This window comes from uncultured Tessaracoccus sp. (genome assembly GCF_947255005.1).
GTDB lineage: Bacteria > Actinomycetota > Actinomycetes > Propionibacteriales > Propionibacteriaceae > Arachnia.
Window position 1 is genome coordinate 114,538 of the sequence record NZ_CAMYFI010000001.1, and the last position, 57,671, is coordinate 172,208.

The following is a 57,671-nucleotide window of genomic DNA, read 5'->3' on the forward strand; positions in this document are numbered from 1 at the left end:
GTGGTAGCCGACTCGCGGCGCTGCCCGGCACACCCGTGACGGTGACCGCCGTCACGATCAACGAGGGAGCAATGGCATGAATCCCGTCTTCTTCCACGACCCATTCTGGTTGACCGTGGTCAAGATCCTGCTGCTGTTCGTAGTGCTGCTGGTCTGGACCATTTTCAACGTGTGGTACGAGCGGCGCCTGCTGGGCAAGATGCAGAACCGCATCGGCCCAGTGATGAACGGCCCGTTCGGTTTGGGGCAGGCGCTCGGCGATGGCGCCAAGCTGATTTTCAAGGAAGACTACCGTCCGGCAAACACCGACGCGTTCATCTTCAACCTCGCACCGATCCTCGCAGGCTTTGCCTGTTTCACCGGCTGGGCCGTGATTCCCTTCGCCGGTGAGGTCACGATGTTCGGCGTCGAGACGAGGCTCCAGCTCACCGACCTTCCGGTGGCGGCGCTGTTCGTCATGGCGATCGCATCCATCGGTATCTACGGCGTCGTGCTCGCGGGTTGGGCGTCGTCGAACTCCTACTCGTTCCTCGGTTCGATCCGCTCGGCAGCGCAGATGATCTCCTATGAACTCGCGATGGGTCTGGCGATCGTCGGTGTGCTGATGCGCTCCGGTTCGATGTCCACGTGGGAGATCGTCGAGGCGCAGAACCAGCCGATTCCCTTCGCGATTCCGTTCACGAACCAGCTGTTCATGGACGGCAACCACCACATCACCGGCTGGTACTTCTTCCTGCTGTTCCCATGCTTCGTGGTGTACGTGATCTCGATGGTGGGCGAAACCAACCGCGCACCGTTCGACCTGCCCGAGTGTGAGTCGGAGCTGGTGTCGGGCTTCATGACCGACTACTCCGGCTTCCGCTACGCGATGTTCTTCCTCGCGGAGTACATCAACATGCTGACGGTGTCGGCGATGTGCGTCACGCTCTTCCTGGGCGGTTACCTCATGCCGTGGCCGCTGAACCTGATCCCGGGCCTCGCTGATCCGGGCTGGTGGGGCGTGCTCTCGTTCGTCATCAAGGTACAGCTCGTGTTCAGCTTCTTCATGTGGCTCCGCGGCGCAACCTGGCGTTTCCGCTACGACCAGTTCATGAACCTCGGCTGGAAGTACCTCATCGAGATTGTGCTGGTCTACCTCGTGCTCGTGATGCTGTTCCCGCAGGCCTCCGCGCTCACCGGCGTGCTGGTCGCCATCGGCGGGTTCTGGCTCCTCGCTTCGAAGCGTCGCGATGATCTCGAGCCCACGCCCGAACCCGAACCGGAGCACCCCGAGGTATTCGATCCGTTCGCGGGCGGCTATCCGGTGCCGCCGCGCAAGGGCCAGGTGCTGCCTGAGCTGGCGGGTGTCGTCGCCGGGGCCACCGACGACGAGGACGACGCAGACACCGAGACGACTGGGAAGGACGCCTGATGGGATTCACCGATGAGTGGGCCGGATTTGGCATCACGTTCAAGACGATCTTCCGCAAAACCTTCACCCAGGACTACCCGCACAAGGATCCTGAGAAGGTGCTGCAGCCGCGCTTCCACGGCCGCCACCAGCTGAACCGCTGGCCCGACGGGCTCGAGAAATGCGTCGGTTGTGAACTCTGCGCCTGGGCGTGCCCGGCAGACGCCATCTACGTCGAGGGCGCAGATAACACCGAGGACGAGCGGTTCTCGCCCGGCGAGCGCTACGGGCACGTCTACCAGATCAACTACCTGCGCTGCATCTTCTGCGGCCTGTGCATCGAGGCGTGTCCCACCCGGGCGCTCACCATGACGAACACCTGGAAGCTCGCCGACAATACTCGAGAGAGCCTCATCTACGAGAAGCACCAGCTGCTCGCACCGCTGCTGCCCGGTATGGAAGAGCCGCCGCACCCGCGTCGGCTCGGCGACGATGAGGACGACTACTACGCCGGACTCCCCGCCACCGGAGAGCTGGATACCCGCAGCGCCACCACCCAAGGAGCGGTTGAATGACGACCTTCATTCCCTTGGCCACGGCATCGGATGTGGCCTTCTGGATCGCAGCGCCGATCATGGTGGCCTGCGCACTGGGATTCATTGTCTCCCGCAAGCCGGTGCACTCTGCAGTGTGCATGGCCGGCGTCATGATCGGCCTGGCAGTGCTCTACGGCGCGCTGGACGCTCCCTTCCTGTTCGTCGCGCAGATCATCGTCTACACCGGCGCCATTTTGATGCTGTTCGTGTTCGTCGTGATGATCATCGGCGTGCACAGCACTGATTCGCTGGTGGAAACCATCAAGGGCCACCGCGCCGCATCGATCGTTGCCTCCCTCGGCTTCGGCATCCTTATCATCGCGGTGGTTGGGCAGCTGGCAACCTTCGGGGAACCCGCAGGGTTGGCAGCCGCGAACGGGGCCGGCAACGTTGAGGGCCTCGCTAAGCTCGTCTTCCACGACTACGTGATCGTGTTCGAGCTCGCCGCCGCGCTGCTCATCATCGCACCGATGGGTGCACTCGTCTTGACCCACGGCGACGAACTCAAGAAGAAGGTCAGCCAGTGGGGCTCCGCCAAGGAGCGCACCAAGGCCTACGCCGAAGAAGGCGCCCACCCCGGCCCGCGGCCCAGCTCCGGTGTGTACGCGCGCCACAACTCGATTGCCTCCCCGGCGCTGCTGCCTGACGGCTCCGTTGCTGAGACATCGCTGTCGCAGACGCTGCTCGACCGCGGCATCGCCGTCGATGTTGACCAGCTGCGTGCGCCCACCGACGAGGTCCGCAAAGCCATCGAATCCGCTCGAGCCGACATCGAAGGAGGCCAGGCATGACCACCGCATCACTGCTCGTGCTTTCCGCGATCTTGTTCACGGTCGGGGTGGCAGGGTTCCTGCTGCGCCGCAACGCGATCATCGCGTTCATGTCGATCGAGCTCATGCTGAACGCAGCGAACCTCGCGTTCGTCGCGTTTGCCCGCCAGCACGGCGGCCTCGAAGGGCAGATGGCGGCCTTCTTCGTGATGGTCGTCGCCGCTGCTGAGGTTGTCGTTGGCCTCGCCATCATCGTTGCCGTCTATAGGACGCGTCGCTCGGCATCCGTCGATGACGCGAACCTCATGAAGTTCTGAGAGGCGTAACCGTGATTCTTCTCGAAACCCTGGAAGCGAACGTGGCCGTTGGCCTCTTTGCGCTCGCTCCGTTGATGATCGCGATTCCGCTTGCGACGTCGTTCCTGCTCCTGCTGCTCGGCAAGGTGTCGGACAGCTGGGGGCACTGGTTGGCGACGTTGGCGCCCATCGCCTCCTTCGTGATCGGCCTGCTGCTGTTCCTGCAGATGCTGGAGCAGCCCGAAGCCGTGAGCATTCAGGTCTACGAGTGGCTTGCCACCGGCTCGTGGAGCGTGAACATTGCACTGCTGGTTGACCAGCTGTCCATCCTGTTCGTGCTGCTGATTACTGGCGTGGGTTCGCTCATCCACATCTACTCGATCGGCTATATGGCGGAGGATCCCCGTCGTCGACGGTTCTTCGCGTACCTGAACCTCTTCATCGCCGCGATGCTGACGCTGGTGCTGGCCAACAACTACCTCATGCTGTTCATCGGCTGGGAAGGCGTGGGCCTCGCCTCGTACCTGCTCATCTCGTTCTGGGCTCACCGCGAGTCCGCGGCAGCGGCTGGTAACAAGGCGTTCATCGTCAACCGCGTGGGTGACCTCGGCATGGCCACCGCGATCTTCACCATGTTCGCGCTCATCGGCTCCGTCGATTTCCAGGCGGTCAACGAGGCGGCACCGAATATGGGTGGCTGGGCTACCCTGCTCGGGTTCCTGCTCCTGCTCGCCGCGTGTGGTAAGTCGGCGCAGGTTCCGCTGCAGTCTTGGCTGCTGGACGCCATGGAAGGCCCGACGCCAGTCTCCGCGCTCATTCACGCGGCGACGATGGTCACCGCCGGCGTGTACCTCGTGATCCGCTCGCACGCGATCTACGCGGTAAGCCCAGAGGCGACGCTGGCCGTCGCAATCGTCGGTACCGTCACGCTGCTTGCCGGTGCCTGGATCGGCTCCAGCAAGGACGACATTAAGAAGGTGCTCGCTGGCTCGACCATGTCGCAGATTGGCTACATGATGCTCGCGGCCGGCCTCGGCCCGATCGGTGCCGCGTTCGCGATCTTCCACCTCATCACCCACGGCTTCTTCAAGGCCAATATGTTCCTAGGCGCCGGCTCCGTCATGCACGGCATGAATGACGACGTGAACATGCGCAACTTCGGTGGGTTGTCGAAGGCGATGCGGATCACCTTCCTCACGTTTGCGATGGGCTACCTCGCCATCATCGGATTCCCCTTCACGGCGGGTTTCTACTCGAAGGATCACATCATCGAAGCCGCCTTCAGCACCAACATGGTGCTGGGCATCCTCGCTCTGGTGGGTGCGGGCATCACTGCGTTCTACATGACGCGTTTGATGATGATGACGTTCTTCGGCCAGGCACGCTGGGAGAAGGACGTGCATCCGCACGAGTCGCCGCTCATCATGACGATCCCGCTGATCATCCTCGCGGTGCTGTCGCTCGTGGCTGGCCTGTTCATGAACGGCTGGATTCAGGAATGGCTCGCCGTTCCCACCGGCCACGAGGTGCACGAGACCGGGCTGCTGCACATCACGTCGATTGGTTGGCTCACCATGGCGACGGTCGCCGTCGGTGTGTTCGTCGGCTGGTTCATGTTCAAGGACAACATTCCTAAGAAGGCCCCCGTTACGAAGAACCCGGTGCTGCTTGCTGGCCGCGCGGATCTCTACGGTGACCAATTCAACAAGTACGCCGTCATTCAGCCGGTCAAGGGCATCGCGTCGGGCCTCGCCTGGTTCGACCGCACAACTCTCGACGGGATCCCTGAGGGCGGTGCGTCGGTGGCGGCGGGCCTCGGCGGTGCGTTGCGGAAGACCCAGAACGGGTACTCCCGCAGTTACGGACTCACGCTCGTCGGCGGTGTCGTCGTGTTGCTGCTCGTCGTCGTACTGGGACAGCTGGGCTAAGGAGATTTGAAACTATGTTGTTGACCATCCTCGCCCTGCTACCGATCGTCGGCTCGGTCGTTGTCGCCCTGCTCAAGGGGCCGACTGCCAAGCTGATCGGCATGGGCTTTGCGCTGACTACGCTCGTGCTCGGCTGCGTGACTGCCGCGATGAGCATTACAGGCACCACATCGCTCGCCATCTCGGTGCCGTGGATTCGCCCGATTGGTGCGTTCTACGCCCTCGATATGACCCGCATGGACGCGGTGCTCGTGTTGCTGACCGTCATTCTCGTGCCGGTCGTGCTGCTCGCCGAGTGGCACATCGACGAGCGCAGCGACGTGCGCGGGACGGCGTCGGGCTTCTTTTCGCTCGCGCTGCTCATGCAGGGCCTTGCGCTGTTCGTGTTCCTCGCCGGCGACCTGCTGCTGTTCTACCTCGCCTTCGAAGCCACGCTCATTCCCATCTACTTCATGATTGGACGTTTCGGTGGTGAGGGAAGGCAGCGCGCCGCGGTGAAGTTCCTGCTGTTCTCGCTGGCCGGCGGGCTCGTGCTGCTGGTGGGCATCGTCGGGCTCTACGCGGTGTCCGTTTCGCAGGGTCAGCCGAGCCTGCTGATTCAGGACCTTGGTTCGCTGGAGATGGCGACCTCGACCGCGCACTGGTTGTTCATCGCGGTGTTCTTCGCGTTCGCCGTGAAGGCGCCGCTGGTGGGCGTGCACTCCTGGCTGCCCGACGCCGCCGCGGCCGGGTCTCCGGGCACCTCGACGTTGCTCGTCGGTGTGCTGGACAAGATCGGCACCTTCGGCATCATCAAAATCTGCTTGGTGATCTTCCCCGAATCGGTGCAGTGGGCTGCGCCGGTGGTGATCACCTGGGCCGTCGTGTCGATGTTCTTCGGCGCGTTGATGGCGCTGAACGCCACTGACATGCTGCGCCTGGTGAGCTACACCTCCATCAGCCACTTCGGCTTCATGGTGGTGGGCATCTTTGCGCTCACGACGCAGTCGATGACAGGCTCGATCTTCTACATGCTGAACCACGGCTTCTCGACAGCTGCGCTGTTCCTCGTCGTTGGATTCCTCGTCGTCCGCCGCGGCAGCCAGGACATCAACGACTTCGGCGGCGTGCAAAAGGTGGCTCCCGTACTGGCTGGGTTCTTCCTGCTGTCTGGCCTGTCGGCGCTGGCGCTACCTGGCATGTCGAGCTTCGTTTCGGAGTTCCTGGTGATGGCCGGCACGTGGCAGCGTTATCCCGTGCACGTCGCCTTCCTGGTGGTGGGCATGGTGCTGGCTGCCAGCTACGTGCTGCGCCTGTACAAGACCACCATGACCGGCCCCGTCACCAAGCAAGTTGAGGAGAAGGTGAGCAAGGACCTGAGCCTTCGCGAGAAGGCGGCGGTCTTCCCGCTCATCGTGCTGCTCCTTGTCCTGGGCTTCCTGCCCAAGCCGGCACTGCAAATCATCGATGAGGCCTCGACGGGCTTCCTCACTGTTGCAGGTGTCTCGGATCCCGCCCCACAGATGAAGGAAGGCGGACGCTGATGAACGTCCTGGAGATTACGGCACCCACCATCGAGTGGGCGTTGCTCGCACCGCTGCTCGTGGTGTTCGGCGGCGCCGTGCTCGCCGTCGTGGTCGAGGCCTTCGCACCGCGCAGTTCGCGCTACGTCGTGCAGACCAGCCTCGCGTCGCTCACCATCCTGGGCGCTGGTGCGGCCCTCGCGCTGCAGCTTGGCGACTTCCAGCCACAGAAGCTTGCGATGGACACGATCTCGTACGACGGTCCGACGCTGGTGTTCTGGATACTCCTGCTCGTGTTCGGGCTGGGCGGCGTCGCGTTGTTCGCTGAGCGGGGCGTCTCCGACGGCCAGTCGGCGTTTGCGCCGTCGGCTGCGGCCGCCCCCGGTTCCCCCCTCGAGCGCGAGGCGGTGCGCCTTCGTCGCGAGCACACTGAGGTCTTCCCGCTGCTGCTGTTCGCGCTGCTAGGCATGATGCTCTTCGCCTCCGCCAACGACTTCATCTTGATGTTTGTGGCGCTCGAAGTGTTCTCGCTGCCGCTGTACCTGCTGTCGTCGATGGCGCGTCGTCGACGCCTGCTGTCGCAGGAGTCCGGTCTGAAGTACTTCCTGCTCGGATCGCTCGCCTCGGGCATCTTCCTCTACGGCGTGGCCATGCTGTACGGATTCTCTGGTTCGCTGAAGCTCACCGGCCTCGCCGAGGCCGTGCGCTCACAGACCGCCAACTACTGGCTGTTGCTGCTCGGCCTCATGCTGGTCTCCGTCGGATTGCTGTTCAAGGTTGGCGCGGTACCGTTCCATTCGTGGACCCCCGACGTGTACATGGGCGCACCCACCCCGGTGACCGGTTTCATGGCGATTGCGACGAAGTCTGCCGCCGTCGCTGCGCTGGTGCGCGTGCTGTACGTCGGCTTGGGTGGCGCCCGATGGGATTGGCAGCCGTTCATCGCCGTTGTCGCGGTGCTGTCGATGGTCGTCGGCGCGGTGATCGCGCTGTGGCAGTCCGACATGAAGCGCCTGCTCGCGTACTCGGCTATCACGCACGCCGGTTTCATCCTCGTGGGTGTCGTCGGCGCAGTCGTGCTCGACAAGGACGTCTTCGTCACCTCCCTGGGTGCGGTGGCTTTCTACCTGCTCACCTATGGCGTTGCGACGCTGGGCGCGTTTGGCCTCGTGATGTGCGTGCGTCGGGCGGGCGGTGAGGCCACCTCCCTGGATGATTGGAAGGGCATCGGCAAGAGCAACCCGCTGCTGGCCGGCGTGATGACGCTGTTCTTCTTGAGCTTCGCAGGCATCCCGCTCACCGCGGGCTTCGTCGGCAAGCTCGCCGTGTTCGCGGCAGCCTTCCAAGGCGGCTACGCGTGGCTGGTGGTCGTCGCGATCATCATGAGCGTGGTGGCGGCGTACTTCTACCTCAAGGTGACCGTCGCCATGTGGTTCGAGACCGCAGACGAGGACTCCGAGGTGGTCGTGGCCACTCCGTCGCTGTGGGTGTGGAGCCTTGTGGTGATCTCCGCGCTCGCGACGGTGATCCTCGGCCTGGTTCCCGGTGGAATCCTTGATCTGTTCGGGCAGTTCTCGGAGTTCATCCGCTGATGACCGCATCGTTTGACGCAAGGATTCAGAAGCGGCTCGACGAGTTCGAGCCGCTTCTGGCCGATGCGGCCGTGGCAAACACCCCGTACGTCACGCAAGCAGCGCGCCATGTGATCGAGGCCGGCGGAAAGCGTTTCCGCCCCATGCTGGTGTTCGTGGCGAGTGAGTTCGGCGAGGTGAGCGACGAGCAGCGTCTTCAGAGCGCCGCGATGGTGATGGAGCTCACGCACGTCGCCAGCCTGTACCACGACGACGTCATGGACGAGGCCGACGTGCGGCGAGGGGCGCCGTCGGCCAACCGATTCTATGGCAACTCGGTGGCGATCCTCGTCGGCGATTTCTTGTTCTCGCAAGCCTCCGACATGGTGGCTGACCTTGGCACGGAGTTCGTGCAGTTGCAGTCCAGGACGTTCTCTAGGCTCGTGCAGGGGCAAATTGCGGAGACGATTGGCCCGTCGGAGGACGACGATCCTCTCGAGCATTATCTGCAGGTGATTGCTGACAAGACGGGCTCGCTCATCGCGGCATCGGTCTGCTTCGGTGCGATGGCGGCGAACGCGAGCACCGAGCACATCGAGGCGCTGCGCAATTTCGGCGAGGAGATTGGAACGGTGTTCCAGCTCTCCGACGACCTCATCGACATCAGCTCCGATCAGACGGGCAAGACGCCCGGCACCGATCTGCGGGAGGGTGTGCCGACCCTGCCGGTGCTCATGCTGCGCAAGAACAACGACCCGGCTGACGCCGAGCTGCTGGCTCTCATCGACGGTGATCTCACGGACGACGGCACGCTGGCGGAAGTGCTGAAACAGCTTCGCGCCCACCCGATCATGGACGAGGCGAAGGCCGAGGTGGAACGCCACGCTGCACTCGCCCGTGAGACGCTCGCCCCACTGCCTGACTGCGACGCCAAGGCTGCTCTTTTCGAAGTCTGCGACGAACTCATCAACCGCGAACACTGAGCCACAGATCTTCGGTGGTTGAGTAGCCTGCGGAGCGGGCGTATCGAAACCACATCCGGGATGATTTCGATACGCGCCTGCGGCGCTACTCAATCATCGAGATGAGCGAGCCCAGGTGGTCGAGTAGCCCGCGGAGCGGGCGTATCGAAACCACGTCGCATCCGTCAGCTAACCCGATATCCACTTTCGTTTCCGAGAATTGGCCAGAAACGCCTTCCTCGGCAAACGCGTGTGAGTATTGGGTTACCTTCACCGGGGCATCTCGATACGGCGACTGCGTCGCCCACTCGATGGTCGGCTGGGGCGAGGCGCGCCTTCGGCCGGTGGTTGAGTAGCCCGCAGCCTCAATCACCAGATGCTGACGCGCTCCCCCGGATCGAGCCAGAGGCCGTCGCCGGGGGCGGTGCCAAAGGCGTCGTGGAAAGCGTCGACATTCTTCACGATCTGGTTCACGCGGAACTCGGCGGGGGAGTGCGGGTCGACGCTGAGCAGCATCTTCGCCATCTCCGGGCGGCGCTTCGACTGCCACACCTGCGCGTACGACAGGAAGAACCGCTGCGCGGGAGTGAACCCGTCGATTGGTTCCCCATCGGGGCGCCCGCCGGCGATCAGCCAAGCCTTGTACGCGATACCGACGCCGCCGAGGTCGCCGATGTTTTCACCCAGCGTGAGCTTGCCGTTGACGTGCCCGTCGATGCCCTCCGGGGAGAGCGCGTCGTACTGGCTCACGAGCCGCGACGTGGCCTGGTCGAACGCGGCCTTGTCGTCGGCGGTCCACCAATCACGAATCTTGCCCTCAGCATCGGTGGTGGAGCCCTTGTCGTCGAAACCGTGTCCAATTTCGTGCCCGATGATGGCCCCGATGGCGCCGTAGTTAACCGCATCGTCGGCATCAATATTGAAGAATGGGGGCTGCAGAATCGCCGCGGAAAACACAATCTCGTTGCGCAACGGATGGTAGTACGCGTTCACCGTCTGGGGCAGCATCTCCCAGTCAGATTCCTGCACCGGCCCGAGCACCCGCGACAGCGAGTATTCGAACTCAAACTCGTTGCTGGCAAGCAGGTTAGCGAGCAGGTCGTCTCCCACCTTCAACGCGGAGTAATCGCGCCAGCGCGACGGATACCCAATCTTTGGCGTGAATCCACGGAGCTTTGCGAGCGCCTGCTCCTTCGTCGTTTCCGACATCCAGGCGAGCTCACGGATGGACTGGCCGTAGGCCTTGATGAGATTGCCGACGAGCGCATCCATGGCCGCCTTGGCCTCAGGCTTGAAGTGCTTCGCCACATACAGCTTGCCGACGGCCTCCCCAATCACACCCTCGACGAACGCGATGCCGCGTTTCCACCGGGGGCGCAACTGCTGTGTGCCGGAGAGAGTGCGTCCGTAGAAGTCGAAGTTAGCCTCAACGAACTGCGACGACAAGTATGGAGCGACGCTCGAGATTACGTGCCAGCGGGCCCACGCGCGCCACGCATCGACGGGCTCCTCGTCGACGAGCCGGGCGATCGCTTCCACGAACGACGGCTGCTCGACGACGACGTATTCCAGCTTCTCGACGGGAATCCCGGCCGCTTCCCGGAACCGCTCCCAGGCGAATCCAGGGGCGAGATCTTGCAGCTCCTCCCACGACTTCGGATTGAACATTGCGACGATGTCCCTGCAGCGCACCTTGTCCCAATGTTGCGCGGCAATCTTCGTCTCGAGGGCCAGCACGGCCTCCGCCTGGTCAGCGGCATCGGAAACACCGCCAAGCGCGAGCACGCGCTCGACGTGAGCGCGGTACGCGTCGCGGATGTCGGCGTGTTCGTCGAGGCGGTAATACTCCTCATCGGGCAGGCCCAGGCCGCTTTGCGCCACAAAAAAGACGTAGCGAGAAGGGTCTCCTGGGTCAGTCTCTTCGCCGAAGTGAATGAGACTCAGCAACCCCCGACGTGCCGCGTCACCCAAGTAGCCAGCCAGCGAGGCGCCGTCGGTGATGCCGTCGACGGCCTCCAGGAATGGACGCAGCGGCTGAGCGCCCAACTCCTCCACCTTCTGCTCATCCATGAACGATGCGTAGAGCTGCGCGATTTTCGCTTCCTCACAGCCCGGTTCAGCGTTGCGGATGCCTTCGACGATCGCTCGAACATTTGCCTCCGCTTCGTCGTGGAGGTCGACAAACGAGCCGGCGGACGATTTATCGGGATCGATTTGTGCAGTGGCAAGCCAGCGCCCGTGGAAGTGTCGGAATAGGTCGTCAACGAGGCGCACATCGTCGTCGCGGTGTGAGAAGTCGAGTCCAGTCATGCCGTCCAGCCTAGTAGGCCTCGGAGGGCGCGCTCACTTACTTGTTCCAGGTGACCACGACATCCTCGGGGCTCTTGCCGAGCATGTTCGCGGAGGCGCGGGCCGTAACCTTGAGTTCCTGCGTACCGGGGTTGGAGCCGTCGGCATATTCGAAGGTCAAATTGAAGGTCATGTTCAGCGTGACCACCCCGATGGAGAGATCGTCAGTGCTGAGACTGGGCTGTGTGCCGGCGAGAGGGTTGCCGACGAGGGTCCACTTCAGCGTGCCCGGCTTGATGGGTTTCGCAGGGCGAACCCCTTGCGGGCAGCCGTCGGGGTTAGGGGCCTGCACCTCAGTACACCGTTCGAGAGCGCGCTGTATGGCTGAACGGAACGCGTCGCTGCCTTGGCTGGTGAGGGTAGGAGTAGCAGGCAGCGAAGTTTGGTCGGCGAACTGCAGGGAGCCAATCGTGAAGCTGTTGTCCGACGGGTACTGGATGAAGGGCAATCCCGTTGATAAGTCGTATACGCCGGGCACCACCTCGATGGGTTGCACTTTGGGCACCTCGACGCCGTTGACCAGCAGCGGCAACGACTCGGCCTGCACCAGCTCGATCACGACGGTGACGGTGGTGTGCTCCAATTCGTAACTCCCGCGGTCGTCGAGCACCACGGGGATAGTTGTTTGTACGGGCTCTCCGGCGAGTGTGTAGCTCACCTCCACCTCTGAAGCCCTCCGGTCGGTGGTCAGAATCTTGATGTCCTCAATGGGCGCCTTCTGGCGCATCGCCTGGTGAGCTTTGGGGGAGAGCAGCGCCATTGTGCTGGCTTCGTCGCCTCCGCGTTTCCCGAGTTTCAAGGCTTTGTCGATGTCGCCGTCGGCGAGTGCGTGGAGGTATTGGGAGACGGCGTCTTGCGGCGTGAGGATGGTCTCCGTGGAGGCGCTGCCGGAGGGTTTCACGATGGTGCGTTCGTCGATCTTGGGCTTGCGCAGCACGAGCGCGTAGAGCGTGCCCGCGGCGACGGCGAGCACCACCACGACCGTGAACACCCCGACGACCATCTTCCAGGGGAAGGGGCTGCGTGGGCGCTCTTCCTCGATGACGGGTGCCTCGTAGCGCGACTGATCGCGAGCGCGCATCAAGATGGACTGAATGGCCTCCGGGTCTTGGCCTTGCGGCGCGTCAGGCGGCGTAGCGGCCCGGCGGGGTCGTGGCGGGCTTGGACGCCCGGCATCCGGCGGCTGCCAGCCACCCGGCGGCGGTGGCGCAGATGGCCGCCAATGATTCATTCTGTCCGTGCCTCCCACGTGTCTGGTCCTGCGATCACTGAGGCTAGCGCAGCAGCCGGGTCAGTTGACTCGACAGCGGTGATCTGATCGCGCGCGAGATCGTCGTAAGCAGGGCGGTCCACGCAGCGCAACACCCCGGTGGGGGCCTGGTTGAGCGCGCCCGGCTCGGTAAGCCTAGACAGCGCGAAGGCGTACGAGGGGTCGTCGCGCGTTTCGTCGTGCACCACGATGGCCGACGGGTCCACGTCGGCGGTCTCCACCACGCTGAGCGCGCCGTACTCGTCGCGGACCACGGCTTTGTCTCTGTCCTTGCCAAACGTGATGGGCTGGCCGTGACGCAGCGGGATGAGGGTCTCGACGGCGTCAGGGCCCTTGATGGCATCGAACGCACCGTCGTTGAAGATCGGACAGTTCTGGAAGATTTCAATGAACGACGCCCCGCGGTGCTGGGCTGCGCGCTCCATCACCTCAGTGAGCCCGGTGCGATCAGAGTCGACCGCACGAGCGACGAATGTCGCCTCCGCGCCCAGTGCCACCGACAGCGGGTTGAACGGCTCGTCGAGCGAACCATACGGGGTTGACTTCGTCACCTTGCCGAGCTCGGAGGTGGGGGAGTACTGCCCCTTCGTGAGCCCGTAGATGCGGTTGTTGAACAACAAGATGTTGATGTTCACGTTGCGACGCAGCGCGTGAATGAGGTGGTTGCCTCCGATGGACAGCGCGTCGCCGTCACCAGTGACCACCCAGATGCTGAGATCTTCGCGCGTAGCGGCGAGCCCCGTCGCGATGGCAGGTGCGCGCCCGTGGATGGAGTGCATGCCGTACGAGTCGACGTAGTACGGCAGGCGTGACGAACAGCCGATGCCCGAGACCACGACGATGTTCTCGCGCCGGATGCCGAGGTTGGCCGCCATCTGCTGGAAGGTGGACAGGATTGCGTAGTCGCCGCAGCCCGGGCACCAGCGCACCTCTTGATCGCTCACCATCTCCTTGCGCTGCAAGGGCTCGATGGCTAGTGGAACGCCTGCAAGACCGCTCATCGCTGCTCCTCCAATGCCTGCACTGCATGTACGAAATCTTCCTCCAGCTCCGCGATGGACAACGGCAGCCCGCGCACCCGCGAGTAGCTCTCCACATCGACGAGGTACCTCGCCCGAAGCACGTGCGCGAGCTGGCCCATGTTCATCTCCGGCACGATGACGTGCTCGTAGCGTCGCAACACGTCGCCGACGTTGGCGGGCATGGGGTTTAGGTGGCGCAGGTGAGCCGTCGCAATCTTGTGGCCGTGCTTGCGCATACGTCTGGCGGTAGCGGTGATTGGCCCGTAGGTTGACCCCCAGCCAAGCACGAGCAGTTTCGCGTCGTCGGTTGGGTCGTCCACCTGGAGGTCGGGAATATCGCGCACGATGCCGGCCACCTTGTCCGCTCTGGTGCGCACCATCGCGTCGTGGTTGTCCGGGTCGTAGCTGACATTGCCGGAGAGGTGATCTTTCTCCAGGCCACCGATGCGGTGTTCCAATCCGGGGGTTCCGGGTTTCGCCCACTCGCGAGCGAGCGTTTCGGGGTCGCGTCGGTACGGCATGAAGTGTGGGTCCTCGTCGTGCACGCGGTCGGCGAAGTTGGGCTCGATGGCGGGGATCGCGTCGAGGTCCGGGATGCGCCAGGGCTCGGCGCCGTTGGCGAGGTACCCGTCGGAGAGCATGATGACCGGCGTGCGGTAGGTGACGGCGATCCGGCACGCTTCGAGCGCGGTGTCGAAGCAGTCGGTGGACGACTTCGCCGCGAGCACCGGCAGCGGAGCCTCGCCGTGTCGCCCGTAGAGCGCCTGCAACAGGTCGGCCTGCTCGGTCTTCGTCGGCATCCCCGTTGACGGCCCGGCGCGTTGCACGTCGACGATCACGAGCGGGAGCTCGGTCATGATGGCGAGGCTGATGGTCTCCGACTTCAGGGCGACGCCGGGGCCCGACGTGGTGGTCACGCCGAGCGCGCCACCGAAGCTCGCGCCCAGTGCGGAGGCGACGCCAGCGATCTCATCCTCTGCCTGGAACGTCATCACGCCGACGTCTTTGCGGCGGGAGAGTTCGTGCAGGATGTCGGAGGCGGGGGTGATCGGGTAGGAACCCAGGAATAGCTGCATGCCGGCCTTATGGGCGCCCGCCATGAGGCCGTAGGCGGTGGCGAGGTTGCCGGAGACCTGCCGGTAGCGGCCCTGCGGCATCGGGGCCGGGTTGACGACGGTCTGCACCGCGAACGCTTCGGTGGTCTCGCCGTACGCGTAGCCGGCCTTGAACGCCGCGAGGTTGGCGTCGCGGATGTCGGGCGTCTTCGCGAACTTCGACGAGAGGAACTGCTCTGTGCCTTCGATGGGGCGCGAGTACATCCAGCTCAGCAGACCGAGCGCAAACATATTCTTCGTCCTCGACGCGTCCTTGCGTGTGAGGCCGAAGCCTTCGACGGCGCCCTGCGCCAGCGTCGTGAGGTCCAGCTCATGCACGGTGTAATTGGTGAGGGTGCCGTCCTCGAGGGGGTTGGTGTCCCACCCGATCTTCTTGAGGTTGCGCGCGGTGAAGTCGTGCGTATCGACGATGATGACCGTGCCGGTGGGCAGATCCTTCAGGTTCACCTTGAGCGCGGCCGGGTTCATCGCGACGAGCACGTCCGGCACGTCGCCGGGGGTTACGATGTCGAAATCGGCGAAGTGGAGCTGGAAGCTCGACACCCCGGGCAGCGTGCCCTGCGGCGCGCGAATCTCGGCGGGGAAGTTGGGGAGTGTGGCGATGTCGTTGCCGAAGCTAGCCGATTCTGCGGTGAAGCGGTCACCGGTCAGCTGCATGCCGTCGCCGGAATCGCCGGCGAAGCGGATGACGACTCTGTTGAGTTGCTTGGTCACGAATCCTCGAAACTAGTGGGTAGACGTCCTCGCCAGTGTAGTTGCGTGGATGCCGGAATGCACGGGCCGTCTGAGTGCCCGATGAGTCCGTGGTGTGGAGACGCTTGCCCCACCGACTATACTTTCCTGTGGCTAACTAGCTGGGGCTAAATATATGAGGTGGTTAACGCGTGGATTCGACGAGCACACTGGCAAACGAGGTACGTCTGGCGTGTCAGCTCGTGAGCCACAAGGTGCGCTTCGAATCCGGCTCCGCCATTCCACCTCACCAATTGTCCGTGCTGTGGAACCTGAAGCGTGGCCCGAAGTCGCCCGGTGAACTCGCCGAGGCGGAGCAGGTGAGCGCCCCGTCGATCACGAAAACCCTTGACGGGCTCGAAGCGCTGGGCTTCATCGAGCGCAGTAAAGACCCGGACGACGGTCGTCGTCGCAACGTGTGCATCACCGACGAGGGGCGAGCAGAGCTTCGACGTACCGCCGGCATCCGTGACTCCTTCATGGAGCAGCGCCTCACCGCACTGAGTGCCGACGAGCGCCAGGTGCTGGGGCGTGCGGCGGCCATCCTGCAGCGGGTGATCGCGTGAGTCGTCACTCCACCTTTACGTCCCTTAAGGTCTACAACTTCCGGCTGTTCTGGATCGCGTCGCTGATCTCCAACATCGCGGGCTGGATGAGCGTGATCGCCCAAGACTGGCTGGTGCTCACCATCCTCACGGACAACGACGCGGCTGCGCTCGGCCTGGTCGCCGGGCTGCAGTTTTTGTCCATTCCCATTTTCTCCCCGTATGCCGGCGCGCTCGCAGACCGCATGTCGAAGCGGCGCATGCTGCAGTTCACGCAGATGGGGCTCGGCGTCACCGCCTTGTGCACCACGCTGCTCGTCACCTTCGGAGTGGCTGAGTTGTGGCACATCTATGTGTTGGCTGCGCTGACCGGCCTGGTGCAGGCGTTCGACGCCCCCGCTCGGCAGGCCATGGTCTCCGAGATGGTGGAGGAGCACCTGCTGCCCAACGCCGTCGGATTGAACTCCATGCAGTTCAACTGCGCACGCCTCATCGGCCCGGCGGTCTCGGGCGTATTGATTGGTGCGTTCGGTGTGGTGCCGGCGCTGTGGATCAACGCGGTGAGTTTCGTGGCTCCCGTGACCGCGCTCGCCCTCATGCGCGCCAACGAACTCCACCCGCCGAAGCCGCGCAAGGGGAAGGGTGCCATCCGGGAGGGCGTCGCCTACGTGCTAAAACGCTCTGACCTGGTGAAGATCTTCATCATGGTGTTCATGCTCGGTACCTTCGGGCTGAACTTCCAGATCACGAATGCACTCATGGCGACGGAAGCCTACGGCCTGGGCGCTGGGGAGTACGGATTATTGGGCTCGATGATGGCTGCAGGCACGCTCACCGGTGCGGTGCTCGCAGCTCGTCGCGGCTACCCGAGGCTTCGCCTGCTGGTCGGTGCGCTCTTCGGGTTCTCGCTGGCCATGTGCGCGCTCACCGTCACGCCCTGGTACTGGCTCTACGCCCTCTTGCTGGTGCCCACGGGGTTCCTGTCCATCACCGTCATGACCGCAGCCAACAGCCGCGTGCAGCTCACCACCGAACCCGAGATGCGCGGGCGCGTGATGGCGCTCTACATGGCTATATTCCTCGGCGGCACGCCCATCGGAGCCCCACTGGTGGGCTGGATCGGTGACTACTTCGGTGCGAGGGCGTCGGTGTTTGTGGGAGGTGCGGCAACGGGTATCACCGCGCTCGTTGTGGGCGGATTGCTGTTGTCGGGAGCCAGGAACTACCCGTCGACGCTGCATTTCATTGAATCGGTGCGCAGTCGCGTCCGTAAACGCCGTCGCAAGCGCCCCTAGTGCTTGTCGCGCGCCGCTCACGAAACGAGCAACCGCACTGACTGAAGTGAGGGGCGCCCTTTGGTTCGTTTCCCTTGAGGGCGACAATGGGTGCATGGCCAATGACATGACGACTGCAGCAATTGAGCTTCGACTTGGACTGTTGGGATATTCCAGGCCTCGCAAGGGGCGACGTGAGCAGGAAGCGGCTCTGGTCAGCCCCATTCTCGAGCGCCAGCGCGAGTTGAACCGTCGGCTGAGTTTCGCGATGCCCCCCGTCGACGACCGCATTCAGACATTCCTTGACTCCTACTTCGAGGGCACCGACTGGGATGAGAAGCTTCCCAGCCGCTCCTTCGTGCTCGATCAGCCGGGGCTGGCACGCGAACTCACCCTCCCGCGCCGCGGCGACGAGTTCCACTCTGAACAGCTGAGCAGCTACCGCCTCGCCAACGGAGTACTGCACAACCCCGCGAATGACCGTCGCACCACCAAGGGCGTGTTCCATATCGCCGAAGGTGGCCTCCCCATCCAAGACGACAAAATTGCGGTGCCGCGCGAGGTGGCCGCTCGTATCTTCGCCGCAGCGCTGCAACCTCCGAAGGACGCGATGCTGTTGCCGTACACCGCGGACGAAGACGAGCCGGCCTACTGCTGGGCTTCGCTCCTCCTTCGCCCAGTAGTGGTGCCTCCGGTGCATGGCTTCACCCCGCGCCGCACCATGGAGGTCCGATTCTTCGCGCCCGGCACGCTCATGGCCAACCTTGATTTCGTCGAAGGCATCTTCGGAAACGCGGGCGACCCGCTGCTGCCGGACAACGACGCCGCACTCGACCCCGAAACCTGGACCGGCCACACCGGCGCCGTCATCTTGGCCCCGCACCTCACGCACCTCACCAAGAAGGAACTCGGCCTGCCCCACGTCGATGACGCCACCGAGCGCCAGCGTAGAGACGGCCAGTGCTGGAGCGAGCCCGATGAGCGCTACAACGGCGGCACGGCGTTCAAGCTGTGTGTGCGCGACGAGCGAGGCGTTATCTGCACCGTCATCGCCGACAACTACTTCGGTTACTGTAAGAAGGAGGTCAAAGCGCAGATCAGCTACGCCAGCAACCTCCTCGGCCTCGTCGAAGAGGAACACTCAGGCGGCGCCCGCACCTACCCCCGGTACAACCTCGGCCAGACGTTCACCACCGACAGCAACCCCAACCAAACCTTCGAGCAGGCGGTCGAGCACGATCCGGAGCGCTGGGATGTGCAGCCTGAGGGGTACGCCGTCGCGACGGATATCGAACGGCTCCTCTTGATTCCGCCGAACACTGAACTGTCGCTGCGCGATTCCACCGTGACGTGGCATAACGCACAGGGAGAACACTCCATCCCGCTCAAGGGCGACCACACCTACATCACGCCCGACGGGTACCAGATTGAACCGCTGCACCTGGAGGTCGACGGCAGCCAGTGGACCCTCGTCGGTAGCGTCGCGGTAGCCACCGAGGCGCACAAGCCCGCCACGGTTTCCGGCGGCGGCAAGTCGGAGATCTCGAAGGACATCACCGACGCGTTCATCGTCGGCAACGCCTACGTCGAGAACTTCGACGAGGACATGCGGCAAGTTGCCAACATCGTCGACCACGACTTCTCCGACCGCTTCAACGACCCTGCCACCCACGACGTTCGCCCGCTGCTGTCCGACGAACGCAGCGTCGGGTCGGTCATCAAGCTGCTGAGCCCATCGTCGGACTACACCGACGAGTACAACGCCTGGCTCGACAGCATCCCGTACCACGTGAAAGAGCTCGTCTTCGTGGTCAAGCGGTTCTACCGCCCCGAATGGGGCGATGACTGGGCGAGCCACTTCGCGGTGCCGAGCCTGAACGGACGCACCGGGCACGCGTTGCGCCTAGACGGCGAGAAGATTCGCGTCAACATGTTGCGCGTCGGCTACGAAGAAGGCGATTCGTGGCGACTGTTCGGGTTGCGCCATGACTTCCACCCCGCGGCCAAGGTGCAAACCGAGGATGACATCACCGCGTCCATCGTCGCGCCCGGCGGGGAGCACGGGCTGGCCGAGGGGCTGAGCCGCAAATACGTTGAGAACGCGGAGAGGTTGCTCTTCCAGCGCCCCGACGACGCCATCCACCGTGGCTACGACAAGCAGACGGAGAGAGACATCGCTGAAGGCGCTTTCTTGTCGAACTTCGCGCCGCTCACGCGCGAGGAGGCGCAGGAAATCACCCAAGACGCGGTGGGCTTCTCGCAGTTCACCAAGCCGATGCGTCGTCGCCTCGAACGCTTCGCCGCTGGCCACAGTAAGGCCAAGTATGTGGTGTCGTCGGCGCATCCGCGCATCGTCAACGGCGTTCGAACGAAGAACCCGCGCTACCTGCAGGTGCGTCCCGACATCGCGAATGCTCGCGCCACCCAACTCGCTGAAGTGGGGGAACGCATGGCGCTCGGGCTCCGGCACGACGAACCGCTCAGGCACAGCGTCGACGTGGTGGCCGCTGGGCGACGCAATAACGCCGCTTCCGACGGCGTCCCGGCCCTGTGCGCCTACGCGCCGCTGCACTACATGGAGCTCCCGGAGCTCATGATGGAGTTCATCTCGTCCATGACAGGAAAATCGCCCTCCACCACCGGGGCTGGCTCCGAAGGCGCGATGACGAAGAAACCATTCAACGCGCTGCCCACCACCTACGACCTCAACGCGGCGCTGTTGTCGTTCGTGCTCACGGGCTACGACGGCTGGTTGTCGTCGGCCGGTGTGGTTGGCCCAAACGTGCGCGTCGACCACGACATCTCGCTGCTCATCCCCGAGCTCTTCTCGCGCATGACCCCCGAGGAACGCGACGCGAAGCACCTCATCGCCGAAGGGGCGCTCGAGCCGGTGCCCGACTTCGAGTTTGAGGGCAAGACGTATGAGGCGAGCCGCTTGGGCTACCGCATGACGCAGAGGTTCACTACGAAGTACTTCGGGCGCATCTTCTTGCACCCGTATGTGGTGTTCTCCGACGACATGCTGCGCCCGGAAGAGCAGGACGCGGCGCAGTACGCGTCATCGGTGGAGACCATCGTCACCACGCACCAGCGGGTGGGGCAGAGCTACTTTGATGACGGGACCGTCGAATATGCGGTGCCGCCGATTAAGGCACTCCTGGGCATCATGGCCTACGGTGAATACGACGGGATGACGCTGCACTCGCCGGATTTCCGTGCGATGTTCACCAGGGAGTCGGTGCTCGCCTCAGCATGGTACGCCGAGCGCCTGCAGTCCGCCGTCGACAATGAGCGCGCCCTCCTCGAACGCTCGATCACCGCGATTGAGGAGTTCATGGCAGACCCCACGAACCAGGAAGCCAGCGAACGCCTCGGCCTCGCGGAGCGCCTCGCATGGGCGAAATCGGTGCGGCCTGACCCGGAGCGCCTTCGCGGCACGCTCGGTCGCCAGGTGCGTTTCGTCTGACGGCGTCGCCAGGCGGGTGCGAGTAACGAAGACCCCGGTGACAGTACACTGTCTGCCATGTTGCAGGCAGTGGACTGGTGCTCCGACGGCTCGGTGTACGTCGTCGACCTCGCACTCGCCTGCTGCGCCCTCGAATCACAGGCCGCACTCGCTGCCCGGCCGCGGGTGCCCGTTGACGAGCTTCCTGCCGACGCGAACGTGGTGCTCACGCTGTCGGGCACGTTGACCCACGCCATGACACCCGCCGCACAAGCTGCCATTGACGCGTTGCCGTCGCGACCGACGGTGGTGGCGTTCGGCGCCTGCGCCTGCATCGGCGGTCCGTACTGGGATTCGTACGCGGTCCAGAAGGGGGCGGGCGGCATCGTCGACGTCGATCATTTTGTCGCCGGCTGCCCCCCTCCTCCAGAGGCCTTTGCCGAAGTCATCGAGGGGGTGCGACGTGGCTGAGTTCCGGCAATCCGTGCGCAGCGCGATCGATGAGGGGTTCACCTTCCTCACGTTCCTCACAGCCGTGGATGAGCTCGGACGCGACGGCGGGTTCCGCGTCGTGGCCATGCTGGAGCGCCCCTTAGACGGCGAACGCCGTGAGTGTTCCCACGCCACGAACCGCAATGCACCCACCGCTCCACGCATCGACGACCTGCTCCCCGGCGCCGGGTGGTTGCAGCGCCAGGTGCACGACATGTTTGGCATCACTTTCGACGGCGCCGACGACGCCCCGCTCATCCATCACGGCGAGGGCCACCCGCTGCGCAAGGAGTTCCTCCTCCCCGAGCGGGGAGAATCGTCGTGGCCGGGCGCGGTGGAGCCAGGCCAAGCATCTCCGAGCAGACGCTCGCTGCTTCCGGTCGGCGTGCCCGACCCCACCGTCGCTGAGAATCCAGCCGCGACGGCGGAAGATGTTGCGCTGAGCGCGACGGGAACGAGAGTGCGGGTTCGTCGATGATCCACGGATCCATCCAGCTTCGAGAATCCTTGTGCACCTCGTGCATGATCTGCGCGCGAGAGTGTCCGACGTGGTGCATCCGCCTCACCTCGCACCAAGAGCAGACGGTTCCCGCACCCGGAGCGCGCCCGCGCACCCACAACGTGCTCGACACGTTCTCGATCGACTGGTCGCTGTGTATGTTCTGCGGGGTGTGCATCGAACAGTGCCCGACGGACGCGCTCGAGTGGCGCGACAGCCGCGTCGCACCGGCGGGTCAGCTCGACGACCTCCTGCAGGGCAAGGCTGCGCTTGCCCCCGAGGACGCGTGATGCTAACGAGAAGGCTCCGCGATCTGCAGCTGGCTGCGGGGTCGCGCGCGGTGTGGGGCGCCTTCGCCGGTTCGCTGTGCATCCTGCTTGGTTCGCTGAGCCCCGCGTATCTCCCGCAGGCGTCCCCGTTCTGGAGCGTGCTGCCGCAGACATCCCAGGGCATCGAAGCGCTGCGCTGGCTAGGCACGGTGCTGGTGATGCTCGGTTTGGCGCTCATGTTCGTCGCCTGGTTCCGTCTTCGCCCGAGCGACCGCCGCGAGCGGGGACGCCCCCCGCTGCGCAACTGGGCCGTGCTCGTCATCGCCTGCGCACCGCTCCTCGTCGCACCGCCCGTGTTCTCCCACGACGTGTACTCCTACGTCGCCCACGGGTGGCTGCTACACAACGGCCTCGACCCGTACCAAGTGGGGCCGGGTGCGCTGCCGGGCTACGTCGCCGACCAGGTGGCATGGGTGTGGCGCGACACGCCGGCGCCGTACGGGCCGCTGTCGCTGCGCATCTCACAAGGGCTGATGGCGCTCGGCGGGTTCGACCCACTCCGGGCCGCGCTGCTGCACCGCATTCCCGCCATCGTGGGCGTCGCGCTCATCGGCTTCGCGGTGCCGCGTATCGCCGGGCTGCTGAACCTCGGCCGCAGCTTCGCAAGCTGGTTCGTCACTTTGAACCCGCTGCTGCTGATCGACTTCGTTGGCGGCGCCCACAACGACGCGCTCATGACGGGCTTCATGGTGCTCGGCATTTGGCTCACGCTCCGCTTCCGGGAGCGCTGGTACGCGGTACTCGCCGGCGCCGTAGCCGTTGGGGTGGGGGCCTCGATCAAGCAGCCGGCCATCATCGCGGCAGTCGCGCTGCCATTTCTCGTTCGCCCGTGCACGTCGTTCAAGGCGAAGCCTCTGTGCGTGGGGCTGGGGCGCTCGCTGCTGTCGCTCGGCATTGGCGTGCTGACGTTTTGCGCCATCACCTTCGCAACGAGGCTGGGGTACGGCTGGCTGCATTCTTCCGACGTGCCCGGCCAGGTGGATACGGTGGCCATCGTCGTGCTGCTGGGTAGAGGGGTGGAGTACCTCTTTGCTACGACGGGGCATCCGGCGGCAGGTGCGGTGGCCTTCGAGATCGTCCGCCAGCTCGGGTATGTGATCATCGCCGTCGGCATGGTGGTGTTCGCGGCGAAATACCTCGGTACCCAGCCGTTGCGCTTTGTGTCGTGGTCGCTGCTGTGGTTCGCGCTGTGGGTGCCCGCGATGCACTCCTGGTACTTCCTGTGGGGCGCGGTGCTGCTGCCGATGAGCCGTCCACCGCAACGCCTCATGCGTGTTGCGATGCTTGTCACCGCTGGTTTGCTGACCTTTAGTGCCCTGAACTTCGGCATGCGCAACGGCCCTTGGCCTGTCATGCTCGTGCTCGTCGCAGTGGTCGCGTGGGGCCTCTACACCCACGAACTGCGCTTGCCCGGGAGGGACATGCGAGAACCGGAAGCAACCGTCGAGCAAGGATGACGGGTGCCTTCGGATGCACAGGCAGCGCAGCTAGGCTCATGGTGCCGTGGAGAAAGGGGTCATCATGGCCGCACGCCTGCAACGCCTTCCAGCCGAGGTGCGTTTCGCTGAAGAGTTAGCGACGCTCGCCGCACGGGATGCGAGCCTGGGCAGAGTTGCGCCCGAGGGGTGGCGCCTATCGGCTCCTGCCGTCGTGGAATTTGTGCTCGGCGACGGCGCAGAGATCTCGCCTAAATTCGTCGGCTCCAGGGCCCTGGTGGAACGCTGTGTGGTGGCTCTCGCCACGAATCGAGGATTGATGCTCATTGGCGAGCCGGGCACGGCGAAGTCGCTACTCAGCGAGCTGTTGGCAGCGGCGGTCTCGGGTGACACGTCGCTCACCGTGCAGGGCTCAGCGGCCACCACGGAAGACGCCATCAAATACTCGTGGAACTACGCACTACTCCTAGCGGAAGGGCCGACTGAGCGCGCGCTCGTGCCCGCCCCCATTCATCGTGGCATGACTGAGGGCAAGGTGGTGCGTTTTGAGGAGATCACTCGTTGCGCGCCTGAGGTGCAGGATGCGCTGCTCTCCGTGCTCTCCGACCGCCTTCTCACCATTCCTGAGTTCGACGGCGACGCCCGCACCGTGCACGCCTTGCGCGGTTTCAACGTCATCGCCACCGCCAACACCCGCGACCGCGGCGTCAACGAGATGTCGGCCGCGCTGAAGCGACGGTTCAACTTCGAGACCATCGGCCCCATCCCCGACGCCGATGTCGAGGCCGCGCTGGTGCAGCGTGAGACAGACGCGCTGCTCGCGGAAGCGGGAGTCCCCGCCCGGCTGCCACGCGACCTGACGCGGGTGATCGTCGAGGTGTTTCGAGAACTGCGTTCAGGGCGCGCAGGCAACCAGGGCGTCGAGCGACTGAGCAGTGCGATGTCGACCGCCGAGGCGGTGTCGACGGGGCTCGCTGCAGGCTTGGAAGCGGCATGGTTCGGCGACGGCACACCTGGAGGCAAGGAACTCACCTCCGCCCTCGCCGGGTCAGCATTGAAGGACGACCTCGAGGATCGCTCCCGGCTCCGTGGTTACTACGAGCGGCGTATGCAGGGGGCGAAGGACCCGATTCGCGCCCAGGCGTGGGCGCATCGTGAGCTGCTGGATTGACCGCGGCCGACCAGGTTGAGCCCTTCAGGCTTCGGCACCACCAGCCGGCCTGGGCGGGCTTTCTCGGGTCCCAAGGATGCTCGAAGGGTTCGCAACGCGCGCTCCGGCGCCGAGGACTCGCCTGGGCCGTAGCATGGGGCGCATGCAGCAGACTCCCCGCCACCTTGAACCTCAGGACCTGGGCCTTGAGGTGTTCTGGCACGAACAGGGCACCGACTTCACCAGGGCAATCGTAGACGCCGTCGATGATCGACCTTTCGACCCCGATTCGGAGCGGGAGCGGGCGCAGCGGATCGCCCGGTATGTCTATTTCCGCAAGGGTGGATTCCAGGTCGGGCGTTGGATATTCGAGGAATCGCCGTTCGAGGGCGTGCCCAGTCGTGAACGTGCGGCCTGGTGGCTGCAGTACCTCAGGGACCCGGACAACACCGGCTTGGACTTGCCCGCGGACCTCGTGGTGCTACCCGGTCCGCTGGCAGTGATGCTGGACGTGCTGACAGGCGGGGACACGCTGCCCGAGCTGATCGCAAAGTTCGAGGACTGCATGACGCAGTCCCCGTTGTGCTCAGGCGGCAGCTGTGTTCATACGCTCTCATCGAAATTCAACTGGCTTGGCCTCAGAGCGCTCTGGCCGCACGTGGAGGAGGCGCAGCGCGCTGAGCTGGCCAGCGTCGTTGACGCCCGGTGGTGGTTCCATGGGCAGCTCACTGAAGTGGAATGGCGGCAGTTGACCTACCTCTCCGCGCTGCTCGGCACCCACGCCGACGACACACGCAAGGTCATCGATGCGTTCGAGGACGGCAGGTTCACCCGCACGGAGATCTACGACGAACCCGGCCTCAGCTTGTTCGCGTCGACACCTGAGGAGCGGGTGCGTGAGGCGCGGAGGCTGGGGGTGAACCTGATCCATCCCGACGTGGCGCTGGCCTGGCTGCAGAACACAGGTTCACCTGGGTTCGAGCTGCTCGCCGAGCAGATCAAGGGCAACACCTTCAAGCACGGCGCCACCTTGACGATGGAGCTCCTCACTGCTCGCCTGCACGGCCCGGGTGCAGTGCTGGGTTTCACGAGGCTCCTCGACAGCTCCTACGCTCAAAAGGCACTGGAGTGGCTGCAAGCCAACCGTCCGCTCATCTACGCCGCGAAGCTTTCCGCCCAGGACGCGGCGCCGCTGTCGGTCGTGCTGCGACCCGTCTCCACCCGTGAACTGAAGAGCGTCGTCAAGGACACCTCCGACGGTGTACGCGCCGTGATAGAAGAGGTGCTCGCTGAGCGTGGACTCGAGCCGTTTGACCCCCAGACTCCGTGGTGGGCCGAGGCCGCGCAGGGAAAGGAGGCAGTGGCTGTGCAACGAGGTCTCGCCGCGATGTTGCCGACCTTCGTCGTCGACGATCGCCAGCGCCTCGCGGAGCCTGAACTGCAGCTGCTGCTGGCACCGTTGCGGCGGTGGCGTCGCAACGATCCGCTGGTGATGGCGATACGCGAGCGCGTGCCGGAAGAACTCAGGGACCGCTTCGCGATCCAGCTGCTGGAGACGTGGCTCGCCCGGGGGACACCTGCGCGTGAGACTTGGCTCATGTGGGGCGCGGGCTGTGTGGGCGGCGATGGGTTCGTGCGCAGAATCGAACCGTTGGTGAACTACTGGCGCGAATTCTCCCAGTACAACCGTGCCGTGGACACCCTCAAAGCGATTCGCGACGTCGGCTCTGATGCGGCGCTGAAGACACTCATGACCGTCGCTAGCACGATGAAGACCGCCATGATCAAGAAGGCGGCAGGCGAGCTCATCGAGGATGTCGCCAGCGAGCTGGGCCTCACGCGAGATCAGCTTGAAGACCGCAGCGTCGCAGACATCGGCCTCGACGCCCGGGGGACGCGGGAGTTCAGCTACGGCACGCGTCGGTTCCGCGCGGCTCTCACGCCCAAGGGCACCATCGCCGTGCGGCAGCTGGACAACGACGGGCGTCCCACCGGCAAGACGCGCACGACGCTGCCGCCGGTGACCGGCTCCGACGATAGTCAGCTTGCCAACCAGGCCCGGGCCGAGTTCAAGGAGCTGAAGAAGACGCTTGCAGACAGCGCGAAGTTACAGCGGACAAGGCTGGAGCAGGCGATGCTCTCCGGAAGGCGGTGGAGCGCTGAGGAGTTTCAGCACCACCTGGCGCCGAAGCCGATCTTCCGCGTCCTGCTGCAGGCGGTGGTGTGGGGAGTGCTCGACGGCGCTACCCGCGTCGGGCTCGGCCGCCTCGATGAGGAAGGCATCCTCGTCGACGCCGACGACGCGCCGATCAGTCTTGCCGGACGCGAGCTGTACATCGTGCATCCCGCAGAGCTCTCCGACGACGAACGTGCCCGCTGGAGTCGGGTGCAGGCCGATTACGAGCTGGTGGAGTCGTTCCCGCAACTGTCCCGTCCCTGGTTCGAGCTGCCTGCCAGCCAGGGCGAAGATCTCGAGTTGCACGGCCTCCGGCCAGACTCGGTAGATGCGGGCTATGTTGTCGGTGCGCGGGAGAAACACCGCTGGGAGCCCGGCAGGGTGCTGGACGGGGGCGTCTACCACCTCATGGGGCGCTATTTCCCGCAAGGCGACGTGACGGCGGTGATCCAGCTCACCCCGGGGCTCGGCATGGGCCCGGTGACATCGCAGCTCCCGCAGCGAATTGCGTCGGTATATCTGCTGCGAGGCGTGATCGACCCGAAGGCGCTCGGGATGGGAGCCATGCCCGGCCGCGGCTTGTCCCCGGATGTTGTAGCCATCCTGGGGCACGTGCGGCACGTACCGTGGGCTCAGGCGCCTCGTGTCGTCGTGAGTGAAGTGTTGGCCACGATCAACGCGATCACGGGCTGATTCAAGGCACCTGCAACCTGTGCGGCAAGTGAGCGGATCATGTGTCACCTGCCTCGTCGGCTGCGATGCTGAGAGGCTGCGAAGCTGAGGCACCTCGACCACTGCCCCTGACCACTTGATCCAGCTAGGCTGGTCGCCCAGGAGGGACATCCATGACGAAGCAGGTGCAGCGGCCGTCGCGCGAGGCGCAGGATGCGCTGCTGGATTGACCGTGGCTGAACAGGTTGAGTTCTTTGGCGTGCGCCACCACTCGCCGGCCGGGGCGAGGCTCGTCGCTGAGCGAATCCGCGCTGGCGACGTCGCAGCGGTGCTCGTCGAAGGGCCGAGCGAGTACAACGATTACCTGGATGAGCTGGGGCTGCCGCACACGCTCCCCGTGATGATCTACACCTGGGCGCCGATGCACGCGCACGCGGAACCGGGCAGTGAGCAATGGTCCGATCGACGTGGGGCGTTCTACCCGTTCAGCGCCTACGCGCCAGAGTGGGCGGCTGTGCGCACCGCACAGGAACGGGGCCTTCCTCTGCAATTCATCGACTTGCCCTGGGGCTCGCGGGCCGAGCACGCCAGCGCAGCGAACCTACTGGCCGAGCCGGCCGAACTGCAGGAATCGGCGCTAGAACCACTGCTTCGCGAGGTGGGCGTCGACGATGTCGATGCCCTGATCGACGAACTCCTGGAGCTCGATCCCGCGCTCGGCCTGGAAGACTACCGCGCCCGGATCGAACGCCTCGGGGAAATGCTGCGAAACGACAGCGACGAAACGCTGCAGCGCGAGCGCTACATGGCGTCCCGTATCCGCGAGGCCGAGGAAGGTACGTCGGGGACGATGCTCGTCGTGTGCGGAGCATCCCATATCTCCGGGCTGCGGCGGTGCCTGACCACCGGTTTCGAGCCCGTTGCCCGCTGGGAATCACCCGACGACGAACGCTACGGCGTCGCACTCACCCCGACGTCCTACGCCGCCCTCGACGCGCTCACCGGCTACGACGCCGGCCAACGCAACCCCGGATTCTACGAAGCGCTGCACGCCGACCGATGTGCCGGGCGCACGGGAACCGCGGAGCGGCTGCTGAAAGACATTGCTGAGGGGCTTCGTGACTCCAAGCAGCGGATCTCCGTCGCCGACCTCATAGCCGTCTCCACCACTGCGCAGGCGCTCGCCTCCCTTCGCGGGCATGGGGAAGTATGGCGCACGGATCTTGTCGACGGGGTCATCAGCGCGCTGGTGAAGGACGACGACGGCGCCGCCCACCCGCTCGTCGCGAGGGTGTACGAGATTCTGCGCGGCAACCGCGTGGGTCAGCTCGCGCCCGGCACCCGTCGCCCGCCGCTGGTGGTGGAACTCGTCGCAGACTTGGAGGCCCTGGGGCTCACTCCCTATCCGCAGGAGCGCATCGCGAAGGTAGACCTCACGAGCGACGACGGCCTTCGCGGCTCCAGGCTGCTCCACAGCCTCCTGGCACTGGATGTGCGCGTCGGCGCCCAGGTGCGCAGCGCCGATACCGACGGCGTGGAGCACTGGCGGCTGTGGTGGACCCCCGAATACGAGAGCTCGCTCGTCGCAGCCTCCAAGTATGGTGGCACCCGCGATGAGGCCGTGACGACGCGGTTACTCGCCGACGCCGTGGACATCGTCGACGATCCGCGCGCCGCCGCTGAACTCATGCTCCGTGCGGCACTGTGTGGGGTGGACGACCTCGGCACTGCCCTCCAAGCCCGCACCGAGACGCTGTTTGCCACCACCGGCAACATCGGCGGACTTGGCGACGCACTGCGTTCACTGCTGCGCCTCTACCGCTACGACGCACTGTGGCAGACCACCGGGCGGGCCGACCTCGGTGCGCTCATCACCGTCGCCTTCGAACGCCTCGCCATGCTCGTGGAACGCGTCGGGGCGCTGCCCGACGCACCATCGACTGACCCCGTCATAGCGGCCATCCGCAGCGGGGTTGACGTCATCGAACGCTGCCAGGACTTGCCGTTGGCGCGTGCAGCGTGGCGACGAGCGTTGCATCACATCAGCGACTCGCCAGACCAGGCAGCGGCGCTGCGTGGCGCCGGCACCGGCGCCCAGTGGCTCCTGGAGGGGGAGGGCGACGAGGCCCTCTCCACGTCGATCACGCTGCTGGCGAACCCAGCGGAGTTGGGCGACTTTGTGTTTGGGCTGCTCACGGTGGCGAGAGAAGCCGCCACGCGCAGGAGCGAATTCGTGAGCGCTCTCGACGCGGCGGTGACGAGCTTCCACGACGACGACTTCCTCGCGGCGTTGCCGGGGCTGCGTCGTGCCTTCTCGGCGTATCCGCCGCGCGAGCGCGCCCAGATCGCCCATCAGCTGCTGGGCGAGCAAGGCCACGACGTGCTTCGGCGATTCGAGGGCTCTTCCGACGACGTGATGGCGGTGGCCAGCTTCGAGCAAGCACTGCTTGGTCACGTCCGCGGCTTCTTGGGCGAGGAGGTCTGGTGAGCGACGCACGTGCCGTCCGTTGGCGGCTCATCCTGGGGGACGGATCCGAGAAGCTGGGCGAGCTGTCGGGGGTCGACGCCCGCCGCGCGGCGTCGCTGGACTTCCTCTACGACAGGGAGACCGTGGATCTCCTGGGCGGTGACGGGCCGTCGCAGCTCACGGTACCCACCTGGATCAACGAAATCAGCGAGCTGTTCCCACGCGCGGTGCAGGAACGCATCCAGACCGACGCGCTGGAGCGCTACGGGCTGAGCGAGCTCGTGACCGACCCGGAGGTGCTCGAACGCATCGAGCCATCCGAAACCCTGCTGAAGGCGGTGCTCTCGACGAAGCACCTCATGAACCAGGAAGTGCTCGCCGCAGCGAAACAGATCGTGCGCAAGGTGGTGCAGCAACTCGTCGAACTCTTCGCCACCGACGTGCGCCGCGCAGTGACGGGCCGCCTGGACCCCCACCGTCGAAGCCGACACAAGGTGGCCACCAACTTTGATCCGGTGGCGACGATCCGCGCCAACCTCAAACGGTGGTCGCCGGTTCTCGGCAAACTCGTGATTGCCGACCCGGTGTTTGTGTCGCGCACGAAGCGTCATTCGGAGCGTTGGCAGATCATCATTGCGGTAGACCAGTCGGGCTCCATGCTGGATTCCGTGATCCATTCGGCGGTGACGGCGTCGATTTTCCACGGCATTCCGGCGCTGCGCAGCCACCTCCTGGCGTTTGACACGGAGGTGGTGGATCTCAGCAGCGAAGTGATCGACCCCGTCGAGACGCTCATGCAGGTGCAGCTGGGCGGCGGCACCGACATTCACCGAGCCGTGCGCTACGCGGAGCAGCTCGTCGATACGCCGCGTCGGGCGATGGTGGTGGTCGTGACCGACCTGTACGAGGGCGGCTCAGTGTTCCAGCTCAAGGCGGCGGTGCGCAGGCTCGTCAGTGAGGGCGTGCGGGTGCTCATCCTGGGTGCGCTTGACTCGTCGGGAAAGGCGACGTACGACACCTCGCTCGGCCGGGAACTCGCGCATCTCGGCGCGCACGTGGGCGTGATGACGCCGTTCGAGCTGGCCAGTTGGGTGGGGGAGGTCATGCGATGATCCGCGACGACTTGCTCCAGCTCAGCGAGAGCGTCTTGGCGGATCTCACCAACAAGGGCACTCTCCGGCGCGCGCTCAAAGAGCTGGATGGGTTCGACGGCACCGTTGAGACGCGCGATGATGGCACCGTCGTCGTGACTGCCGACGACGGCACCCGCTGCGAGCTGCTGGCCAACAAGCCGTTCGGCGACTGGCCGTGCACCTGCCTGGCAGGTACTGAGTGCAGGCACCTCGTGCGCGCGGTGCTCGCCTATCAGCGCTGGGCGCAGACGCAGACCCACGACGAACAACCCCACCCACCCGAGGCGCAAACCGCGGCGCCGTTCGACCCCGGCAGCATCACCGACGAGGCCCTTGCCGCAGCGCTCGGGCGCCTCCAGGCACAGGCGCGCGGGCTTGCCTCCGCCGGGATCCTCGCGCAGGTGGGCGTGACCAACGACATCGCGGTGGTGCGCCTGCATCACCCCGTGGCGGTGACCGTGCGCTTCCTGGCTGGCGACGATCTCCGCTACGTGCGCTGCACTTGCGCCGACCCCGACCCATGCGTCCACGTCGCCCTCGCCGTCGAAGCCGCGCGGGGCGCGCCCTTCGGGGAGACTGGGCTGCGCGAGCTCCCAGGCGACGGGTGGAGGCCAGACGAGACCCTGTTGACGCGCATCGTCGCGCAGATCGACGCCCTGCTCCAGGTTGGTGTGGAGGCTGGCGAAGCTGCGCTGCGGGCCGGCTGGCAGCGGCTCGGTGCGCAGCTGCAACAGGCGGAGATGCCTCACCTGGCTGCCCTCGTCGACGAGCTGGTGCATGAACAGGAACGCCACGCGTCGCGGAGCGTGCAGTTTGATCCGACTCGGCTTGTCAGGCTGCTCGGTGAGCTGCTGGCGCGGGCAGAAAGCCTCCGAGGTGGGTTTGAAGAACGCATTCCCGACCGGCTCGTGGCGGGCTCCGCCGCCCGCGAGGTTGCGCTGTCGCGGGGCAAACTTATCGGGCTCGGCTGCCAGGTGGTGGAGGGGGCTGGTTGGCGCGAGGTCATCGCGCACGTCGTCGATGCCCGCAGCGGGGCATCCATGCGGGTGAGGAAACGCGTCGAGGACGATGTTCTCAGCCCGGCGGCGCTTGCCAGGCGGCTGGTCGGGAGCGTCTCGCTCGCACAGTGGGGCGGCGGGCAGGTGCTGGTGCAGGGCGGGAGGCGTGACGGATGGGGCAACTTTCTGCCCGGTCGCCGCCGCTCGACACCCATGTCCAGCCCCGCGCTGGGGGAGTTGTCTCCGCCGTATCTGGCTGATTCGCTGGCCGTTCTGGCTGAGCAGCAGACGAGGCTGCCCGCCATCCTCGATGACCGCGCAGCCGGCACGGGGCTCGCTGTGGTGCGGTGCACTCGGATCGTTGACTTCGGGTTTGATCCCGTCACCGCCGCCTTCGTCGCTTCGCTGGAGGACTGCGACGGCGCTTCCGCGCGCTTGCAGCTTCCCACCGCCGGGGCCGGTTCCGACGGTGCCTCCGCACTCGCGGCGTGGTGCGACGTGGTGGGCACCGACGTGCTTGACGAGTGCTTCGTCGCCGGCGTGTGGCGGTGGGGCGGCGGGGGAGTCACCGTGGAGCCGACGCTCGTGAGCGCAGACAACCGGAGCTTGCAGCCGCAGATCGCCGACCCGGTTGCTGGCTCGAACGTGCCAACCTCCGATGCGACGGATCGCCCGCTCACCAGCCCTGCCGCACTCCTGGTAGCGTTGGACGAGCTGTTGGGCACCGCCCTGCTCGCGGGGCTCGACAGGCTGGAGAGCGACGCTCGAATCTTCGACGAGTTCACCCGGCGTGCCCGCGACGTCGGATCGTCGCTCATCGCCAGTCTCGCCGAGCGTCACGACGCGCAGGCGCTGCGTCGGCTGCTCCTGGCGAGCGCGTTTGGGCGGACGCTGGTCTGACCGAAGTTGCACCACCCCTGCTGTACGCTTTCGACATGCAGCGACGTCTGGTATGCACTGAAGGTACCTCGGACAAGTTCTGGTACATCGATCAGGTGGGGGAGCAGGTCACCGTGGTCTACGGACGACGTGGCACCGCCGGCACCACGAAGACCAAGGCCTACCCCTCCGAAGAGAAGGCCCTAGCCGACGCAGAGAAGCAGGTGGCCGCGAAGCTGAAGAAGGGGTACGTCGACGAGGAGAGCACCGTCGAGGGCCCGCTCACGCCGTCGGAGAACGTCACGGACACTTCGGCGCCGAAGGCAACCGCCAAGCGCGACGAGCCGAAACCCGCCGAGAGCGTCGAGTCCCCCGCAGCTCCCATAACTCCGACAGGGGATGCACACGACCTTGGCCTGGAGCTGTTCTGGTGGGAACGAAGCTGGGATCTGTCGGCTGATCCCGAGCAGCCGCAAGACACTTCGCCCTTCAGCCCCGAACAGGCTGCCGCTCGGGCTCGGGAGGTCTGCGAATGGGAGGAAGCCTCGAACATTTACGCTAGCGGCTGGGCCCTCTCGGGTGAACCCTTCGACGGTTACCCCAGCGCCGAGTGCGCCAAGTGGTGGTCTGAGTTCTTCCTCGACCCTAACGCAGCGCTGGGTGCAAACACCTATCAGGAGCCGGCATCGAACAGGATCCCGCCCGAGGGGCTGTGCCTCATTCTCTCGCAGGCCTCGGGCGACCAGCCCCTGGTGAAGTGCGCGAAGGAACTCAAAGACGATCCGAAGGGTCTGTACGATTCTTGGGCGCTAGATCGTGACGAAGCACACGCCACGACGGTGCTGGCGCTGCGCGCAATCTGGAAGCTCATCCCCGAGGCGGAGAAGCTAGAGCTTGCCGACGCGCTGCGAGGGCCACTCGTGAACCCTCAGCGTCAGCCGCGCGACTCCGTCGGAGTGCGGATGTTCTTCGCCCGGCTGCTCGGCGGGCGAGAGGACGACATTCGAGCCAGCCTCGATGCGCTGTCAGCTGGTGCGTGTGGCCGGCCGTACATTGACACCGCTATGTTGCCGTTGCTGTACGCCACGCCTGAGGAGCGACTCCAGCACGCCAAACGCCTAGGCGTCCACCTTGGCTATTACCAGTATGAAGCTCTGGCATGGGTGATCAACGTCGGGCCGCTCGGTTTCTCGAAGCTCGCCTCAGACCTCGGCAAGATTGATAAGGACGCTGCGGACGCCTCGCTGCGGCTCCTCACTTCCAGGCTGCACGGGCCTGCCGCGGTGCCACTGTTCCTTGAGATCGCCAAGACCCGGCACGCCGCTGCTGCTGAGCAATGGCTGGAATCTCACCTGGCACAGGTGCTCGCAGCCGACCTCAGCGTGCAACAGGCCGCCGGTATCGCTCGACTGCTACGCCCCCTGCCCACTAAGCAGCTGCAACGCCTTGTCGAGCAGGCCTCCGGCGGTGTGTGCCAGGTGGCCCAGGAAGTACTTGAGGAATCCTCGCTGAGTGCCTTTGATCCATCGACTCCGTGGTGGCAGGAAGCACTAGGTACCGTGACCATGCCGAACCAGCTTCCCGAGTATCTGAACGTTGCAGGGCTACCCCCGATTGTCGTAGACGATGTGAGACTGGGCGAAGAAGAAGCCCGGTTCGTCATCGAGGCCATGCAGGCAGACGACCGCGACCAGCCGTTGCTGGCGGCGCTGCGGGAGCACGCCTTAGTGCATCACCGCGACGCCTTCGCCGTCGCGCTGCTGGACATGTGGCTTGCGAACGGAGCCCCGTGGAAGGACAGGTGGCTCATGACTGGCGCGGGGTGCGTCGGCGACGAGCGTTTCGTGCACCACCTGACGCCGATGATCCGCGAATGGCCAGGGGTGTCGCAGCACCAGCGTGCGGTCGCCGGGCTGGGTGCGCTGCGCAACGTTGGTTCGGAAGGTGCGCTGCAGGCGATTGCGGGTATCGCGGCGAAGGTGAAGTTTGCGGGCATCAAGAGGCGTGCTGGTGAGGTGATGGGTGAGATCGCGGAGCAGATGGGGTTTACCCGCGACCAGCTGGAGGATCGCATCATTCCCGACGGTGGCCTCGACGAGCGCGGTACGCGCGAGTTCAGTTTCGGGCCGAGGCGGTTCCTTGCCAGCGTGACCCCGGAATGCAAGGTCGTGGTGCGCTTCATCGGTGAGGACGGGCGCCCCACCGGCAAGCCCCGCACCTCGTTGCCGAAGCCCAATCAGTCCGACGACGCGCAACTCGCCGAGGACGCGAAGGCGGAGTACACGGCGCTGAAGAAGACGGTCACCGGGCTGGCGAAGATCCAGAACAAACGCTTCGAGAACGCGATGATTTCCGGCCGGCGCTGGGAAGCAGCCGATTTCGAAACCTACATCGCGCCGCACCCGCTGCTGCGCGGGCTGTTGTCGTCGGTGGTGTGGAGCATCTACGACGGCGAGAGCCGCGTCGCGTTGGGGCGCATCGACGAGGACGGGCAGCTCGTGGACATCGACGACGAACCCGTGGCACTTGACGGGCGAACACTCGGCATCGTGCATCCGGTGGATCTCTCGGAAGCTGAGCGCTCCAGCTGGGCGTCGGTGCAAGCCGACTACGAGCTCGTGGAGGCGTTCCCGCAGCTCTCCAGGCAGGTGTTCACGCTGCCCGAGGACCAGAGGGACGAACTGCTGCTGCACGGCCTGCCGGAGGGGCCGTTGCCCGCAGGCAAGCTCATCGGTGGGTTCAAGAAGTTCGACTGGAGTCGAGGTGAAGTCCTCGACGCGGGCGTGTACGTGTTGTACGGCAAATACTTCCATGCCGCAGATGTCACCGCCGTGATCCAGTTCGATCCCGGCATGTGGGTGGGCGGTTCGCCCGGTGAGCAGAACGACCAGGCCTTCGACTGCGCCTACCTGCTCGCAGGCGAACAGGATCCGGGCGTCCTTGACTACGGCGTGGATCCAAGGAACAAGGCGAGGCTCGACTTCTTCTCCGGGATGCGCCACGTGCCATGGTCGGCGGTGCCGAGGTCGGTGTCGAGCGAGGTGCTCGCCACCATCAACTACATGGTGAGCTGAACGCTACGTCACAGCGCGTAGTCGACGATCACCGGGGCGTGGTCGCTCAGACGCGCGTCGTAGCTGGCTTCGCGGGCGGTCAGGGCAGCCGTCGCGGCCTTCGCGAGGCCAGGTGAGGCCAGGTGGTAGTCGATCCGCCAGCCGGCGTCGTTGGTGAACGCCTGACCGCGCCAACTCCACCAGGAGTACGGCCCGTCGACGTCCCCCGCCAATTGGCGCTGCACGTCGACGAGCGTCCTCGGCCCCAGCACGGAGGCGATCCAGTCGCGCTCTTCTGGCAGGAAACCCTCCGACTTCTGATTGCTGCGCCAGTTCTTGATGTCCAGCTTGCTGCGGGCGATGTTGAAGTCCCCGACGACGAGGAACTCGCGGCCCTGCCGGGCCGCGTCGCGACGAGACGCGGTGAGTTGCCGAGCCAGGCCGCGCAGGAAGCGCATCTTGAACTTGTACTTCGGCTCGTCCTCGCCGTCGTACGGGAATGCCGAGCCCTTGGGCAGATACAGCGATGCCACGCGCAGCGGCGCATCGGCGAGGTCGACCTCCAGGTATCTGCCGTGTGTGGCAGCGGGTTGGAGGTCGCGCCCGCCGGTGGCCTCCGTCGGGATGTCCTGCAGCTCGCCATCCGCGACGACGTGGGCTCCGCCGCCGTGAATGGTGCGCACAGCGGCAGGGGGCTGGCGGGTCAAGATAGCCACACCGTTGCGCCCCGCCAGCTGGCCCAACTCGAGTATGGCGTGCCAGCCGTCGAACGCGTCGAGCGGCAGATCCTTGGCCCGGCAGCGCACCTCCTGGAGGCACACGACGTCGGCGCCTGCCGAGGCCCAAAACTCCTTGAAACCGCGCTTCATCGTCGCGCGGATGCCGTTCACATTGTGGGTGCCGATTCGCATGGGGCGAGCTTACCGAGCGCCTCAGCGGTAGTTCACGAACTGGGTGGCGAAGTCGTAGTCCTGGTCTCGGATGAGTTTCTGCACGGCCTGGAGATCGTCGCGCTTCTTCGACGAGATGCGCAGCTCGTCGCCCTGGATCTGCGCCTTGACGCCCTTGGGGCCTTCGTCGCGGATCAGCTTGGAGATTTTCTTGGCGTTCTCCTGGGAGATGCCTTCTTCCATGTGGGCGCTGATCTTCCACACCTTGCCGGAGGCGCGAGGCTCGTCGTCCTTGAGGGCCTTGAGGCTCACGCCGCGGCGCGCCAGCTTCGACTGGAACACGTCGAGCACGGCCTTGACGCGCTCTTCGGTGAAGGCTTCCATCTCGATGCCTTCGCCTGCCCAGGCAATCGAGGCGCCGGTGTCGCGGAAGTCGAAGCGGGTGCGGACCTCCTTGGCGGCCTGGTTGATGGCGTTGTCGACTTCCTGGCGGTCGACCTTGCTCACGACATCGAATGAACTCTCTGCTGCCATGGGGTGTTCCTCCTCATTGGTGGGTGCCGACAGCATATGCGCACGACGAAATGTTCGGGTGGCGCATAGTCAATGCGCCGAGTCAGCGCTCGCCCACCCCGTAGTTTTGCCGGGGCCAGGACGCAAGTGCTAGCCTTGCCAGGCGCATTGCGCACGGCAGGTTGCCCGAGTGGCCAAAGGGAGCGGTCTGTAAAACCGTCGGTTCGCCTACGTTGGTTCGAATCCAACACCTGCCACCAGACCCCGAGTCGGATGGGCTCGGGGTCTTGCGCTACGGGCGGCGGGAACAGATACCCGAAGCGGGCAAACGCCGATTTGGCGGTCCGCAGCTCGCTCGTGTAACTTTGACCCTCGCTAGCCCTCATAGCTCAGTGGTAGAGCGCATCCTTGGTAAGGATGAGGTCCGCAGTTCGACTCTGCGTGAGGGCTCGGTTCCTTCGGACACGTAGGAACACCTGACGGGGTAGCTCAGTCGGTAGAGCAAGCGGCTCATAATCGCTGTGTCGCGGGTTCAAGTCCCGCTCTCGTCACCACAGCCGGCGAATACAACAAGCGCAGCACGCGCAGAGTCAAGGAGACATCATGGCCAAGAAGGGCGCGGACGTTCGTCCGAAGATCACGCTTGCCTGCACCGAGTGCAAGGAGCGCAACTACATCACCAAGAAGAACCGCCGCAACACGCCGGATCGCCTGGAGATGAAGAAGTTCTGCCCGCGTTGCAGGACGCATCAGCTTCACCGCGAAACCCGCTGACCAACGGTTCACCGAACAAAACGACCGCCTCGTGCGGTCGTTTTGTCATCTCCGCGCTAGCCTTGCCGCATGCCTATCACCGCAGAGCATGAAGGACTGACGCTCCCGAAGCCGCCGCCCTATGAGGTGAGTCGAGCTAAGATCGCCGAGTTCGCCGTCGCGCTTGGCGACGGCAACACCGCCTACTTCGGCGAGCACCCCGTCGCCCCTCCCACCTTCGCCGCCATTATCGCCGCGCAAGCCTGGGAGGTGCTCTTCGGTGACGTTCGGTTCGGGCTGGCGCTCAACCGCACCATCCACACCGACCAGCGCTTCGAGTTCCTGAAGCCGCTGCGCCCAGGCGACGTCGTCGAGGCCGAACTGCGCATCGACAAGGTGCGCAACCGGGGGTCCATCGACATGGTGACCGTCGCCGTCGAGCTCACCGTCGGTGGAGAAACCTGCGCGGTGGCGCGCTCCACACTGATGCACACCCGAGAGGAGACAGCATGAACGTCGGTGATTCCCGCGAGCTTCGCGTGCCCATCACCCGCCAGGGTGTGGTGCGTTACAGCGGCGCGTCGACAGATTTTAACGAGATCCACTTCTCCGACCGCAAGGCGAAGGCGCTGGGTTTGCCCGGCGTGCTCGCGCACGGTATGTGGACGATGGGTGCCGGGTTGCGCGTCGTCACCGACTGGGTGGGTGACCCGTCGCGCATCACCAAGTACGCCGCTCGCTTCACCAAGCCCGTCGTTGTGCCTGATACCGACGAGGGCACCGCGGTGGTCTACACCGCGACGGTGAAGAGCGTCGAGGACGGCCACGCCACACTGGCGCTCACCGCAACCTGCGGCGACGACGCCGTGCTCGGCGCCGCGAGCGTGGAGGTGCGCCTTGACTGAGTGCGCCATGACGACGGTCTCCCGCGCCCCGCGCGCGGTGGATGTCGACTCCACTCCGATGCTCGCCGATCACACCACCTTGCGCGTGGGCGGACCGGCGAAGCGTTTCGTCGTCGCGAACACTCCCGACGACGTCGCACGCATCGTGGGCGAAGCCGACGAGCAGGGCACCCCGGTGCTGATCCTCGGTGGCGGTTCCAACGTGCTCGTCGCCGACGCCGGCTTCGACGGCGTCGTGGTGCGCATGGGCATCACCGGGGTGCGCGGCACGGTGTCCCAGTGCGGCGGGGCGGTGATCACCGTCGGAGCTGGTGAGGTCTGGGACGATTTCGTAACACATGCGATCTCGCAGGAATGGATTGGGCCCGAAGCGCTGTCTGGCATTCCGGGCAGCGTGGGGGCGACTCCGATCCAAAACGTCGGCGCCTACGGCATCGAGGTGAGCCAATTCATCTACTCGGTGCGCACCTGGGACCGCGAAACGAAACAGTTCCGCACGTTTGCCGCCGCCGACTGCGAGTTCGGGTACCGAGATTCCGTGTTCAAGCGCAACCCCGGCCGATGGGTGGTGGTTGAGGTCACGTTCCAGTTCAAGCTCGGCAACTTGTCTGCGCCCATCCGGTACCCGGAGCTGGCAAGGCACCTCGGCGTAGCGGTGGGGGAGCGTGCCGAATCGCTGAAGGTGCGCGAAACGGTGCTCGCCATCCGCTCAGGCAAGGGGATGGTGCTCGACGACGCCGATCACGACACATGGTCGGCCGGTAGCTTCTTCACCAACCCCATCCTCGACGCCGATGCCGTCGCCACGCTGCCTGAGGCCGCGCCGCGTTTTCCCGCAGGGGACGGCCGCACGAAAACCAGCGCCGCCTGGCTCATCCAGCACTCCGGTTTCGACAAGGGGCTCCGCATGGGCAACGCAGGGCTCTCGACGAAGCACGTCCTCGCCCTCACGAACAGAGGAGGCGCCACCGCAACGGAACTCGTCGCGTTGGCCAGCCACGTGCGCGACGGCGTCGAGGCGCGCACGGGCATCCGCCTCGAGCCCGAGGTGAACCTCGTCGGAGTAACCCTCAAGTAACACACCTCAACCTCAAGTTGAGACACTTCCATCCAAGACACACACCCAACTAGCCTCGCCTTCGATTCGTCGATCTAAGGAGAGAGCATGCGTGGGCTGCGAGCACTGTTGGCTGTGGCGGTGGCGGTTGGGCTCGCTCTCGCGGCCGCCGTCGCACCCTCGGCGCATGCCAGCAAACGCAGCGACTTCATCGCCTCGCTCGTGCAGGCCGCGCAGGACAACCAGCGGGCAACCGGGGTGCCGGCCTCCGTCGCCATCGGCATGGCAGCGCTCGAAACCGGGTGGGGCAGGTCGTCGATGGCCAACGCACCTGTGAACACGCTGTTCAACATCAAGTGCAGCAAGAACAAATCGCAGTTCCAGAAGGGCTGCCAGAACTTCTCCAGCTACGAGTACCGCAAGGACGGCACCCGCTACCTCATGGTCTCCAGCTTCCGCACATATGCGAGCAGGGGTGATTCAATCAAGGATTTCGGCCAGTTCCTGCGCTCGCTGAGCCGCTACCGCAAGGCCTTTGACTACCAGAACAACCCCGATCAGTTCGTGCGCGAGGTGCGCAAGGGCGGGTACGCGACGGACCCTCGCTACTCCGAACTCGTCATCAGCATCATGAAGTCGCACAACCTGTACCGCTACGACGTGGGCGGCGTGTCCAAGCCCTCCACCCAGCTGCCGGTTTCGACGCGTGACTTCCTGCCACAGACCCACGGCAACGTCAACACCAACGTCACCACCTTGCAGCGCCTGCTGAATGCCCGCATGGGCCGCAAGATCGTCGAAAACGGTAGCTACGGTTGGACGACGCAAGATGCCGTCGCCTACTACCAATCAGACGTGATGAAACTCAGGCAGATCAGCGGCGACGTGGACGCTGCAACGTGGAAACATCTCGTCCCGACGCTGAAACGGGGCGACCGCGGCCCGCTCGTCGTCGCGCTCCAGAAAGAGCTGCAATACTCCGGGTACCGCGATATCGCTATCGACGGTGTATTCGGCGAGACGACGAAACAGGCCGTGCTGGATTTCCAGCGCCGCCACAAGCTTCCGACCACCGGCGTCGTCGCGACGATGACCTGGGGCCGCCTGCTCGGCATGTGAGCCGTCCACGAGGAAGGGCACCTTTGCGGCCCGACGGCGAAGCTCAGTAGAGTCGGCTCACATGCGCAGCCACGAGACAACTAGGGGCAAGGAACGCTCGTCACTGGTGATGTTGTGGCGCTATGTCCGCCCGCACTGGATGAGTTTCGCGCTCGTCCTGGTATTGACCCCCATCGGTGTGCTGGTGTCGGTGGCTATTCCGCTGCTGCTGGGGCGTGCCGTCGACGGCCCGATCGCCCACCGAGACATCAACGGCATTCTGCTGAGCGGGCTGCTCATCCTACTGGCAGGCACGTTCGACGCGGGTGTCAACTGGCTGCGGCGCTGGATCATGTCGGATGTAACCAGCCACATCGAAGCTTCGATGCGCTTTGACCTGTTCGACAAGCTGCAGGCGCTCCAAATGGGTTTCCACAAACGATGGGAATCTGGCCAGCTGCTCAGCCGCATCATGAGCGATCTCGGCCTGCTGCGACGGTTCATGTCGTTCGGCCTGCTCATGCTCATCCTCGACTCGCTGCGCATCATCGTTGTGCTCGCCATCATGGTGACGATGTACTGGCAGCTCGGCATGATCGTGCTGGTGCTGATTGTTCCCGTCGTGCTCGTCACGTGGGGGCTGGTGACGCGCTCGGCACGCATCTCCCGCGAGGTGCAAGACGCCACCGGCGACATCGCGAGCCTCGCCGAAGAATCCCTCCACGGCGTGCGGGTAATCCGTTCGTTCGGGCGTGTGAAGTACGCGTTCGACAAGTTCGACGGCGGCGCGGTCAAGCTGCGAGAGCTCGGCGTGCGTCGGCAGAATCTGGCGTCGGTGCTGTGGACACTGCTCGAGGTGTTCCCCAACGTGCTGCTGGTGCTCGTCTCCGGTGGCGCCGCCTACGCGGCGGCAGCGGGGCTACTCACCCTCGGCCAGGTGGTGGCATTCGTCACGCTGCTGTTGTCGATTGCGTGGCCCATCGGCGGTCTGGGCTTCCTGCTGAGCTTCGCTGGCGAGGCCGCAGCCGCAGCAGATCGAGTCAAGGAAGTGTTCGACGAGCCCATCACCATCCACTCCGGAACCCGCACCATTGCAGATCCGCGCGGCAAGCTCGAGTTCCGCAACGTCGATTTCCAGTTCGACGACGCCTCCTTCTCGACGTTGCACGACCTGGACCTCGTGATCGAGCCGGGGGAGACCATTGCGCTCGTCGGTGGCACCGGCTCCGGCAAATCAACCATCGTCGCGCTGATCCCGAGGCTCCTCGACGTGACGGGCGGCAGCATCGAGCTTGATGGCGTGGACGTGCGTGACCTTGAACTCACCCAGCTGCGCTCGCTCATCGGCACCGCCTTTGAAGAGCCGATCTTGTTCTCGATGTCCGCCAGGGAAAACCTGACGCTCGGAAGGCCCGAAGCCACCGACGAGGAGATCGAGGAGGCTGTGCGCGTCGCAAAGGCCGAGTTCGTCTACGACCTGCCCTGGGGCCTCGACACGCGGCTCGGCGAGCAGGGGCTCAGCCTGTCCGGCGGCCAACGCCAGCGCCTTGCGCTCGCCCGCGCCATCTTGGTGAAACCGAAGGTGCTCGTCCTCGACGACACCCTCTCCGCGCTCGACATCCATACGGAAGCCGAGGTGGAGGAAGCGTTGAAACGCACCCTCGTCGGCGTGACGGGCATCGTCGTGGCGCACCGCGCATCGACGGTGCTGCTCGCAGACCGCGTCGCGATGCTCGTCGACGGGCGCATCGCCCACGTCGGGCAGCACTCCGAGCTGCTCGCGAACGTGCCTGAGTATCGCGAGCTGCTGTCTGCCGACTACCAGATCGAGCCGGGATTGGGGGTACATGCATGAGCAGCCAGAGTCAAACAATCGCTTCCGACACCGACACAGAATCGTGGCGCGGCAAGAAGGAAGAGATCGAGCAGGAACAAGACGCGACGGTGACGCTGCGCCCAGCCAGCCGCAAGCTGCTCGTCGAACTCATCGCCCCCTACAAGTGGGTGGGCGTGGGGCTTGCGATCGCGGTAATCGCCGAGTCACTGGCGAGCCTTGCCATCCCGTACCTCGTGCAGCAGGTGCTGGATGAGGGCATGCCACAGCTAGCGGCCGGCGATGGCTCCTTGCTGAACACGTTGCTCGTCGCGATGGCGGTGGCTGTGGTGGTGCAGGTGATCGGACGGGTGTGGTTCATCCGGGGCTCAGGCCGGGCCGGCAACGGGCTGCTGCTCACCTTGCGGCGCCGCTTGTTCAAGCAGTTCCAGCGGTTGTCCATCGGGTTTCATGACAAGTACACCTCGGGGCGCGCGATTTCGCGCATGACCTCCGATGTGGAGGCCGTGCAGGAGCTCGTGATGCACGGCCTGGACGTGATCGTCGCATCCTCGCTCACCATCATCGGCTCGACCGTGTTGCTGCTGTGGCTCGACTGGCGACTGGCGCTGGCAGCGTTTTGCACCTACCCGCTGCTGTTCGCACTGCTGACGTGGTTCGCGCGCGCCTCGACCACACGCTTCCGCGCCGTGCGCACCAAATCGGCCACCACGATTGTGCAGTTCGTAGAAACCATGACTGGCATCAAAGCCGTGCAGGCGTTTCGACGCGAACCTCGCTCGCGCGCGCAGTTCCAGCAGGTGGCGGGGGAGTACCGCGACACCAACATCAAGGCCATGCGCGTCTTCGCAATCGCCATGCCTGGCTTCCAATTTGTTGGGCATCTCGGCACCGTCGTTGTGGTGCTGGTCGGCGGCTGGATGGTGATCCAGGGCCAGCTCACCGTCGGCGTCATGGCGGCCTTCGTGCTCTACCTGCGCATGTTCTACGACCCGATGCAAGACATCGGCCAGTTCGTGTCCTCGCTGCAGTCGGCACTGACGGCGCTCGAAAAGATCGCCAGCGTCATGGCCGAAGAGCCCGAAGTTGCGGACCCCGAGCAGCCCGTCCCCATGCCAAGCGCGAGTGGCGCCGTCGAGTTTCGAGACGTCCGGTTCGGCTACCTCGATGAGAAGCTGGTGCTGCCCGGCCTCTCCCTGGACATCCCTGCCGGCCAATCTGTGGCGCTGGTGGGCACGACGGGAGCGGGCAAGACGACGATCGCGAAACTACTTGCCAGGTTCTACGATCCGCAGCGCGGTGCCGTCACGCTTGATGGCGTTGACCTGCGCGATCTGGACGACGCTACGCTGCGCCAGCACGTCACGTTACTCACGCAGGAGAACTTCATCTTCGGCGGCAGCATCGCCGACAACATTGCCTTCGGTCGTCCTGGTGCGAGCCGCGAGGAGATCGAGCGGGCGGCAGCCGTCGTCGGCGCCGACGCGTTCATCCGCGCGATGCCTGACGGCTATGACACCGATACTGGCAAGCGCGGCTCGAGGCTTTCAGCTGGGCAGCGGCAGCTCGTCGCATTCGCGCGGGTGGTGCTGGCAGACCCCGCCGTGTTGATCCTCGACGAGGCCACCAGCTCGCTGGACATCCCGAGCGAGCGACTGGTGCAGCGGGCGTTGGCGACGATCCTCGCGGATCGGACGGCCATCATCATCGCGCACCGGCTGTCCACCGTCGAGATTGCTGACCGCGTGCTCGTGCTGCAGCACGGCGAGGTGATCGAAGACGGCGCCCCGAATGAGCTCGTTGCTGGCGGGGAGGGTGCGTACGCCGAGTTGCACCGCGCTTGGATGGCGTCGCTGGCTTGAGTTGTGGCAGACGGCATTCGGCTGCCGTTCGCACAGTCGGGGATTTGCGGCTATAGTTGGACCTCGGCGATTCCGTCGCCGCCGCCCGGCTGTCCCCATACAGCCATGGTGGAGCCTAGGGTAGTAGCTCAACTGGCAGAGCAGCGGTCTCCAAAACCGCAGGTTGGGGGTTCGAGTCCCTCCTGCCCTGCGAGATGGATTGGTTTCCATCCGTTCGCCTTTCGGCACCGAGCCGCGGGGCATTTTGTTTGTTAGCGAAGGGACATCAAGTGAGCGACAAGTCGCCAGAGGAGACTCCTAACGAGCCTTCGCTCGACGAGCCCACGCGCGCCGGAGAATCCGACGTTGATGCCTCAGCAGTCGACGATAGTCCTGCGGCTGACGACCAGGTGATCGACGACCTGGAGAAGGATCTTCCCGCTGACAAGCATGCGTCGTCGAAGCCCGTGAAGCGTCGCACCGTACAGGCCCCCGTGAAAAAGGGCACGGCGACCCGGAAACGTAAAGATGCCGGACGTGAGCATGATGTCGATCCGTACAAGGCGAAGAATCCAAAGCATTTCGTCCAGCAGTCCGTCGGAGAGCTGAAGAAGGTTGTGTGGCCGACATGGCCTGCAATGGTGGGCTATTTCACTGCCGTCTTGGTGTTCGTGCTCTTCGTGATTGCCTACGTAACGTTGCTCGATGGAGCATTTGGGTGGGGCCTGCTGCAAATCCTAGGGAGTAAGAACGCATGAGCGAGTACGACGATAACGCCGCAGATGCTGGCGAGATTGATGTTGAGCAGCTCAAGGCTGAAGCCCAGGCTGACGCAGATGCTGCCGGTGACGATTTCGACATCGTCTTTGAAGCAGAAGCATCCGAATCCGACGAAGCCTCGACGGATTCTGACGGCATCGACGTAGACCTCAACCTCGACGGTGATGACACCGACGAGGTTGAGAACGAGGCCGATGAAGTTGCCGACGCCGACGAGGCGCTCGAGGCCGCGCTGGCTGAGCTTCGCGATGAGCTCGAGGGGAAATTCGGCGACTGGTACGCCGTGCACACCTACTCCGGCATGGAGAAGCGTGTCAAGCAGAACATCGAGGCCCGCGCCGAATCGATGGCCGACAACGGTGGCGACGACGTCTACGAGGTCATCGTGCCCACCGAAGACGTGGTCGAAGTGCGTAACAACAACCGTAAGGTCGTCACGCGCAGCGTGCTGCCCGGCTACGTGTTCGTGCGCATGGACATGACCGACGAATCCTGGGGCGTGGTGCACCACACGCCCTCCGTGACGGGCTTCGTCGGGGCAGGGCAGACCCCCGTGCCTCTGTCGGTAGACGAGGTGCTGAACATGCTTACTCCTTCCGTGAAGGCCCGTATCGCCGCCGAGCAGGTTGGCGAGCAGTCGAAGCAGAAGAAGAAGGTCGAGGTCGTTGATTTCCAGGTCGGCGACTCCGTCATGGTGACCGATGGCCCCTTCAGCGGTGTGCACGCCACGATCACCGAGATCAACGCCAACACCAACCGGCTTCGGGCTCTGGTCGAGATTCTCGGCCGCGAGACCCCGGTTGATCTGGAATTCCGCCAGGTCAGCAAGGTCGTCTAAGGTAGGGCGTTGCGCCGGAAACGCTCCGGCGCGTTAGTAACAACACAGGTAAGGACCCACCATGCCTCCCAAGAAGAAGGTATCGGCGATCGTCAAGATTGCTCTGCAGGCTGGCGCTGCCACGCCTGCCCCGCCGGTCGGTACCGCACTCGGTCCGCACGGCGTCAACATGATGGAATTCGTCAAGGCGTACAACGCTGCGACGGAGTCCCAGCGCGGCAACATCATCCCCGTGGAAATCACCATCTACGAGGACCGCACGTTCACGTTCATAACGAAGACCCCGCCTGCCGCAGAGCTCATCAAGAAGGCTGCCGGCATCAGCAAGGGCTCCGGCAAGCCGCACACGGACAAGGTTGGCAAGATCACCAAGGACCAGGTCCGTGAGATTGCGCAGACCAAGCTGCCCGACCTCAACGCGAATGATGTCGACGCGGCCGTGAAGATCGTCGAGGGCACCGCTCGCCAAATGGGCGTCACCGTCGCCGACTGAATTCCACATCTCTCCTGGTAGGGGAGCTCCCCGCACCAGAACTGGTGGACCGGGATACGAACCCGGCTGATCTAAGAAAGAACCAGATATGAGCCACAGCAAGAACTACAAGGCGTCCGCGGAAACCCGCGACGTGAACCAGCACTACTCGCCCGAGGAAGGCATCAAGCTTGTCAAGGGCATGGCCAAGGCGAAGTTCGACGAGTCCATCGACGTTGCGATGCGTCTGGGTGTCGACCCGCGTAAGGCTGACCAGATGGTGCGCGGCACCGTTAACCTCCCTCACGGCACCGGCAAGACGGCTAGGGTCCTCGTCTTCGCCGCTGGTGAGCGTGCGGAAGCAGCGTTGGCGGCAGGCGCCGACGAGGTGGGCACCGATGAGCTCATCGCCAAGGTGGCCGATGGCTACCTCGATTTCGATGCCGTCGTCGCCACGCCCGACATGATGGGCAAGGTCGGCCGCCTCGGCCGCGTGCTCGGCCCTCGCGGCCTCATGCCGAACCCGAAGACCGGTACCGTCACGATGGATACCGGCAAGGCGGTCTCCGACATCAAGGGCGGCAAGATCGAGTTCCGCGTCGACCGCCATTCGAACCTGCAGTTCATCATCGGCAAGGCCTCCTTCACCGAACAGCAGCTGGTGGACAACTACTTCGCCGTGCTCGACGAGATCCTGCGTCTCAAGCCGGCTTCCTCGAAGGGCCGCTACATCCGCCGTATCGCAATCTCGGCGACGATGAGCCCGTCGGTCAACCTCGACCTCGGCGCCACCAAGCCCGCCTCCTGAGGCTCACACCGAACACTGTTGGTCCAGCGGCCCGGCATGCCACACGCATGTCGGGCCGCTGGCGTTTTTGTCTGTCGAGGGGCGTCGTCGGGGTGGAACGGCGTACCCATCGCGCGCATCGGGGTCGGGGTGCACGGCGCTGGCGAAGGCGTGGCTGTGCGCAATTACATTTTCCCAAGTCCCACGGTTGAGCCCACCGTCGACTAGTGTGCGGACTATCCCGTACCCTTCAGTACCCACCCTCTGGATCGGAGTTTGCAGTGAAGCGTACCCTCGCCGCGCTGGTCACCACGGCACTCGCTCTGAGCGCCGGCACCGCCCTTATCCATCCAAGCGTCTCCAGCGCCGAGGAGCGCAGCGTCACGCTCGTCGGCAGTCTGCAGGACGAGCTCGGCTGCTCGCAGGACTGGCAGCCGAACTGTGCGCGAACGAGGCTCGCCGTCGATGCTGACGGACTCTACCGCGGCTCCTTCGACGTGCCTGAGGGACAGTGGGAGTACAAGGTGGCGCTCGACGGCGCGTGGGACGAATCCCACCCCGCCGACAACCTGCCGCTCGTGCTGCAGGGCCCGGCGAAGCTGGAGTTCACGTTTGACGACGCCACCGACAAGGTCTCGGTGCAGCCAGTGAAACTGGACGCAACGGCAGGCGACGAGGACCGGAAGCTCGCACAGCACTCGCTTCGGCCATCCCTCACCGGCGAGCAGTTCTACTTCATCCTCACCGATCGTTTCGCCAACGGCGACCCGTCGAATGACGCCGGAGGACTTACCTCAGACCGACTCCAGACAGGCTTCGACCCCACAGACAAGGGCTTCTATCACGGTGGTGACATCGCGGGCGTGCGGGACAAGCTCGATTACATCCAGGGCCTGGGCACCACCGCGATTTGGCTCACCCCGAGCTTCAAGAATCGCCCCGTCCAGGGCTCGGGCAACGATGCCAGCGCCGGCTATCACGGCTACTGGACCACCGACTTCACCCAGATCGATCCGCATCTGGGCACCAACGAGGAGATGCAGGCGCTAATCAAGGACGCCCACCAGCGCGGCATCAAGGTCTTCTTCGACATCATCACCAACCACACCGCCGATGTCATTGACTACGAGGGCGGCAAGAACGACTACATCTCCAAGGAGCAGCGTCCATACAAGGATGCCTCCGGCAAGGAGTTCGACGACGCGGAGCTGGCGGGCAAGGAGTTCCCAAAGCTGGACGAGAAAACATCGTTTCCGTACGTGCCCACCTTCCGTACGGCCTCCGACCGCAACGTCAAGGTACCGGCCTGGCTCAATGACCCAACGATGTATCACAACCGGGGCGACTCGACGTGGGCCGGTGAGTCCAGCACCTACGGCGATTTCCATGGGCTGGATGATCTGTTCACCGAGCGCAGGGAAGTCGTCGACGGCATGATCGACATCTATCGCTCGTGGGCAGAGATGGGCATCGACGGATTCCGCATTGATACCGTCAAGCACGTCAACCTCGAGTTCTGGCAAGAGTTCAGCCCCCGCGTGCTGGAGGCCGCGCGAAAGGGCAACAAGGACTTCTTCATGTTCGGCGAGGTCTTTGATGGCAATCCGGAGTATGTCTCCACCTTCACCACGAAGGGGCGCCTGCAATCCGTACTCGACTTTCCCTTCCAAGGCCGTGCGATCGACTACGCCGCGGGCAAGGCGACGACGGGCCTGCGCGAGCTGTTCCGCAGCGACGACCATTACACCGACAACGATTCGAATGCTTACCAGCTCGTGAAGTTCACCGGCAACCACGACATGGGGCGTGCCGCGATGATGCTCGCGGAGAAGGGATTCTCCGGCGACGATCTGCTGGCGCGTGTGAAGCTCAGCAACGAACTGATGCTCCTTTCCCGCGGGCATGCCGTCGTCTACTACGGCGACGAGCAGGGCTTCATCGGCGCTGGCGGCGACAAGGATGCGCGCCAGGACATGTTCCAGACGAAGACTGCGCAGTACGCCAAGGAAGAGGTTTTGGGCGGACAGTCTGGTGCGCGCGAGCGCTACGACACCAACCATCCGCTCTACCAGCAGATCGCGCGGCTCGCTGCGCTGCGCAAAGCCCATCCCGCGCTCGTCGACGGGGCGCAGATCCACCGCTACGCGAGCGGGGAGGCTGGCGTCTACGCTTTCAGCCGCATCAAGGCGGGTGAGAATGTGGAGTATCTCGTCGTCGGTAACAACGCCACCGAGCCCAAGTCGGTACGTCTCCCCACCTATGGGGGCACCTTTGACGTGATCCACGGTGGCAAGGGCCAGCTCACAGCCGACCCGGACGGTCGCCTCGCTGTGACCGTGCCTGCGCTCAGCACGATGGTCCTGCAGGCCAAAGCTCCGATCGCTGCACGCAACGCTGCCCCACAGGTGAGCCTCACCCAGCCCTCGAGCGGTGCGACCGTCGGCGGGCGGGCCGAGATCGTCGCAGACGTGCGGGAGAACGCGCCTGTGCAGACGACGTTCGCCGTGCGTCCGCTTGGCACCACGAAGTGGCAGGTGCTCGGCACCGACGACAACGCTCCCTACCGTGTCTTCCACGACGTCACCGGCTACGCCAGGGGTACCGTGCTCGAGTATCGTGTCATCGCCAAGGACACTTCCGGCAATGTCTCCGTGAGCGCGAGTGCGGGCATCGTCGGTGCGGCGTCCAGCCCGGCTGGCGACGACAGCCCAGAGCCCGGTGGTCCAGTGACGCAGCCTGCTGCGGTCTCTATCCCCGGAAGCCACAACTCGGAGATGGGTTGCGACGACGACTGGGCACCCGCTTGCGATCAGGCACAACTGAGCCTTGACGAGCACGATTCCATCTGGAAAGGCACCTTCGGCTCGATCCCGCAGGGCTCGTACGAGTACAAGGCGGCAATCAATCGTTCGTGGGATGAGAACTACGGCGCGGCGGGTCAGCCCGGGGGAGCGAACGTCACGTACGACGCGTCCGGCCAGAAGGTGACGTTCTACTACGATCACGCTCGCCACTACGTCACATCGGATGCCCAAGGGCCGATCATCACTGCTGCAGGCTCCATGCAGGAGGAGCTGGGCTGCGCCAAGGACTGGGACCCGGCGTGCATGGCGCCGTGGCTGATCGACCCCGACGGCGATGGGGTTTACACCTGGTCATCGACGGCGCTTCCCGCCGGCAACTATGAGATGAAGGTGGCCCATGGCCTGTCGTGGGACGAGAATTATGGCGCTGGTGGTGCCGAGGGAGGAGACAATGTGGCGTTCGCTGTGCCGAAGGCGGGTACCAGGGTGACCATTAGCTACACGCTGGCCACCCACGAGATCCAGGTGAACACATCCGAGGCCGGCGTTGCGCCGGATCTCAAGGCGGCCAAGGCATACTGGCTCACTCCAGAGCTCATCGCTTGGCCGAACGAAGCAAACCCCTCGAAGGACCAGTTCCGGCTTGCTTGGGCCCACGACGGCGGGCTCGCCGTCGACGCCGAGGACATCACCGGCGGCGACCAGACCACGCTTACGGTCGATCCGGCGGGGCTGCCTGATGCCGTAGTGACGCAGTATCCGCACTTGAAGGACTACGTCGCGCTGCGCCTCGATCAGGCGAGCGCTGCGAAAGCCGCAGAGATCCTGAAGGGACAGGCGGCGGTCGGGCGGTTCGCCCCCGACGGATCTGTGAAGGACGCGACGGGGGTGCAGATTGCGGGCGTGCTTGACACGCTCTACGCAAAGGCGGCCGACGTCACGCTGGGCGTCTCGAAGCCGAAGGATCCCGTCGTGCGACTGTGGGCGCCCACCGCGCACCAGGTGTCGCTGCTCGTCTGGCCTGAAGGACGTACCGGTGCTGAGCCTGTCACCCAGGCGATGCAGTTCGACCAGAGCACCGGGGTGTGGGAGGCGAAGGGCAATCCCGGTTGGGGAGCATTCCAGTACTTGTTCGAGGTCACAGTGTTCGTGCCATCCACCGGCAAGGTTGAGCAGACGCGCGTCACGGACCCGTACTCCGTGGGCCTTACGCTCGACTCGAAGCGGTCGGTGAATGTCGACCTCACTGCGGCGAACTTCAAGCCTGAGGGTTGGGACGCATCGACGGGCCCGAAGCTCGCCAGCGCGGTGGATCAGAGTATTTACGAGCTGCATGTGCGGGACTTCTCCATCTCTGACGAGAGTGTCCCGGAGAAGATCCGCGGCTCCTACCTGGCATTCAGTGCCGACGGCGCCGGGCGCAGACATCTGACGGAACTGGCCAAGGCTGGACTGAACACCGTGCATCTGCTTCCGACGTTCGACATCGCAACCATCGAGGAGGACCCGGCCGAGCGGACCGAGCCGAACTGTGATCTCTCCTCCTACGCCTCTGATAGTCGGGAGCAGCAGGCGTGTGTCTCGAAGCAGGCGGACACAGATGCGTTCAACTGGGGCTACGACCCGTTCCATTACATGACTCCTGAGGGCTCCTACACCTCGACGCCCGAGAACGCCAACGGTGGTCGTCGGAGTCTAGAGTTTCGTCAGATGGTGAAGGGGCTGCATGACGTCGGACTGCGCGTGGTGCTCGATCAGGTCTACAACCACACGGCGCAGTCGGGGCTGGGGGAGAAATCGGTGCTCGACAAGGTCGTGCCCGGCTACTACCACCGCCTCGACGCGAAGGGCGCGATCGAGACGTCCACCTGCTGTGAGAACGTCGCCACCGAGCACATGATGGCGCAGAAGCTCATGGTGGACTCGATTGTTGTGTGGGCACGCGACTACCGCGTCGACGGGTTCCGCTTCGACCTGATGGGGCATCACTCCACGCCGAACATGCGTGCAATCCGCCGCGCGCTCGATGAGCTCACGCCGGAGAAGGACGGCGTCGACGGCAAGGCGATCACACTCTACGGCGAGGGCTGGGACTTCGGCGAGGTCTCCGGCAACGCCCGCTTCGAGCAGGCCATCCAGGGGCAACTGGGCGGCACTGGCATCGGGACGTTCAACGACAGGCTCCGTGACGGCGTGCGCGGCGGCGGCCCGTTCGACGACGATCCGCGCACCGAGCGAGGATTCGCGACGACGGGGGCCTCCGCCAACGACGTCGACCTCGTGCAGATCGGTCTTGCAGGCAACCTGCGGGATTTCACGCTGCGCAGTCAGCAGACCGGTGAGATCGTGAAGGGCTCGCAGATCGACTACAACGGCGCCCCGGCCGGCTATGCAGACGAGCCCGACGAAGTAGTCAACTACGTCGACGCGCACGACAACGAGACGCTCTTCGACACGATCACGCTCAAGGTGCCTGCGGGCACCCCGATGGAGGAGCGGGTGCGGCTGAACACGCTGGCGCTATCCACTGTGGCGCTCTCGCAGGGCGTATCGTTCTGGCACGCTGGCTCAGACATGCTGCGCAGCAAGAGCCTGGACCGGGATTCGTATAACTCCGGAGACTGGTTCAACCTGCTGGAGTTCACGATGCAGGACAACGGCTTCGGTCGGGGGCTACCCCCGGAGGGCAAGAATGGCGACAAGTGGGGCATCATGGCGCCGCTGCTGGCCGACCCGGCCAACAAGCCGAGCCCGGAGCAGATTCGTGCCGCGTCCGCAGCGGCGCAGGATCTGCTGCGGCTGCGCGCGTCGACGCCACTGTTCCGGCTTGGCAGCGCCGACGCGATTCGCGAGAAGCTCACCTTCCCCGTCTCAGGCACCGAGCATGGTTCAGACCAGGTGATCGTGATGCACATCGACGACACGCGCGGGAAGGACATGGATCCGAAGCTCGACCAGCTCGTCGCGGTTTTCAACGCTTCCGGCAAGGCCATCGACCAGAGGGTACCAGGGTTGGAGGGCGCGCAGCTCGTGCTGAGTGACGTCCAGGCTGGCGGCTCGGACGCGAGGGTTAAGCAATCCACCTGGAATGCCCAGACCGCGACCGCACATGTGCCGGCGCACACTGTCGCGGTGTTCTGGCTGCCACAGGGGGATCAGGGCCAGTCGCCACAGCCGACGCCCGCCCCGACCGATGAGCCGACTGTCAGCCCGACGGAGGAGCCGACGGTGAGTCCCCAGCCCACCGCACGTCCCACGGATTGGCCGAGCGACAGGCCGCAGCCCGGCATGCCGAGAACGGGCTGCTGAGCGGGACCGGGGTTGGTGCTTCCTCCCTTCCGACGCTGAGGGTGGTGGATTCCCGCAAGGGCAATCACGCCCCGCGTCGCAGCGCTAGGCTTGCAGGACATGCTCTACTGCCCGGAGGAGTACGACGATGTCCCTCGGTTTGGACCCGCTGATTGACTGCATCCTTGACCCCGGCTCACGCGTGTCGTGGGACGCGCCGATGTCGGATCCGCCGCCCACCGACGCCTACATCATGTCGCTGCGCCGCGCCCGGGTGCGCACTGGCCGCGACGAGTCTGTCCTCACCTGTGAGGGCACCATCCGCGGACGCAGAGTGGCGGTGATCGGTGGCGACCCGGAGTTTCTGGGAGGATCGATCGGGGTCGCTGCGGGCGAGCGGTTAACCTGTGCGATCGAACGCGCCACAGCGGAGCGGCTGCCGATCGTCGCGCTGCCCGTGGGCGGTGGCACGCGGATGCAGGAGGGCACCGTGGCGTTCCTGCAGATGGTGAAGATCACCAGTGCCGTGATGGCGCACAAGCGCGAGCACCTGCCCTACCTCGTGTACCTGCGTGACCCCACGATGGGGGGAGTGTTCGCGTCGTGGGGCTCGCTGGGGCAGGTAACCCTCGCGGAGCCGGGGGCGCTGGTCGGTTTCCTGGGGCCCAGAGTCTACAAGGCCATCTACGGGCAGCCATTCCCGGCGGGGGTGCAGCTTTCCGACAACCTGGCGGAGCGTGGGGTGATCGATCGAGTGCTGCCGCCGGAGGCGCTCGCCGAAGAGTTGGCGAGGATCTTGGAGGTTGTCTGCAGCCGACCCACCGGCTACGAGCAGCACGAATCGCAGGCTCCTGCGCGGCTGCGCGAGTGGGACGCCTGGGATTCGATCACCCGCACCCGCCGCGACGACCGGCCCGGCCTGCGCGACCTGCTGGAGGTGGCAGCCCAGGACGTAACGATGCTCAACGGCACCGGCGACGGCGAGACGCATCCCGGACAGGTGCTGGCCCTGGCCCGGTGGGGCAATGCGCCGAGTGTGGTCGTCGGGCAGGACCGCAGCGATCAGGGTCGGCCCCTGGATCCAGCGGCGCTGCGCGAGGTGCGGCGCGGAATCCGGCTTGCGAAGGAGCTCGACCTCCCGCTGGTGAGCGTCATCGACACCCCCGGGGCGGCGCTGTCGAAGGAGGCGGAAGAGCGTGGCCTGGCGTCGGAGATCGCGCGGACGTTGAGCGAGTTGCTGTCGCTGCGCACACCGACGGTGTCCCTCCTGCTCGGTCAGGGCACGGGCGGGATTGCGCTGGCGTTGGCGCCGGCCGACCGTGTGGTGTGCAGTGAGCACGCCTGGCTCTCCCCGCTTCCGCCGGAAGGAGCATCGGCGATTGTCCACCGAGACACCGCCCACGCCGCCGACCTGGCGCGTGCGCAGGGGGTCAGGTCAGCGGACCTGATGGCGGCGGGCATCGTCGACAGGATCGTGCCCGAGCCAGACGATCTCGTGGCGGGGAGGCAGGAGTTCTGCGCCGAGCTCGGCAGGGTGCTCCATGACGCGGTCCTGCGGGTTATCGCGATGCCCGCCGATCGCAGGCTACAGGCGCGCAGGGAGCGGTTCCGGACACTCGGCTGGTGAGGTCGGGTCGGCGCGGCCTCAGGTCAGAGCCTCGACGAGCCCCGACACCTTCTCCAGTTGGGTGCGGAACTCGCCCCCGTCGATGCCTCGGATACTGCGGCAGCGCGTCGCGAGATGCGTGTGGAAGTGTTGGTCCCCCTGATCCTCGCGCAGCGCGTCAGCCACTTCGGGCCGGAGCCGGTCGGTGCCTTCGTCGAACCTGCTCCCTGCGCGGCGCTGCCAGCCTTCGAGCAGGTCGATGCGAGTGGCGGTGAGGTCGGAGAGGCGTGCGGCGAATTCTCCGAGCGCGTGGACTCTGTCGACCACCTCGCCCACGCGGCGCAGGATCGTCGGGATGGTCTGGTCGATCGTGGTGAGCAGCAGCCGCATGGCGCGGCGGGTGGGCATGGGGCCGAGGGCTGCTTCGCAGAGTTCGACGGCGGCGTGGGTGAGGGCCTCGCTGTGCAGGACCGCGAGCGCGAGCTGCCACTGGGCATCGTCGAGTGGTGCGACGAGCGTCCGGGCGGTGGCGCGGTACTCGTCGGTGACGGCGCGCTGTTCGTGGGCGCTGCCGATCCACTGGCGCACGGAGAAGGCCTGTTGGCCGATGCCATTGTGGATGAGGATGTGGTCGAAGGCCTGTGCCTGTGCGCCTGCGGAGTTGGCGATCACGTCCAACCGGTGTGCGGCGCCGGCGAGGGAGGAGGTGAGGCTGTGCAGCCCGTCGAGTTGAGGGAGCCAACGCTGGAGGAGGGTGTCGAGCCAGCGGGTCTCGGCGAGGAGTAGCCGGTGATAGCCGTCGCCGGAGGGCCACTGGCGGCCGTTGCGCAGTTGTGCCCGATGACGCACCTCGGCCGGGAGCGCGGTGCGGGTGAAACTCTGGAGTCCGCCCTGCCCCGACTGCTGCAACAGCGCCTCGAGCTGCGCCTGACCTGCGCGGGCGACGACGTCTTCGACGGCCCCAGAGCCGCGGAAGACATCCTCAATGGAGCTGACGCCTGCGCAGCATTGATCGAAGCGTTGAAGTTCGGTTTCGACGCCGGGCCGCACCTGTAGCGCCAGTCGCCCGTCCTCCTGTGGCGTGATTACGGTGAACGTGCGGACGCTACGGCCGAGGTCATCACGCTGATCGAGATAACCGCACACAACCTGACCCTCGGCGAGCGCGTCGTGCATGGCGAGCGCAACCCCGGCAGGAACGAAGGGGTGGCGCATGATCTCGGGCGTGGTGCCGAGGAGCTTTTTGCGGGGGACACCGGCCAGGGCGGCGAAGGCGGCGTTCGTCTCGGAGATGAGTCCACGGGCGTTAGTGGCGGAGAAGAGGATCTCATGGATCCCCACCTCGTGGGCAGCTCCCGACGGGTTTGACACTGGTCCTCCTCGATGCGACGTCTACAGGGCTAACCTAGTGCCTCCACGGTGCAGGACGAAGCCCATTGTCAGATCATGAGCGTAGGGTCAGAGCACCTTCGCGAAAAAATCCTTTGTCCGCTGCTGCTGCGGGTTATCGATCACCTGCTGCGCGGCGCCACACTCGACGATTTCGCCGTCGTCCATGAACACCACATGGTCAGCCACTTCGCGCGCGAAACCCACCTCGTGGGTGACCACCAGCATCGTCATGCCGGTGGCGGCGAGCTCCTGCATAACGCCCAGTACTTCCCCGACAAGCTCCGGGTCGAGGGCGGATGTGGGCTCGTCGAAGAGCATGAGCTGCGGGTCCATCGCCAGTGCGCGGGCGATCGCGACGCGCTGCTGCTGGCCGCCGGAGAGCTGACCGGGGTAATGGTCAACGCGCTCACCCAGACCGACTCGTCTGAGTTCCTTCTCTGCGCGGTCCCGCGCCTCGGCCTTGGAAAGCCCGAGCACTTGCATGGGCGCCTCCATCACGTTGTGCAGGGCGGTCATGTGCGGAAATAGATTGAAGCGCTGGAAGACCATGCCGATCTTGGCGCGTTGGCGGGCGATGTCCTTGTCCGAACGACGATGCAGCACGTTCCTGCCTCGGCTGACGACCTCCTTCATGCCCATGAGCTCACCGTCGACGCGAATCCGTCCGGCCGAGATCTGTTCGAGCTCGTTGACGCAGCGCAGCAGCGTCGACTTCCCGGAGCCCGATGGGCCGAGCAGCACGCACACCTCACCCGCTGCCAC

The 57,671-nt window shown here is 65.0% G+C and carries 44 protein-coding genes and 4 tRNA genes (2 of these 48 only partly in view); 39 read left to right on the forward strand and 9 right to left on the reverse strand.

The features are described from left to right. The 9 genes from Q0X61_RS00515 to Q0X61_RS00555 all read left to right on the forward strand — a co-directional run. Positions 1 to 80, forward strand: partial view of an NADH-quinone oxidoreductase subunit G gene (locus tag Q0X61_RS00515; protein WP_297739196.1) — the 3' end only. The gene continues 2,311 nt to the left of window position 1, outside the view; the window shows 80 of its 2,391 coding nt (coding positions 2,312-2,391); its start codon lies off the left edge, out of view; it ends in the stop codon at positions 78 to 80. Continuing rightward, on the forward strand, positions 77 to 1,411 hold the full coding sequence (nuoH, locus tag Q0X61_RS00520) for an NADH-quinone oxidoreductase subunit NuoH (RefSeq protein ID WP_297739199.1): 1,335 nt from the start codon (positions 77 to 79) through the stop codon (positions 1,409 to 1,411). Before Q0X61_RS00515 ends, nuoH begins: the two co-directional genes overlap by 4 nt. Further along, the gene (gene nuoI, locus Q0X61_RS00525; protein ID WP_297739202.1) at positions 1,411 to 1,965 is read left to right on the forward strand and encodes an NADH-quinone oxidoreductase subunit NuoI; all 555 of its coding nucleotides are present in this window, start codon (positions 1,411 to 1,413) and stop codon (positions 1,963 to 1,965) included. Before nuoH ends, nuoI begins: the two co-directional genes overlap by 1 nt. Continuing rightward, complete coding sequence (locus Q0X61_RS00530) at positions 1,962 to 2,777, forward strand: NADH-quinone oxidoreductase subunit J (protein WP_297739204.1); 816 nt, start codon at positions 1,962 to 1,964, stop codon at positions 2,775 to 2,777. The genes nuoI and Q0X61_RS00530 overlap by 4 nt, the downstream gene beginning before the upstream one ends. Beyond that, positions 2,774 to 3,073 (forward strand): NADH-quinone oxidoreductase subunit NuoK, encoded by a 300-nt coding sequence (gene nuoK, locus Q0X61_RS00535; RefSeq protein ID WP_108870253.1) that lies wholly within the window; start codon positions 2,774 to 2,776, stop codon positions 3,071 to 3,073. Before Q0X61_RS00530 ends, nuoK begins: the two co-directional genes overlap by 4 nt. 74 nt (positions 3,074 to 3,147) lie before the next feature. After that, positions 3,148 to 4,980, forward strand: coding sequence for an NADH-quinone oxidoreductase subunit L (gene nuoL / locus Q0X61_RS00540; RefSeq protein ID WP_297739350.1), 1,833 nt, complete (start codon positions 3,148 to 3,150; stop codon positions 4,978 to 4,980). A 14-nt stretch (positions 4,981 to 4,994) separates the two neighbouring features. Next, entirely contained in the window at positions 4,995 to 6,503 is a 1,509-nt protein-coding gene (locus tag Q0X61_RS00545) for an NADH-quinone oxidoreductase subunit M (RefSeq protein ID WP_297739207.1), read from the forward strand. Then, positions 6,503 to 8,074, forward strand: a complete 1,572-nt coding sequence (gene nuoN, locus Q0X61_RS00550; RefSeq protein WP_297739210.1) for an NADH-quinone oxidoreductase subunit NuoN — start codon at positions 6,503 to 6,505, stop codon at positions 8,072 to 8,074. Before Q0X61_RS00545 ends, nuoN begins: the two co-directional genes overlap by 1 nt. Further along, on the forward strand, positions 8,074 to 9,036 hold the full coding sequence (locus tag Q0X61_RS00555; protein ID WP_297739213.1) for a polyprenyl synthetase family protein: 963 nt from the start codon (positions 8,074 to 8,076) through the stop codon (positions 9,034 to 9,036). The genes nuoN and Q0X61_RS00555 overlap by 1 nt, the downstream gene beginning before the upstream one ends. 85 nt (positions 9,037 to 9,121) lie before the next feature. Here the strand turns inward: Q0X61_RS00555 and Q0X61_RS00560 are convergent, their stop codons facing one another. The 5 genes from Q0X61_RS00560 to Q0X61_RS00580 all read right to left on the reverse strand — a co-directional run bounded on the left by Q0X61_RS00560 (position 9,122) and on the right by Q0X61_RS00580 (position 15,485). Next, positions 9,122 to 9,388, reverse strand: coding sequence for a hypothetical protein (locus Q0X61_RS00560; RefSeq protein WP_297739216.1), 267 nt, complete (start codon positions 9,386 to 9,388; stop codon positions 9,122 to 9,124). Next, entirely contained in the window at positions 9,385 to 11,325 is a 1,941-nt protein-coding gene (locus tag Q0X61_RS00565; RefSeq protein ID WP_297739219.1) for a M13 family metallopeptidase, read from the reverse strand. Before Q0X61_RS00565 ends, Q0X61_RS00560 begins: the two co-directional genes overlap by 4 nt. Positions 11,326 to 11,362: 37 nt before the next feature. Next, a complete protein-coding gene (locus Q0X61_RS00570) occupies positions 11,363 to 12,445 on the reverse strand; it encodes a hypothetical protein (protein ID WP_297739222.1) in 1,083 nt (360 codons plus the stop codon). A 146-nt stretch (positions 12,446 to 12,591) separates the two neighbouring features. Further along, the gene (locus Q0X61_RS00575) at positions 12,592 to 13,635 is read right to left on the reverse strand and encodes a 2-oxoacid:ferredoxin oxidoreductase subunit beta (protein ID WP_297739225.1); all 1,044 of its coding nucleotides are present in this window, start codon (positions 13,633 to 13,635) and stop codon (positions 12,592 to 12,594) included. Beyond that, positions 13,632 to 15,485: a 2-oxoacid:acceptor oxidoreductase subunit alpha gene (locus tag Q0X61_RS00580; RefSeq protein WP_297739228.1), complete on the reverse strand. Its 1,854-nt coding sequence runs from the start codon at positions 15,483 to 15,485 to the stop codon at positions 13,632 to 13,634. The genes Q0X61_RS00575 and Q0X61_RS00580 overlap by 4 nt, the downstream gene beginning before the upstream one ends. A gap of 170 nt (positions 15,486 to 15,655) precedes the next feature. Here Q0X61_RS00580 and Q0X61_RS00585 point away from each other — a divergent pair, with 170 nt between their 5' ends. The 13 genes from Q0X61_RS00585 (at position 15,656) to Q0X61_RS00645 (ending at position 36,072) form a co-directional block, all read left to right on the forward strand. Beyond that, a complete protein-coding gene (locus Q0X61_RS00585) occupies positions 15,656 to 16,069 on the forward strand; it encodes a MarR family winged helix-turn-helix transcriptional regulator (protein WP_297739231.1) in 414 nt (137 codons plus the stop codon). Beyond that, positions 16,066 to 17,343: an MFS transporter gene (locus tag Q0X61_RS00590; protein ID WP_297739234.1), complete on the forward strand. Its 1,278-nt coding sequence runs from the start codon at positions 16,066 to 16,068 to the stop codon at positions 17,341 to 17,343. Before Q0X61_RS00585 ends, Q0X61_RS00590 begins: the two co-directional genes overlap by 4 nt. 94 nt (positions 17,344 to 17,437) lie before the next feature. Continuing rightward, complete coding sequence (locus Q0X61_RS00595) at positions 17,438 to 20,788, forward strand: hypothetical protein (RefSeq protein WP_297739237.1); 3,351 nt, start codon at positions 17,438 to 17,440, stop codon at positions 20,786 to 20,788. Between the two features lie 60 nt (positions 20,789 to 20,848). Next, a complete protein-coding gene (locus tag Q0X61_RS00600) occupies positions 20,849 to 21,238 on the forward strand; it encodes an NADH-quinone oxidoreductase subunit B (RefSeq protein ID WP_367270686.1) in 390 nt (129 codons plus the stop codon). Continuing rightward, positions 21,231 to 21,737, forward strand: a complete 507-nt coding sequence (locus tag Q0X61_RS00605) for an NADH-quinone oxidoreductase subunit C (protein WP_297739243.1) — start codon at positions 21,231 to 21,233, stop codon at positions 21,735 to 21,737. The genes Q0X61_RS00600 and Q0X61_RS00605 overlap by 8 nt, the downstream gene beginning before the upstream one ends. After that, on the forward strand, positions 21,734 to 22,048 hold the full coding sequence (locus Q0X61_RS00610) for a 4Fe-4S binding protein (protein WP_297739246.1): 315 nt from the start codon (positions 21,734 to 21,736) through the stop codon (positions 22,046 to 22,048). Before Q0X61_RS00605 ends, Q0X61_RS00610 begins: the two co-directional genes overlap by 4 nt. Then, positions 22,048 to 23,544 carry a polyprenol phosphomannose-dependent alpha 1,6 mannosyltransferase MptB gene (gene mptB / locus Q0X61_RS00615; RefSeq protein WP_297739249.1) on the forward strand — a complete coding sequence of 499 codons (1,497 nt, stop codon included), beginning with the start codon at positions 22,048 to 22,050 and terminating at the stop codon, positions 23,542 to 23,544. Before Q0X61_RS00610 ends, mptB begins: the two co-directional genes overlap by 1 nt. 64 nt (positions 23,545 to 23,608) lie before the next feature. Continuing rightward, positions 23,609 to 24,694 carry an AAA family ATPase gene (locus Q0X61_RS00620; protein ID WP_297739252.1) on the forward strand — a complete coding sequence of 362 codons (1,086 nt, stop codon included), beginning with the start codon at positions 23,609 to 23,611 and terminating at the stop codon, positions 24,692 to 24,694. A gap of 142 nt (positions 24,695 to 24,836) precedes the next feature. Continuing rightward, positions 24,837 to 27,542 carry a DUF4132 domain-containing protein gene (locus tag Q0X61_RS00625; protein ID WP_297739255.1) on the forward strand — a complete coding sequence of 902 codons (2,706 nt, stop codon included), beginning with the start codon at positions 24,837 to 24,839 and terminating at the stop codon, positions 27,540 to 27,542. Between the two features lie 211 nt (positions 27,543 to 27,753). Then, positions 27,754 to 30,009 carry a DUF5682 family protein gene (locus Q0X61_RS00630; protein ID WP_297739257.1) on the forward strand — a complete coding sequence of 752 codons (2,256 nt, stop codon included), beginning with the start codon at positions 27,754 to 27,756 and terminating at the stop codon, positions 30,007 to 30,009. Further along, positions 30,006 to 31,100, forward strand: a complete 1,095-nt coding sequence (locus Q0X61_RS00635) for a VWA domain-containing protein (protein ID WP_297739261.1) — start codon at positions 30,006 to 30,008, stop codon at positions 31,098 to 31,100. The genes Q0X61_RS00630 and Q0X61_RS00635 overlap by 4 nt, the downstream gene beginning before the upstream one ends. Next, a complete protein-coding gene (locus tag Q0X61_RS00640) occupies positions 31,097 to 33,019 on the forward strand; it encodes a hypothetical protein (protein WP_297739264.1) in 1,923 nt (640 codons plus the stop codon). Before Q0X61_RS00635 ends, Q0X61_RS00640 begins: the two co-directional genes overlap by 4 nt. A 35-nt stretch (positions 33,020 to 33,054) precedes the next feature. Further along, positions 33,055 to 36,072, forward strand: a complete 3,018-nt coding sequence (locus Q0X61_RS00645) for a WGR and DUF4132 domain-containing protein (protein ID WP_297739266.1) — start codon at positions 33,055 to 33,057, stop codon at positions 36,070 to 36,072. An 8-nt stretch (positions 36,073 to 36,080) separates the two neighbouring features. Here Q0X61_RS00645 and Q0X61_RS00650 read toward each other — a convergent pair whose 3' ends face one another. Then, positions 36,081 to 36,962 carry an exodeoxyribonuclease III gene (locus tag Q0X61_RS00650; protein ID WP_297739269.1) on the reverse strand — a complete coding sequence of 294 codons (882 nt, stop codon included), beginning with the start codon at positions 36,960 to 36,962 and terminating at the stop codon, positions 36,081 to 36,083. Between the two features lie 21 nt (positions 36,963 to 36,983). Further along, a complete protein-coding gene (locus Q0X61_RS00655) occupies positions 36,984 to 37,475 on the reverse strand; it encodes a YajQ family cyclic di-GMP-binding protein (protein ID WP_297739272.1) in 492 nt (163 codons plus the stop codon). Between the two features lie 155 nt (positions 37,476 to 37,630). On the opposite strand from Q0X61_RS00655, the gene Q0X61_RS00660 reads away from it, so the two are divergent. From Q0X61_RS00660 to Q0X61_RS00740, 17 genes are all read left to right on the forward strand, one after another. Next, positions 37,631 to 37,714: transfer RNA gene (locus tag Q0X61_RS00660), tRNA-Tyr, on the forward strand. A gap of 118 nt (positions 37,715 to 37,832) precedes the next feature. Next, positions 37,833 to 37,904, forward strand: a tRNA-Thr gene (locus Q0X61_RS00665). Positions 37,905 to 37,932: 28 nt separating this feature from the next. Further along, positions 37,933 to 38,008 (forward strand) — tRNA-Met (locus tag Q0X61_RS00670). Positions 38,009 to 38,057: 49 nt separating this feature from the next. Next, entirely contained in the window at positions 38,058 to 38,228 is a 171-nt protein-coding gene (rpmG, locus tag Q0X61_RS00675) for a 50S ribosomal protein L33 (protein WP_297739275.1), read from the forward strand. Between the two features lie 69 nt (positions 38,229 to 38,297). After that, positions 38,298 to 38,720, forward strand: a complete 423-nt coding sequence (locus Q0X61_RS00680; protein WP_297739277.1) for a MaoC family dehydratase N-terminal domain-containing protein — start codon at positions 38,298 to 38,300, stop codon at positions 38,718 to 38,720. After that, positions 38,717 to 39,112 carry a MaoC/PaaZ C-terminal domain-containing protein gene (locus Q0X61_RS00685; RefSeq protein ID WP_297739280.1) on the forward strand — a complete coding sequence of 132 codons (396 nt, stop codon included), beginning with the start codon at positions 38,717 to 38,719 and terminating at the stop codon, positions 39,110 to 39,112. Before Q0X61_RS00680 ends, Q0X61_RS00685 begins: the two co-directional genes overlap by 4 nt. A gap of 7 nt (positions 39,113 to 39,119) precedes the next feature. Next, entirely contained in the window at positions 39,120 to 40,190 is a 1,071-nt protein-coding gene (locus Q0X61_RS00690; protein ID WP_297739353.1) for a UDP-N-acetylmuramate dehydrogenase, read from the forward strand. A gap of 87 nt (positions 40,191 to 40,277) precedes the next feature. Next, positions 40,278 to 41,288, forward strand: a complete 1,011-nt coding sequence (locus tag Q0X61_RS00695) for a glucosaminidase domain-containing protein (RefSeq protein WP_297739282.1) — start codon at positions 40,278 to 40,280, stop codon at positions 41,286 to 41,288. A gap of 61 nt (positions 41,289 to 41,349) precedes the next feature. Further along, positions 41,350 to 43,122: an ABC transporter ATP-binding protein gene (locus tag Q0X61_RS00700; RefSeq protein WP_297739285.1), complete on the forward strand. Its 1,773-nt coding sequence runs from the start codon at positions 41,350 to 41,352 to the stop codon at positions 43,120 to 43,122. Continuing rightward, positions 43,119 to 44,963, forward strand: coding sequence for an ABC transporter ATP-binding protein (locus Q0X61_RS00705; protein WP_297739288.1), 1,845 nt, complete (start codon positions 43,119 to 43,121; stop codon positions 44,961 to 44,963). Before Q0X61_RS00700 ends, Q0X61_RS00705 begins: the two co-directional genes overlap by 4 nt. A gap of 117 nt (positions 44,964 to 45,080) precedes the next feature. Beyond that, positions 45,081 to 45,153 (forward strand) — tRNA-Trp (locus Q0X61_RS00710). A gap of 79 nt (positions 45,154 to 45,232) precedes the next feature. Beyond that, complete coding sequence (gene secE / locus Q0X61_RS00715; RefSeq protein WP_297739291.1) at positions 45,233 to 45,700, forward strand: preprotein translocase subunit SecE; 468 nt, start codon at positions 45,233 to 45,235, stop codon at positions 45,698 to 45,700. Continuing rightward, positions 45,697 to 46,560: a transcription termination/antitermination protein NusG gene (nusG, locus tag Q0X61_RS00720; RefSeq protein WP_297739296.1), complete on the forward strand. Its 864-nt coding sequence runs from the start codon at positions 45,697 to 45,699 to the stop codon at positions 46,558 to 46,560. Before secE ends, nusG begins: the two co-directional genes overlap by 4 nt. A gap of 61 nt (positions 46,561 to 46,621) precedes the next feature. Then, on the forward strand, positions 46,622 to 47,053 hold the full coding sequence (gene rplK, locus Q0X61_RS00725) for a 50S ribosomal protein L11 (protein WP_297739300.1): 432 nt from the start codon (positions 46,622 to 46,624) through the stop codon (positions 47,051 to 47,053). 88 nt (positions 47,054 to 47,141) lie between these two features. Continuing rightward, positions 47,142 to 47,840, forward strand: a complete 699-nt coding sequence (gene rplA, locus Q0X61_RS00730) for a 50S ribosomal protein L1 (protein WP_297739303.1) — start codon at positions 47,142 to 47,144, stop codon at positions 47,838 to 47,840. A 260-nt stretch (positions 47,841 to 48,100) separates the two neighbouring features. Continuing rightward, positions 48,101 to 53,932, forward strand: coding sequence for a pullulanase-type alpha-1,6-glucosidase (gene pulA, locus Q0X61_RS00735; protein WP_297739306.1), 5,832 nt, complete (start codon positions 48,101 to 48,103; stop codon positions 53,930 to 53,932). A 127-nt stretch (positions 53,933 to 54,059) separates the two neighbouring features. Further along, complete coding sequence (locus Q0X61_RS00740; protein ID WP_297739309.1) at positions 54,060 to 55,538, forward strand: carboxyl transferase domain-containing protein; 1,479 nt, start codon at positions 54,060 to 54,062, stop codon at positions 55,536 to 55,538. An 18-nt stretch (positions 55,539 to 55,556) separates the two neighbouring features. Here Q0X61_RS00740 and Q0X61_RS00745 read toward each other — a convergent pair whose 3' ends face one another. Further along, the gene (locus Q0X61_RS00745; RefSeq protein ID WP_297739312.1) at positions 55,557 to 56,888 is read right to left on the reverse strand and encodes a hypothetical protein; all 1,332 of its coding nucleotides are present in this window, start codon (positions 56,886 to 56,888) and stop codon (positions 55,557 to 55,559) included. 87 nt (positions 56,889 to 56,975) lie between these two features. Continuing rightward, a protein-coding gene (locus Q0X61_RS00750; protein WP_297739356.1) for an amino acid ABC transporter ATP-binding protein crosses the window boundary here: on the reverse strand, positions 56,976 to 57,671 show its 3' portion. It continues 69 nt past the right edge of the window; 696 of the gene's 765 nt are visible here — the last part of the coding sequence; its start codon lies beyond the right edge, outside the window; the stop codon is at positions 56,976 to 56,978.

What these genes read in the sequence shown, in the direction of transcription:
- nuoH (WP_297739199.1), top strand. Translation starts at nt 77, where the DNA reads ATGAATCCCGTCTTCTTCCACGACCCATTCTGGTTGACCGTGGTCAAG.
- nuoI (WP_297739202.1), top strand. Translation starts at nt 1,411, where the DNA reads ATGGGATTCACCGATGAGTGGGCCGGATTTGGCATCACGTTCAAGACG.
- Q0X61_RS00530 (WP_297739204.1), top strand. Translation starts at nt 1,962, where the DNA reads ATGACGACCTTCATTCCCTTGGCCACGGCATCGGATGTGGCCTTCTGG.
- nuoK (WP_108870253.1), top strand. Translation starts at nt 2,774, where the DNA reads ATGACCACCGCATCACTGCTCGTGCTTTCCGCGATCTTGTTCACGGTC.
- nuoL (WP_297739350.1), top strand. Translation starts at nt 3,148, where the DNA reads ATGATCGCGATTCCGCTTGCGACGTCGTTCCTGCTCCTGCTGCTCGGC.
- Q0X61_RS00545 (WP_297739207.1), top strand. Translation starts at nt 4,995, where the DNA reads ATGTTGTTGACCATCCTCGCCCTGCTACCGATCGTCGGCTCGGTCGTT.
- nuoN (WP_297739210.1), top strand. Translation starts at nt 6,503, where the DNA reads ATGAACGTCCTGGAGATTACGGCACCCACCATCGAGTGGGCGTTGCTC.
- Q0X61_RS00555 (WP_297739213.1), top strand. Translation starts at nt 8,074, where the DNA reads ATGACCGCATCGTTTGACGCAAGGATTCAGAAGCGGCTCGACGAGTTC.
- Q0X61_RS00565 (WP_297739219.1), bottom strand. Translation starts at nt 11,325, where the DNA reads ATGACTGGACTCGACTTCTCACACCGCGACGACGATGTGCGCCTCGTT.
- Q0X61_RS00570 (WP_297739222.1), bottom strand. Translation starts at nt 12,445, where the DNA reads ATGCGCGCTCGCGATCAGTCGCGCTACGAGGCACCCGTCATCGAGGAA.
- Q0X61_RS00575 (WP_297739225.1), bottom strand. Translation starts at nt 13,635, where the DNA reads ATGAGCGGTCTTGCAGGCGTTCCACTAGCCATCGAGCCCTTGCAGCGC.
- Q0X61_RS00595 (WP_297739237.1), top strand. Translation starts at nt 17,438, where the DNA reads ATGGCCAATGACATGACGACTGCAGCAATTGAGCTTCGACTTGGACTG.
- Q0X61_RS00610 (WP_297739246.1), top strand. Translation starts at nt 21,734, where the DNA reads ATGATCCACGGATCCATCCAGCTTCGAGAATCCTTGTGCACCTCGTGC.
- mptB (WP_297739249.1), top strand. Translation starts at nt 22,048, where the DNA reads ATGCTAACGAGAAGGCTCCGCGATCTGCAGCTGGCTGCGGGGTCGCGC.
- Q0X61_RS00620 (WP_297739252.1), top strand. Translation starts at nt 23,609, where the DNA reads ATGGCCGCACGCCTGCAACGCCTTCCAGCCGAGGTGCGTTTCGCTGAA.
- Q0X61_RS00625 (WP_297739255.1), top strand. Translation starts at nt 24,837, where the DNA reads ATGCAGCAGACTCCCCGCCACCTTGAACCTCAGGACCTGGGCCTTGAG.
- Q0X61_RS00640 (WP_297739264.1), top strand. Translation starts at nt 31,097, where the DNA reads ATGATCCGCGACGACTTGCTCCAGCTCAGCGAGAGCGTCTTGGCGGAT.
- Q0X61_RS00645 (WP_297739266.1), top strand. Translation starts at nt 33,055, where the DNA reads ATGCAGCGACGTCTGGTATGCACTGAAGGTACCTCGGACAAGTTCTGG.
- Q0X61_RS00650 (WP_297739269.1), bottom strand. Translation starts at nt 36,962, where the DNA reads ATGCGAATCGGCACCCACAATGTGAACGGCATCCGCGCGACGATGAAG.
- Q0X61_RS00655 (WP_297739272.1), bottom strand. Translation starts at nt 37,475, where the DNA reads ATGGCAGCAGAGAGTTCATTCGATGTCGTGAGCAAGGTCGACCGCCAG.
- rpmG (WP_297739275.1), top strand. Translation starts at nt 38,058, where the DNA reads ATGGCCAAGAAGGGCGCGGACGTTCGTCCGAAGATCACGCTTGCCTGC.
- Q0X61_RS00680 (WP_297739277.1), top strand. Translation starts at nt 38,298, where the DNA reads ATGCCTATCACCGCAGAGCATGAAGGACTGACGCTCCCGAAGCCGCCG.
- Q0X61_RS00685 (WP_297739280.1), top strand. Translation starts at nt 38,717, where the DNA reads ATGAACGTCGGTGATTCCCGCGAGCTTCGCGTGCCCATCACCCGCCAG.
- Q0X61_RS00690 (WP_297739353.1), top strand. Translation starts at nt 39,120, where the DNA reads ATGACGACGGTCTCCCGCGCCCCGCGCGCGGTGGATGTCGACTCCACT.
- Q0X61_RS00695 (WP_297739282.1), top strand. Translation starts at nt 40,278, where the DNA reads ATGCGTGGGCTGCGAGCACTGTTGGCTGTGGCGGTGGCGGTTGGGCTC.
- Q0X61_RS00700 (WP_297739285.1), top strand. Translation starts at nt 41,350, where the DNA reads ATGCGCAGCCACGAGACAACTAGGGGCAAGGAACGCTCGTCACTGGTG.
- Q0X61_RS00705 (WP_297739288.1), top strand. Translation starts at nt 43,119, where the DNA reads ATGAGCAGCCAGAGTCAAACAATCGCTTCCGACACCGACACAGAATCG.
- nusG (WP_297739296.1), top strand. Translation starts at nt 45,697, where the DNA reads ATGAGCGAGTACGACGATAACGCCGCAGATGCTGGCGAGATTGATGTT.
- rplK (WP_297739300.1), top strand. Translation starts at nt 46,622, where the DNA reads ATGCCTCCCAAGAAGAAGGTATCGGCGATCGTCAAGATTGCTCTGCAG.
- rplA (WP_297739303.1), top strand. Translation starts at nt 47,142, where the DNA reads ATGAGCCACAGCAAGAACTACAAGGCGTCCGCGGAAACCCGCGACGTG.
- Q0X61_RS00740 (WP_297739309.1), top strand. Translation starts at nt 54,060, where the DNA reads ATGTCCCTCGGTTTGGACCCGCTGATTGACTGCATCCTTGACCCCGGC.